Origin of the sequence: Peribacillus sp. NPDC094092 (genome assembly GCF_050279365.1) — a bacterium.
Taxonomy (GTDB): domain Bacteria; phylum Bacillota; class Bacilli; order Bacillales; family DSM-1321; genus Peribacillus.
Map to the genome: position 1 here is coordinate 1,730,146 of NZ_JBNNUC010000001.1, position 57,671 is coordinate 1,787,816.

The 57,671-nt window shown below is 39.3% G+C and carries 47 protein-coding genes and 1 tRNA gene (1 of these 48 running past the window's edge); 9 read left to right on the plus strand and 39 right to left on the minus strand.

Annotated features, from left to right (window positions below):
- Positions 1–206: 206 nt before the first annotated feature.
- From ACQKNS_RS08275 to ACQKNS_RS08350, 16 genes are all read right to left on the minus strand, one after another.
- Positions 207–1,508 (minus strand): helix-turn-helix domain-containing protein, encoded by a 1,302-nt coding sequence (locus ACQKNS_RS08275; RefSeq protein ID WP_427641985.1) that lies wholly within the window; start codon positions 1,506–1,508, stop codon positions 207–209.
- A gap of 768 nt (positions 1,509–2,276) precedes the next feature.
- Entirely contained in the window at positions 2,277–2,480 is a 204-nt protein-coding gene (locus ACQKNS_RS08280; protein WP_427641986.1) for a hypothetical protein, read from the minus strand.
- Positions 2,481–2,536: 56 nt separating this feature from the next.
- The gene (locus ACQKNS_RS08285) at positions 2,537–2,710 is read right to left on the minus strand and encodes a hypothetical protein (protein WP_427641987.1); all 174 of its coding nucleotides are present in this window, start codon (positions 2,708–2,710) and stop codon (positions 2,537–2,539) included.
- A gap of 126 nt (positions 2,711–2,836) precedes the next feature.
- Positions 2,837–3,997 (minus strand): DegT/DnrJ/EryC1/StrS family aminotransferase, encoded by a 1,161-nt coding sequence (locus ACQKNS_RS08290; RefSeq protein ID WP_427641988.1) that lies wholly within the window; start codon positions 3,995–3,997, stop codon positions 2,837–2,839.
- A 12-nt stretch (positions 3,998–4,009) separates the two neighbouring features.
- Positions 4,010–4,633, minus strand: a complete 624-nt coding sequence (locus ACQKNS_RS08295) for an acetyltransferase (RefSeq protein WP_427641989.1) — start codon at positions 4,631–4,633, stop codon at positions 4,010–4,012.
- 134 nt (positions 4,634–4,767) lie between these two features.
- Entirely contained in the window at positions 4,768–5,352 is a 585-nt protein-coding gene (locus tag ACQKNS_RS08300) for a sugar transferase (RefSeq protein WP_427641990.1), read from the minus strand.
- A gap of 253 nt (positions 5,353–5,605) precedes the next feature.
- Positions 5,606–7,417, minus strand: coding sequence for a polysaccharide biosynthesis protein (locus ACQKNS_RS08305; RefSeq protein ID WP_427641991.1), 1,812 nt, complete (start codon positions 7,415–7,417; stop codon positions 5,606–5,608).
- A gap of 26 nt (positions 7,418–7,443) precedes the next feature.
- Positions 7,444–8,175: a tyrosine-protein phosphatase gene (locus tag ACQKNS_RS08310; protein ID WP_427641992.1), complete on the minus strand. Its 732-nt coding sequence runs from the start codon at positions 8,173–8,175 to the stop codon at positions 7,444–7,446.
- A 62-nt stretch (positions 8,176–8,237) separates the two neighbouring features.
- Positions 8,238–8,945 (minus strand): CpsD/CapB family tyrosine-protein kinase, encoded by a 708-nt coding sequence (locus ACQKNS_RS08315; RefSeq protein WP_427641993.1) that lies wholly within the window; start codon positions 8,943–8,945, stop codon positions 8,238–8,240.
- A complete protein-coding gene (locus tag ACQKNS_RS08320) occupies positions 8,923–9,666 on the minus strand; it encodes a YveK family protein (protein WP_427641994.1) in 744 nt (247 codons plus the stop codon). Before ACQKNS_RS08320 ends, ACQKNS_RS08315 begins: the two co-directional genes overlap by 23 nt.
- A 57-nt stretch (positions 9,667–9,723) precedes the next feature.
- Positions 9,724–11,061 carry a nucleotide sugar dehydrogenase gene (locus ACQKNS_RS08325; protein WP_427641995.1) on the minus strand — a complete coding sequence of 446 codons (1,338 nt, stop codon included), beginning with the start codon at positions 11,059–11,061 and terminating at the stop codon, positions 9,724–9,726.
- Positions 11,062–11,622: 561 nt separating this feature from the next.
- On the minus strand, positions 11,623–12,159 hold the full coding sequence (locus ACQKNS_RS08330) for a hypothetical protein (protein ID WP_427641996.1): 537 nt from the start codon (positions 12,157–12,159) through the stop codon (positions 11,623–11,625).
- Positions 12,160–12,345: 186 nt separating this feature from the next.
- Positions 12,346–15,762 (minus strand): toxin Cry1Ac domain D-VI-related protein, encoded by a 3,417-nt coding sequence (locus ACQKNS_RS08335; protein WP_427641997.1) that lies wholly within the window; start codon positions 15,760–15,762, stop codon positions 12,346–12,348.
- Between the two features lie 476 nt (positions 15,763–16,238).
- Positions 16,239–16,445 (minus strand): hypothetical protein, encoded by a 207-nt coding sequence (locus ACQKNS_RS08340; protein ID WP_427641998.1) that lies wholly within the window; start codon positions 16,443–16,445, stop codon positions 16,239–16,241.
- A gap of 776 nt (positions 16,446–17,221) precedes the next feature.
- Positions 17,222–18,391, minus strand: coding sequence for a sporulation protein YhbH (yhbH, locus tag ACQKNS_RS08345; protein ID WP_076367698.1), 1,170 nt, complete (start codon positions 18,389–18,391; stop codon positions 17,222–17,224).
- 486 nt (positions 18,392–18,877) lie between these two features.
- Entirely contained in the window at positions 18,878–19,057 is a 180-nt protein-coding gene (locus tag ACQKNS_RS08350) for a hypothetical protein (protein WP_427641999.1), read from the minus strand.
- A gap of 118 nt (positions 19,058–19,175) precedes the next feature.
- On the opposite strand from ACQKNS_RS08350, the gene ACQKNS_RS08355 reads away from it, so the two are divergent.
- Complete coding sequence (locus ACQKNS_RS08355) at positions 19,176–19,385, plus strand: metal ABC transporter ATPase (protein ID WP_034315156.1); 210 nt, start codon at positions 19,176–19,178, stop codon at positions 19,383–19,385.
- A gap of 238 nt (positions 19,386–19,623) precedes the next feature.
- Here ACQKNS_RS08355 and ACQKNS_RS08360 read toward each other — a convergent pair whose 3' ends face one another.
- The 3 genes from ACQKNS_RS08360 to ACQKNS_RS08370 all read right to left on the minus strand — a co-directional run bounded on the left by ACQKNS_RS08360 (position 19,624) and on the right by ACQKNS_RS08370 (position 24,792).
- The gene (locus ACQKNS_RS08360; protein WP_251437263.1) at positions 19,624–21,519 is read right to left on the minus strand and encodes a PrkA family serine protein kinase; all 1,896 of its coding nucleotides are present in this window, start codon (positions 21,517–21,519) and stop codon (positions 19,624–19,626) included.
- Positions 21,520–22,006: 487 nt separating this feature from the next.
- Complete coding sequence (locus ACQKNS_RS08365; RefSeq protein ID WP_427642000.1) at positions 22,007–23,641, minus strand: APC family permease; 1,635 nt, start codon at positions 23,639–23,641, stop codon at positions 22,007–22,009.
- Positions 23,642–23,802: 161 nt separating this feature from the next.
- Positions 23,803–24,792 (minus strand): glutaminase, encoded by a 990-nt coding sequence (locus ACQKNS_RS08370; protein ID WP_427642176.1) that lies wholly within the window; start codon positions 24,790–24,792, stop codon positions 23,803–23,805.
- A 423-nt stretch (positions 24,793–25,215) separates the two neighbouring features.
- Between ACQKNS_RS08370 and ACQKNS_RS08375 the strand changes: the two genes are divergently transcribed.
- Together ACQKNS_RS08375 and ACQKNS_RS08380 are read left to right on the plus strand one after the other, a co-directional pair.
- Positions 25,216–26,478, plus strand: a complete 1,263-nt coding sequence (locus ACQKNS_RS08375; protein ID WP_427642177.1) for a sensor histidine kinase — start codon at positions 25,216–25,218, stop codon at positions 26,476–26,478.
- A 4-nt stretch (positions 26,479–26,482) separates the two neighbouring features.
- Positions 26,483–27,430, plus strand: a complete 948-nt coding sequence (locus ACQKNS_RS08380; RefSeq protein WP_427642001.1) for a response regulator — start codon at positions 26,483–26,485, stop codon at positions 27,428–27,430.
- An 80-nt stretch (positions 27,431–27,510) separates the two neighbouring features.
- On the opposite strand, the gene ACQKNS_RS08385 is transcribed toward ACQKNS_RS08380, so the two are convergent.
- From ACQKNS_RS08385 to queG, 8 genes are all read right to left on the minus strand, one after another.
- On the minus strand, positions 27,511–28,518 hold the full coding sequence (locus ACQKNS_RS08385; protein WP_427642002.1) for a FecCD family ABC transporter permease: 1,008 nt from the start codon (positions 28,516–28,518) through the stop codon (positions 27,511–27,513).
- On the minus strand, positions 28,515–29,525 hold the full coding sequence (locus ACQKNS_RS08390) for a FecCD family ABC transporter permease (protein ID WP_427642003.1): 1,011 nt from the start codon (positions 29,523–29,525) through the stop codon (positions 28,515–28,517). The genes ACQKNS_RS08385 and ACQKNS_RS08390 overlap by 4 nt, the downstream gene beginning before the upstream one ends.
- A 66-nt stretch (positions 29,526–29,591) precedes the next feature.
- Positions 29,592–30,512 (minus strand): iron-hydroxamate ABC transporter substrate-binding protein, encoded by a 921-nt coding sequence (locus ACQKNS_RS08395; RefSeq protein ID WP_427642004.1) that lies wholly within the window; start codon positions 30,510–30,512, stop codon positions 29,592–29,594.
- Entirely contained in the window at positions 30,463–31,311 is an 849-nt protein-coding gene (locus ACQKNS_RS08400; RefSeq protein ID WP_427642005.1) for an ABC transporter ATP-binding protein, read from the minus strand. The genes ACQKNS_RS08395 and ACQKNS_RS08400 overlap by 50 nt, the downstream gene beginning before the upstream one ends.
- Before the next feature lie 290 nt (positions 31,312–31,601).
- A complete protein-coding gene (gene nfsA / locus ACQKNS_RS08405; RefSeq protein ID WP_427642006.1) occupies positions 31,602–32,351 on the minus strand; it encodes an oxygen-insensitive NADPH nitroreductase in 750 nt (249 codons plus the stop codon).
- Between the two features lie 81 nt (positions 32,352–32,432).
- A complete protein-coding gene (trmL, locus tag ACQKNS_RS08410) occupies positions 32,433–32,921 on the minus strand; it encodes a tRNA (uridine(34)/cytosine(34)/5-carboxymethylaminomethyluridine(34)-2'-O)-methyltransferase TrmL (protein WP_427642007.1) in 489 nt (162 codons plus the stop codon).
- A gap of 67 nt (positions 32,922–32,988) precedes the next feature.
- Positions 32,989–33,846 (minus strand): amidase domain-containing protein, encoded by an 858-nt coding sequence (locus tag ACQKNS_RS08415; protein WP_427642008.1) that lies wholly within the window; start codon positions 33,844–33,846, stop codon positions 32,989–32,991.
- Between the two features lie 201 nt (positions 33,847–34,047).
- On the minus strand, positions 34,048–35,187 hold the full coding sequence (gene queG / locus ACQKNS_RS08420; protein ID WP_427642009.1) for a tRNA epoxyqueuosine(34) reductase QueG: 1,140 nt from the start codon (positions 35,185–35,187) through the stop codon (positions 34,048–34,050).
- Between the two features lie 104 nt (positions 35,188–35,291).
- Between queG and ACQKNS_RS08425 the strand changes: the two genes are divergently transcribed.
- The gene (locus ACQKNS_RS08425) at positions 35,292–35,960 is read left to right on the plus strand and encodes a B3/B4 domain-containing protein (RefSeq protein WP_427642010.1); all 669 of its coding nucleotides are present in this window, start codon (positions 35,292–35,294) and stop codon (positions 35,958–35,960) included.
- Positions 35,961–36,378: 418 nt separating this feature from the next.
- On the opposite strand, the gene ACQKNS_RS08430 is transcribed toward ACQKNS_RS08425, so the two are convergent.
- From ACQKNS_RS08430 to ACQKNS_RS08445, 4 genes are all read right to left on the minus strand, one after another.
- Positions 36,379–36,452 (minus strand) — tRNA-Gly (locus tag ACQKNS_RS08430).
- 187 nt (positions 36,453–36,639) lie between these two features.
- Complete coding sequence (locus ACQKNS_RS08435; RefSeq protein ID WP_427642011.1) at positions 36,640–37,053, minus strand: YbjN domain-containing protein; 414 nt, start codon at positions 37,051–37,053, stop codon at positions 36,640–36,642.
- A gap of 163 nt (positions 37,054–37,216) precedes the next feature.
- Positions 37,217–39,166 (minus strand): FUSC family protein, encoded by a 1,950-nt coding sequence (locus ACQKNS_RS08440; RefSeq protein WP_427642012.1) that lies wholly within the window; start codon positions 39,164–39,166, stop codon positions 37,217–37,219.
- 233 nt (positions 39,167–39,399) lie between these two features.
- Positions 39,400–40,428 carry an NADP-dependent oxidoreductase gene (locus tag ACQKNS_RS08445; RefSeq protein ID WP_427642013.1) on the minus strand — a complete coding sequence of 343 codons (1,029 nt, stop codon included), beginning with the start codon at positions 40,426–40,428 and terminating at the stop codon, positions 39,400–39,402.
- A gap of 700 nt (positions 40,429–41,128) precedes the next feature.
- Between ACQKNS_RS08445 and ACQKNS_RS08450 the strand changes: the two genes are divergently transcribed.
- Positions 41,129–42,472: an alpha/beta hydrolase family protein gene (locus ACQKNS_RS08450; RefSeq protein WP_427642014.1), complete on the plus strand. Its 1,344-nt coding sequence runs from the start codon at positions 41,129–41,131 to the stop codon at positions 42,470–42,472.
- 1,074 nt (positions 42,473–43,546) lie between these two features.
- On the plus strand, positions 43,547–43,675 hold the full coding sequence (locus tag ACQKNS_RS08455) for a hypothetical protein (RefSeq protein WP_427642015.1): 129 nt from the start codon (positions 43,547–43,549) through the stop codon (positions 43,673–43,675).
- A 169-nt stretch (positions 43,676–43,844) separates the two neighbouring features.
- Here the strand turns inward: ACQKNS_RS08455 and ACQKNS_RS08460 are convergent, their stop codons facing one another.
- The 5 genes from ACQKNS_RS08460 to ACQKNS_RS08480 form a co-directional block, all read right to left on the minus strand.
- Complete coding sequence (locus ACQKNS_RS08460; RefSeq protein WP_427642016.1) at positions 43,845–45,368, minus strand: sodium:solute symporter family protein; 1,524 nt, start codon at positions 45,366–45,368, stop codon at positions 43,845–43,847.
- Entirely contained in the window at positions 45,365–45,565 is a 201-nt protein-coding gene (locus ACQKNS_RS08465) for a DUF3311 domain-containing protein (protein WP_098370916.1), read from the minus strand. Before ACQKNS_RS08465 ends, ACQKNS_RS08460 begins: the two co-directional genes overlap by 4 nt.
- A 12-nt stretch (positions 45,566–45,577) precedes the next feature.
- A complete protein-coding gene (locus ACQKNS_RS08470) occupies positions 45,578–46,750 on the minus strand; it encodes a M20 family metallopeptidase (RefSeq protein WP_427642179.1) in 1,173 nt (390 codons plus the stop codon).
- A 243-nt stretch (positions 46,751–46,993) separates the two neighbouring features.
- The gene (locus ACQKNS_RS08475; RefSeq protein ID WP_427642017.1) at positions 46,994–48,292 is read right to left on the minus strand and encodes a hypothetical protein; all 1,299 of its coding nucleotides are present in this window, start codon (positions 48,290–48,292) and stop codon (positions 46,994–46,996) included.
- 272 nt (positions 48,293–48,564) lie between these two features.
- Positions 48,565–49,869, minus strand: coding sequence for a hypothetical protein (locus ACQKNS_RS08480; protein ID WP_427642018.1), 1,305 nt, complete (start codon positions 49,867–49,869; stop codon positions 48,565–48,567).
- A gap of 468 nt (positions 49,870–50,337) precedes the next feature.
- Here ACQKNS_RS08480 and ACQKNS_RS08485 point away from each other — a divergent pair, with 468 nt between their 5' ends.
- The 3 genes from ACQKNS_RS08485 to ACQKNS_RS08495 all read left to right on the plus strand — a co-directional run bounded on the left by ACQKNS_RS08485 (position 50,338) and on the right by ACQKNS_RS08495 (position 54,705).
- Positions 50,338–51,882 (plus strand): AbgT family transporter, encoded by a 1,545-nt coding sequence (locus ACQKNS_RS08485; protein WP_427642019.1) that lies wholly within the window; start codon positions 50,338–50,340, stop codon positions 51,880–51,882.
- A 117-nt stretch (positions 51,883–51,999) separates the two neighbouring features.
- Positions 52,000–53,259, plus strand: a complete 1,260-nt coding sequence (locus tag ACQKNS_RS08490; RefSeq protein WP_427642020.1) for an amidohydrolase — start codon at positions 52,000–52,002, stop codon at positions 53,257–53,259.
- 39 nt (positions 53,260–53,298) lie between these two features.
- Complete coding sequence (locus ACQKNS_RS08495) at positions 53,299–54,705, plus strand: M20 family metallopeptidase (protein WP_427642021.1); 1,407 nt, start codon at positions 53,299–53,301, stop codon at positions 54,703–54,705.
- Positions 54,706–55,458: 753 nt separating this feature from the next.
- Here the strand turns inward: ACQKNS_RS08495 and ACQKNS_RS08500 are convergent.
- From ACQKNS_RS08500 to ACQKNS_RS08510, 3 genes are all read right to left on the minus strand, one after another.
- Positions 55,459–55,689, minus strand: coding sequence for a hypothetical protein (locus tag ACQKNS_RS08500; protein WP_427642022.1), 231 nt, complete (start codon positions 55,687–55,689; stop codon positions 55,459–55,461).
- Positions 55,690–55,904: 215 nt separating this feature from the next.
- Positions 55,905–56,963 (minus strand): alkene reductase, encoded by a 1,059-nt coding sequence (locus ACQKNS_RS08505; protein WP_427642023.1) that lies wholly within the window; start codon positions 56,961–56,963, stop codon positions 55,905–55,907.
- Positions 56,964–57,420: 457 nt separating this feature from the next.
- Positions 57,421–57,671: the 3' portion of an MDR family MFS transporter gene (locus ACQKNS_RS08510; RefSeq protein WP_427642024.1), read on the minus strand. The gene runs 1,177 nt beyond the window's last position; only the last 251 of its 1,428 coding nucleotides appear in the window; the start codon falls outside the window, past its right edge — the gene reads right to left on this strand; the stop codon is at positions 57,421–57,423.

The window sequence follows — 57,671 nt, forward strand, 5'->3', positions numbered from 1 at the left end:
ATGTATGGCGTTCTCGCTTTGGTCATTTCGGGGCTCCCTTATCTTTAGTAAATTATCAACCTTAAACTCTGTCAGATAAGTAATGCGTTTCACCTTCTGAAAAAAGAAATGACCCAGGCTTAATGACGAGGTAGTTGATTAGCTGCATATTACTGCTATTATCAGGGGGGTAAAATACAAAGTTCATAAATGCCTTAAGACTGGTCTCAATCAATGTCTTCTTCAAATGGATATAAAATATTAGGATTTAAACCATACCTATCTATGAAATTCTTTCGAGTGAACATCTTGATTTCTTTTAATTCTGAAGGAGTTGGAAACGAAGAGACTTTATATACAGGAATGTGTTCAATATTAATTAACTGCCCTAAATCTGTGGTTATTAAGATATCAAACCCATTTTTTCTGAAAAGTGAATCTATATCGGAAAAGTCCATTACATAAATATTTAGCTTGTTTCCGAAATGATGTTTTAGTACCTCACGAATATAATCTTTCTCTACATATGAACGACAAATTAATGCAGTCTCTATAACCATTTGGTTTTGTTTTCTTAAAATTGAAGCTTGGACCAACATGAATATTTCCAATATTTCTATATTCTCGAAGGAAATAGTAAATTCATCCGATATATATTGTGCTATTTCTTCAATGATTCCGAATAACAGATTGTTTTCAAAATAAGGAACGAATTGTAAAATATTATTTATCCTTGTATCCGTTATTAGCTGAAAGTCAAACGATATCCCACGAAGGGTTTGCGCAAATTCGTACATGAAAATATCATCCTGGGAAACATCCAACCCAATCTTCGTTGATAAATTACTTAAAAAGTGACTTAAAGGCTTACCGCTATCCGAATTAAGTTTGGAACGAATGTAACGAAGCTCTTGGGTACGATTTAAAGACATTTCTTCGCTCATTAGATATAAGGAAAAAAATAAAATTTCCTGTATCTGTTTCTCCCTATTTGGACATTTCACCATGAATTTGAATAGTTTCTTTGATATATCAAATGCTTTGGTTGTTTCATTTTCATCTATAACAACTTTTTGGAATGTCACAAAACAATTGTGGGTTATTCGAATGTTAGAGATATGCAGGATTATCGCTAATCTTTGAATGGCACCCATGTGTAAAGATGTTGCATGTTCCTTCAATAACTCCAGTAGAGTGTCTTGAAAATCCTTAAGATTAAAAGATGTAATAAAATCGCTTAAATTGCCTGACATATACTCTACATACTGCATGATGAATCGCCTTACCTTTTTTTCATCACCAATAATTTTAAACGGACTATTTGATAATTGAACTTCGGCATTTTTTAATACCTCTTCTATTTTCTCTAACTGTCGGTATACTGTGGAGCGACTGATATGCACGTTTTGAGTAATATACTTTATCGTCACTCCATTGTTAAAAAGTATCAATTCCAAGGTTTGAAAATAGGTATTTTCACTTTTCAGATGAAACCAAAGTTCTTCCAGAGTGCCGTGTTTAGGTTTCATTAATCTTACACCCTGGACTTCATTCTTTTCGATTTTCCATTGAGGCGGGAGATTTGAACTCATATGTAATATATCCCGCCATAATGTGCTTTTCGAATAACCTGTTTTTTTTGATAGTTCTGTTAAACTGCACCAGTTATCTTCATAAAATAAATGATACAGCAGTTTTGAATAACGATCATTAAATCGATTCATACAATCACCTTTAAAATTTATTGATTTTCAAATCTTCTTATAAAACGATTAATATACACGTTGAGCATTAATGCCTAACATTTATAATTTTCACACACTTTTTTTTAAAAATAACAGAAAACGCACACTACTTACTACCCGAATTTACCATAATTTCATTCCATTTACGTTTCATATGTGGTACAAGGGAATCATTTTTTGAAACTTATTTTTGATGACATCAAATACTATCAACAAGCTTTGTATAGTTGTAAGGTTTAAAACGATTAATGTAGTTAGTAATAAGCCCCAAATTAGCAATGAAGCATTTCATTTTAGAAACAATTCCTTTCGGAAGATCAATCGTTAAGCAATAATGGTTTTCTTTAAAGCTTTCATTTGTTCATGACAAAAAAACACCTCATAATTTATAGAGGATCTGAAGAGAGCACACTTTAAAAGAATGCAGTGCCTACTTTTTAATTGATCACGGTGAATAAATAAAAACAAACGAAAGAAAAAGACTGTCTGGAATTTCTCCACAGCCTGACCAACCTCCAGGCGGGTGTGTCAAATCATTCTATTCAACAACCGTTACTCATCAATTTCCATAATGGGATCCCTTTTGGGATTCTCTACATAAGCGGTATCTGTCTTTATCAAATGGGATATATGTGCTAATTCGTATTTCTCATGCTTAGCATCAAAGGAAAGAAGCTCGACTTTTACATCATTTCTATAGATGTAAATAATTTTATATTCTCTTGATTTATAAATCACTTTATCACCTATCTTCATAAGCACGCTCATTTCTAATGTAGATTAATAAGGCTTCCAGGATGTTCAAGAGATTATCATCCAGGGTCTTCCTTATCATAAATGATGGTATGCAGCTCTATCGCTTTTATATTTTCAACTAGTCTTTTTCTTGTAAGCTCAATCTCTCTGAAATTCAAACCATTTCGTTTATTGGATAAACATACTAGATTGTCGATATCTTGATAAATCTGTTTAAACGCCATTCTCATATTTTGGTTTGCCTCCTTTTCATTGTAAGGAAGGTTACTTTTAATGGGTCCATTTGTTCCTCTGCTCAATGTAACAGCATGAGACAGTTCCCTTAATGAATTAACTCGCATCACACGGTGAAAGGATCATCGGGCTATTTTGGACGGTTCAAGTACTTCCTTTACAATTGCAACGACCCGCTCTTGATCTTCAAATGTCATGCCCGAACCGGACGGCAAACATAAACCTTGTTCGAATAACCTACTTGAAATGCTTTTATCGCCGCTTTCTGTAAAAAATGCTCCATTTTTAAAAACAGGCTGTAAATGTAATGGTTTCCATACTGGTCTGGACTCAATATTTCCTGCTTCTAACGCATTAATCACGTCAATGCATCGTACTCCATTGATTTTATCGTCTATTGTCAATGCTGTAAGCCAGCGATTCCCCTCCGTATCTTTTAACTCAGGCATGAAGGTAATGCCAGGTATGTTTCCCAACGATTTTTTATACCTTTCAAAAATTTCTCTCCGAACTTTTACACGGTCATCCAATACTTCTAGTTGGGCGCGACCGATTCCAGCTAGAATATTGCTTAAACGATAGTTATATCCTATCGAGCTATGCTGATAGTGAAGTGCTGGATCACGTGCTTGTGTAGATAGAAAGAGAGCCCTATGTAAATATTCCTCGTTATTTGAAACCAGCATGCCCCCACCGGAAGTTGTTATGATTTTATTTCCATTAAACGAGTAAATCCCCATGTCACCAAAAGCTCCTGTTTGCTTCCCCTTGTAAGTGCCGCCAAGGGATTCTGCCGCATCCTCTATTAATGCAACCTTATATTTCCCGCAAATGCTCTTGATCTCATCCACCTTTGCACTCTGTCCGAATAGATGGACCAAAATGACGGCTTTTGGAATTTCCCCCTTTTTCCTACCATATTCCAAAGCCAGTTCCAATGCCTTAGGTGACATATTCCATGTATCAGATTCGGAATCAATAAAAACAGGCCTCGCCCCTTGATAGATGATAGGATTTGCAGTTGCTATGAAAGTTAATGAAGAACAGAATACGGTATCACCATTGGTGACTCCCAAGACTTGCAATGCCAAATGGATGGCCGCAGTTCCTGAACTTACTGCCAATGCCCCCTTAGTGCCTGCATATTTGGCAAATTCCACTTCCAAAGCTTTTACGTTCGGCCCAAGTGGTGCTATCCAATTTGTCTCGAATGCTTGGCTAATGTACATTTGTTCCTTCCCACTCATATGAGGAGGCGAAAGATACAATCTTTTATTCTCCATCCCACACACTCCTTATTTTATTATCCTAGCTGGGGAACCCACAGCGGTTGATGCATCAGGAATGTCCTTAATGACGGTTGACCCGGCTCCAACCGTACACCATTCCCCTATCGTTGTGTTTGGTATGGCCGTAGATCCAGCTCCCATAAAGGTACCAGTCCCAATCTTGACCGCTCCTGTCAGTGTTGCACTTGGTGCTATATGGATAAAGTCATCAAGATGGGTATCATGCTCAATGACTGCAGACGTATTGACAATGACGTGATTCCCCACCCTCGCGCCAGCGTTCAAGACGGCATTAGGCATAATGACCGTTCCTTTACCTATCGAGACATTTTTACCCACTACAGCTGTGGGGTGAATGACTGTCTCATAATCCATTACATCCAAATTCAGCTCGTTTACGATTTTTAATCTTCGATCGTTCCTGCCTATCGCAATAATTACCTTACATTCAAAATGAATAAACAATCTTCTATAGCTTAAGATGGGGCCAAAATATACATTTCCTTTTCTTTTCAGCACTTCGTATTGATCATCTAAAATAGCCATGAGCCGATATTCACCCATTGCTTCAACAATATCTTGAACAACTTTTGAGTGCCCGCCCGCACCGATTATTATGATTTTCTTCAATTAAAATCACTTCTCACATCATCAAATTTGAAGTTTCCTTAAGATCTTCAGAGCCTGGAGAGTTTCTACCTGTTTCCTCCAGATTCAATTTCATTTGAGTTTTGGTAAATCCTCAATAAATATCATTCATCCTATCATCCAACAAATTTTCGGGTTGTTACATGTCCTTCTTGGGTAATGGCTTCTTGTTTACATACCTTAATCAAGGTAAGGTATATGATCTTCATATCCAGTAAAAAGGATTGATTTTCTACGTACCAGACATCAAGCTCAAATTTTTTCTCCCACGAGATAGCATTGCGTCCATTCACTTGGGCCCAACCCGTCATTCCTGGACGGACATCATGCCTCCTAGCTTGTTCGGGAGTATATAATGGGAGATATTCCATTAATAATGGCCGTGGGCCTACAAAACTCACATCACCTTTCAAGACATTGAATAATTGAGGCAATTCATCTAAACTTAATTTTCTAAGTAATTTCCCAAAATCGGTCAATCTCTTCTCATCAGGAACCAAATCCCCATTTTCATCTTTTTCATCCGTCATCGTTCTAAACTTATACAGATAAAATGGTTTGCCATTAAGGCCTGGGCGCTCCTGCTTAAAAATGACAGGTGAACCTAATTTCAAACGGATGAGGATGACGATGAGCAGCAAAAGAAGTGAACTGGATATGAGCGCCAGACAAGATATCATTAATTCAAAAGTCCGTTTCATTTTTTCCTCCCAAATCATCATTGTGTATCGTTATCAAGGAAACGAAGGAATTCTATAGTACGATATATGGAATTCCAGTAATTAATTGCAAATAGCATCTTTTTATTCTTCCTTCTCTTTAACACATTCGAAAAGGTTAATATATTGCGAATTTCATTTCCTCGAAACAACGCAAAATATCAATTTTGCCTGAATCAGTAACACTTGCTTTCCCCTTTTCTGGTGATTGCCATCACCCGGATATGAATCATTATCATGATATGGGAACTTTGTTATTCTTCCTATAATTTGCTAAATTCAACATTCTATCTTTTAATGTTTCTTCGCTCAAGACATCATATGTTGCGATAATATCTTTTATTGCATTCCAATTCACATCTTTCGGTTTTCCTATATGGATTTTCGGATAGACCTGATTTAAGTAAACTTCATCTTCCCCAAGCAATTCCTCGTATAATTTTTCTCCTGGCCGAATTCCAGTATAGGTTATCCCAATGTCTTCAACGTTGTAACCTGACAGTTGGATAAGCTTTTTAGCGAAATCGATAATTTTTACAGGTTCGCCCATATCAAGTACGAATACCTCTCCGCCCTTGGCCAGTACTCCTGCCTGAATGACTAATCTCGAAGCTTCCGGAATCGTCATGAAATAGCGAGTCATATCCGGATGGGTGACTGTCAAAGGTCCCCCTTTCTTTATTTGTTTTTTAAAGAGTGGGATGACGCTGCCGTTACTGCCAAGGACATTTCCAAATCGGACCGTTACAAATTTAGTATGACTCGACAAACTCTTATACTGGATCATCATCTCTGCTAAACATTTAGAGGCACCCATTATACTTGTCGGATTTACGGCTTTATCTGACGAAACCATGACAAAAATATTCACCAAGCCGGCCTCCGATGCCTCCGCAACGTTCATCGTGCCTATCATGTTATTTTTCACTGCTTCTTTTGGGTTTGACTCCATAAGCGGTACATGTTTATGGGCCGCTGCATGATAGACTATATTTGGTTGATGATGTTCAATTACCTGAAACATCCTCCTGCGGTCCTGGATGTCTGCAATTTCGGTCACGATTTCAATAGTGTCTGCATAAGCCTCCCGCAATTCCAATTCGATCGCATAAATGCTGTTTTCACCATGTCCAAGCAATACAATTTTAGCTGGATTATACTTCATGATCTGACGACAGATTTCTGATCCAATTGAACCGCCTGCACCTGTTACTAAAATAGTGCCATCAACAATCTTTTCTATAATCCCTTTATCATCAAGTTGAACGGGTAAGCGACCCAATAGGTCTTCCATCTGGATATCCTGCAATTCATTAATTGGAACCTTACCTTGAACAATCGCTTCCAGGCTAGGTACAATTTGAGTCTTTACGCACGTTTTGGTGCATTCCGAAAAAATGGCATTTATTTCTCCTCTTTTCAAAGAAGGAATCGCAATCACGATATGTTCAATCTTGTATTGCTCGACCACTTGAGAAATATGTTTTGTTGCTGCTACCACTGGTATATTGAAGATTTCTAAACTTAGTTTCGTTTTATCATCATCTACGAATGCAACTGGGACTAATTCTATATTGCTGGATTTTAACAACTGACTCGTTATCATCGTCCCGGCAGATCCAGCACCTACGATCAACGTTCTTTTTTTATTTGGTGATTGCTTCATGTATCGTTCAAAGTAGATTCTCCATGCCAAACGTGAGCACCCAATCATGGCCATATACAGTATCCAAGTAATGAATAGTTCCCTAATATAAAGAAAATGGGTAAAGTATAGCTGAAAGACGGTTGTAACGGTCATAGAAAAGGCCGTCACTTTAAATATATTGAACATTTCCCTGATACTTGCGTATTCCCAAGCCTTTTTATATTGTTTCAAATAAGCAGTAAAGAAATAATGACACAAAAGCAAAATAAGCATACCCGTCAGCGTAAATGCAGGAAGTTCATCATATGGATGTAATAACCAATAACTTAAAAATACAGCTGTCACAACAATCATGGCATCCAGTAAGACTAATGTGAAAAGCCGGTTATAATATGTCAAATCTACTTCTCCCCATATAAATATTTTTAGTCACACAAGAGTTCCTTTACTTTCAACCCGTACAATACATTCTCGGCATTTTCATTAAAGGCGTCGACCATTTCTTGTCCGAAATTCTTTTCAATCAACTTATGTGCTTCCCTGATCTGAAAACCTCTTTTTCCACCATTATGAGCATCAGATGCTATAAAATGAGTAAGACCTGAGTGAACTAAATATTTGGAAAACCTTTTTGTTCTCCAGCCGAATTTACCCGTGATGCTCCCTGCTGTTATTTGTGAATACGCCCCCTTCCAAATTAATTCTTTTAAAAGTTGCGGATTTTTTATTATTTCCAAATTCCTCTCTGGATGAGCGATGATCGGTGTCATCCTTTTCATTTGCAGATCATAAATTAATCGTTCCGTATACCTTGGCACATGGTTTGAAGGTAATTCGAGAAGGATGTACTGGGAACCATTCAAGCCCATGATTTCATTATTATCATAATCATCTGAAAGTTCATCGGATATCCTTATTTCCTGCCCTGGCCATACTTTTAGCGGGATTTCCAGATCATCTAGCACGAGGTTTAGTTTTGCAGTTTCTTTCACGACTTTTTCCTTATCATTTTCATAGATCCCCTTATTATAATGAGGGGTTGCTATTATGTTGGAAATCCCTTGATCTACAGCTTTTCTCGCCATTTCTATGCTTTCCTGGATATTTCCAGCACCGTCATCCATCTTCGGTAAGATATGACTATGAATATCAATCATTGTTATCCCCTCTTTGGCTAACCGCGAATGCTAAATTCATAAAACTTCCAAACTATATATTTTTATCTACCATAGTAGTAATATTCGTCTGGATGCTTTTGTTTTTTCTTATTTAAGATTGCGCCCAGAAGCTTTGCATTTGCATTTTCAAGTAATTCCTTCGCTTTTTTTGCTTGCTGTATTTCCGTTCTTCCGCTGCTGACCACTAAAACAACGCCGTCTGTCATATTCGCTAGTACTTGAGCATCTGTAACTGCATTAACAGGAGGTGTGTCCAGAATTACTAAATCATAATTCAGTTTTGCATCATCCAACACTGTCACCATTCCGTTTGACCCAAGCAACTCCGATGGATTTGGCGGGATGGGCCCACTTGTCAAGACATCCAAATTGGGATAAATGGAAGGTTGTACAGCATCAAGTAATTGATTTTGCTTTGATATGATATTCGTTAACCCCAAGTAGTTCTCCATGTTAAAGTTAGTATGAACACTCGGCTTTCTCAAATCCGCATCTATGATGAGAATGCGTTTCCCTTGCTGAGCAAATACTGCTGCGACATTGATTGAAGTGGTCGATTTTCCTTCACCCGCATTTGCAGAAGTGAAGATCATCGACCGAATGTCTTTTTCCACAGCGGAAAATTGAAGGTTCGTTCGAATTGTCCTATATTGCTCCACAACCGGTGACTTCGATTTTAACATAGAAATACTGCTTCTTTTTTTAATCTCCGTCATTTTATGTCGTTTATTGCGTGTCAAGCTTTTCACCTCTTGAGGTTGTGATTACAGATTTAAAACTTCCGTTTTTTTTTTTATCTTCCACTAAATTAACGATGCCTAGCATCGGGATTTTTAAATGTTCTTCAATATCAGACTCAACTTTGATTGTTTTGTCGAAAAATTCAATCATGAATGTAAGAACTAAACTTATGATCAATCCTGCAAAACATGCAATGATCGTATTCGAGATCGGATTCGGTTTTATGGGTGATGAATTATCTCCTATAGTCGCTTTCGATAAGATATTGACATTGTCCACATTCATAAGCGCTTTTATTTCAACTTGGAATATGTCTGTTATTGCGCTGGCGACATTAACGGCAAATTCAGGGTCAGCACCCTCAACCTTAATGGTGAATATTTGTGAATTCCCATTACTGACGATTTTGATTTGTTCCGACAATGCCGAATTTGAAATATCAAGATTCAGTCGTTCTTTGACTTTTTCTAACATCATCGGACTTTTTATGATCTCGCTGTACGTTTCAATCAATTGAATATTGGTTTGAATCTCACCTACATTGTAAAGTTCTGACTTTTCTTTGGATTGATTGACTAAGATTTGTGTAGAAGCTTGGTAAACAGGTGAAAGAATGAGAAAACTAACGACTCCCGTCATTGCCGTTATAAGGGTTGTGATGATAATGATGAGAACGATGCGTTTTTTTACCATTTGAAAGAGATCTTTTATATTGAGTGTCTCCCTCATTCAATCAACTCCAATCCAACTAAAATACTTTCCGTTTATCCTTTTCTTTTTCTGTTCCTATAATTTTGCGACCTTATCAGAAAGCAGTCCATTTTCCTCCATTACATTCTTGGAATCGAATATTAATGAAGCATTATCATGGACACTTTTCCAGTCAAAACAATTGTGAGGTGTTCCAATGACAACTAAATCGGCTTTTTGAAGAATGTCAGCATCATATTTTTCCACCGGCAGAATCTGTTCATTGATTTGGATATCTTTTGCGTAAGGTTCGATGACGGTTAGATTCTGGACCTTGTTTTGTAATCGTTCAAGTAAGCGGATGACAGGACTTTCCCTTAAATCGCCAATATCACTTTTGTAAGTTGCACCCAAAACCACAATATGGGAGTGTTTCATGAGCTTGTCATTGGCTGCAAGCAGTTCAAGTATGCGCGTATAAGAATAGTGAACCATTCCGTCATTAATATCCCCAGCCAATTCAATCATTTTTGTCCGGTGACCGAATTCTTTTGCTTTATAGAGCAAATAGTATGGATCGACAGGTATGCAATGCCCCCCGACACCAATGCCTGGGGTGAATTTCATGAACCCGTATGGCTTTGAGGAAGCCGCATTGATCGTTTCCCATATATCAATTTCCAGTTCATTGCATAGAACCGTCAATTCATTGACCAAAGCCATGTTAATCCATCGAAAAGTGTTCTCAAAGATTTTGCTTAATTCTGCAACACGAATCCCATTAACACGATGGGCTGTCGGTCCGATAAACATGCACGCTAGATCTGTACAGGTTTCCGTCATCCCCCCGACGATCTTCGGCGTGTTGCTTAAATTAAACTTTTTATTTCCTGGATCTATTCTTTCCGGGGAATAGGCTACAAAAAGATTTTCCCCAATCACATACCCCCTTTCTGTTAATGGTGTACAGATATATTCTTCTGTCGTTCCTGGATATGTTGTACTTTCCAAAATAACCATTGTACCCTCATTCACATGTTCAGCCACAATCCTCCCTACATCCCTCACATACGAGATATCGGGATCCTTCAACTTATTAACTGGGGTAGGAACACAAATTAAAAGGACATGCATCTCTCCAAGCTGCTTCATATCGGTCGTCGCGGTAAATCGCTTTTTGTTAATCAATTCGGTAAGCACGTCATTATCTACATCATTGATATAATTGATTCCGCACTTTAAACTTTCCACCTTTGTCACTGAAACATCGAATCCGGTCACCTTATAACCTTTAGATGCATAATGACAAGCTGTCGGGAGTCCAACATACCCCAATCCAATCACTCCGACTTTAGCCGTCTTGTTCTTTAATTCTCTTTGCAGAGCAGATTGCAGCGAGTATTGAGCTCTTTCTTGATTTACCGCTGTTATCATGATTCAACTCCTCCATTCCACTTATAAAAAACATAACGGTATTTAAAACTAACAAGCCATAATGTAAATTCACCGGACATGTCAATACACAAGATAAACTAGCAATCTTTCAAAACTATTGATCTAAGTCACAAAAACCCAGAAATTCATATTTATGGTCGATTCACTTACTGGAATTTGAACATCCGCTTTGTTTGTTCCATTATTTTTCGTTAGCATTAATAAATTATCATAATTACTTTTGATGCCAGTTCCAGATTTCGAATGAATCGTTCTGTTTTTGGTTCATCCACCTTGTCTGATGAGTACCCCAGCACTAACATCAGTGTTATTCCTTCTTTTTGCGTATTTTAACGCATTCATATAATTAAATTTTTGGTCAGGACTTATTTGGAATCTCCAATTCAAATAATTGCAAGCAGCTAGCAAAATACCATTAAAAAACTTTCCACAACCTCTTTTAGTTTTTAAGAAAATACAAAAATCCCCCGATTGAATTGGCCTTTATCATGGTGCCATTACTCGGGGGAATTCATTTAGCCACGTTTTCAAGAACACATCCTACTTTTTAGAAGCGTCCGCTGTCATATCAGTCACTTTGTCAATAATCCATTCCTGCTTTTCTTTAGTGTCGGTATTCTCATACTGTACCTTGAACGGTCCCTTACCTTCTATCACATAGTATCCATTTCCTTTAACACTTTTGCCAGGTGACAATTGTGTCCCCAAATTATCTCCCGGATAGATTCTAAGTTTTTTATTTTCTTGATTCCATACCGACATTTCAAAAACGTCTACAAATCGTTCTTCTGCCGTTTTATTAGTTGCCTTCAGCTGTAACTGTAAAACCTGTTTCCCTTTTTGCTCTGGATGTTCAAGCTTCAAAGCTTTTTCAATCCGAATACTTACGCCAGATACGCTTTTCTCTTGTCCTGCTTCTTTTTTATCCGTTTCTCCCTTAGCCGAAGTATTCGTTTGCTTTTGCACATTTTTCTGTTCATCCTGGGCTTCTTTTTCTCCTGAAATGCAGCCTGTCAAAAATAAGGTTAAAGTTAATAAACAGAGACCAATACCTCTAAAGCTTCTCTTCAATTTCATGATTCCACCCCTTAAAAAAATATAAATCCTTCTTAAAGAGAGATTCTTCAGTACCTTTTATCTCATTCAATGGACCTCATTACCTTGAAACGAAAAAATACTCAAACACTTTAAGAAGCGTTTTCAAACATGTAAGAAGGACCCACTTCCTATAGGAGAGGCCTTCTTACATCATTATCACATTGATTATTTAACTATTGTTTTTACTACATCCCCTCCGACTACTAGAGGTCCATTGTCAACTTCAATGACATCTCCTGCTTGCAATCTTCGGGTAGCCCCATTATCATCCACAAAAAACCGGCTATAAATTTGGTAGCTTCCATCCGGATTAATGACTCCTGATCCAGTTTGAGTAAGGGAAACCGTTCTCTGTGCTATTCCATTCACTAGCAAACGGAGACTCATAGTTCCCTCCGGTGCTTTGCCCGTAACATAATCTGCATTAGGAGCCACAGGATTCACCTGAAGTTTCTCCGCTTCCTTGATTACAGTAGCATGAGCTTGTAAGTTCGCTGGAGTCCGCATTCCGTAATCAACCGTCACGATATCTCCTGCTTGTAAGGTTATATTATTTCCATTCTCGTCCACCCCAACATACCTGCTGTATATACTGAATGTTCCATCTTCATTGACAGGTGCCGTACGCAGTGCTACGCCATTTACCAGTAAGCGTACGATCGTTGCCCCTTCAGGTGCAGTTCCAGTAATAGTTTGTGCATCTTGATACACAGGATCAACCTTTACAGGTTCACTTGGCATAAACTGCACTACCCTTACAGATGAACTCTCGCTGACATTCCCTGCCGTGTCTGTCAAGGTGACCGTTATTATTGTATTGACAGGTTGATTAGGAATCGCAATTTTGAATTTCCCGTCTGGACCTACAACTCCGGTATATTTCTTGGAACTAATGGTGACGGTCACATTTGCTTCAGGTTCACCGCTTCCTGTTACTTCTTTACTGTTTGTTGTAACTTCATCTAGTTTCGGTGCATTTGGAGCGGTTATATCTTTATCCAATAGATCTTGCGCTTTGTTCAATAAATCTTGCAGACGGTCCTTTTCTGCACCTTCCGGAAGCTTATTGACCGCTTCTTGGGCTTCATCAATCGCCCCTTGATCCGTCGTTCCTTCCAATGTATCGAATTTATCGCCCGTGAACAGATCTTCCACTTTGTTCTTCGCATCGGTTAGGTCTTTTTCTGCCTGTTCTTTTTTGTTCAATAAATCTTTCGCTTTATTCAGTAAATCTTGCAGACGGTCTTTTTCTGCACCTTCAGGAAGCTTATTGACCGCTTCTTGGGCTTCATCAATTGCCCCTTGATCCGTCGTTCCTTCCAATGTATCGAACTTATCGTCCGTGAACAGACCTTCCACTTTGTTCTTCGCATCGGTTAGGTCTTTTTCTGCCTGTTCTTTTTTGTTCATTAAATCTTTCGCTTTGTTCAATAAATCTTGCAGACGGTCCTTTTCTGCACCTTCCGGAAGCTTATTGACCGCTTCTTGGGCTTCATCAATCGTCCCTTGATCCGTCGTTCCTTCCAATGTATCGAATTTATCGTCCGTGAACAGACCTTCCACTTTGTTCTTCGCATCGGTTAGGTCTTTTTCTGCCTGTTCTTTTTTGTTCAATAAATCTTTCGCTTTGTTCAGTAAATCTTGCAGACGGTCTTTTTCTGTACCTTCAGGAAGCTTATTGACCGCTTCTTGGGCTTCATCAATTGCCCCTTGATCCGTCGTTCCTTCCAATGTATCGAACTTATCGTCCGTGAACAGACCTTCCACTTTGTTCTTCGCATCGGTTAGGTCTTTTTCTGCCTGTTCTTTTTTGTTCATTAAATCTTTCGCTTTGTTCAATAAATCTTGCAGACGGTCCTTTTCTGCACCTTCCGGAAGCTTATTGACCGCTTCTTGGGCTTCATCAATCGTCCCTTGATCCGTCGTTCCTTCCAATGTATCGAATTTATCGTCCGTGAACAGACCTTCCACTTTGTTCTTCGCATCGGTTAGGTCTTTTTCTGCCTGTTCTTTTTTGTTCAATAAATCTTTCGCTTTGTTCAGTAAATCTTGCAGACGGTCCTTTTCTGCACCTTCCGGAAGCTTATTGACCGCTTCTTGGGCTTCATCAATCTCCCCTTGATCCGTCGTTCCTTCCAATGTATCGAATTTATCGTCCGTGAACAGATCTTCCACTTTGTTCTTCGCATCGGTTAGGTCTTTTTCTGCTTGCCCACCTACATCTTTTCCTAATTCAATCTTTTTTGTTTTACCAACTTCAATATTGAAATTCTCTGGATTACCACCAATTGATTGAGCTACGTTATACTTATATATCCCTTTCCAAGTAAGATTGCCCCCGGATTTGCCCACATAACTATTTATAGGATCACCTGTCGCACTCGTCCAGAGCTTTAACATGCCTGTATTCATACTCATCTCAAGCGAAGTACTTAAATTATTCAATGCTTGTTTTTTCACTGAGGACAAAACTACATTCTCAGGAGCATTAAAATCAATGGTGGTAGGTTTATTTTCCACTTCCAAGGCATGACCGTCTTCTGTAGTTACATGGAGTTTCGCTTGATCATTGATCTGTGCTGGTCCATAAAGCGAAATCATTGGGTATGAATCCGTACCCGTTCTATTCATTTGTACATCGGCACCGGCATCTACGTTAAAAGACTTGAACATTCCAGTGCTGGTAACTCCTTTTGCTCCATCAAACTTTACCTTTGCATTATTTCCAATCGAAAAATCCCCATCGCCACCTGTCGCATAAAATATTCCATAACCACTTTGATGTGTCGTAATTTCCACATTGGCATTTGGAGCTATCTTAAATTGTGGTTCTTTTGTAATCGACCAAATAAGAGCATAGCCATTATTATGGCTTATTTTAGTTTCACCATCAATCTCCACACTTCCAGTTTCCGCCATCTCTTGAGCGGGTGAGGATCCTGGCACTGTATGGTTATTGATATAAATGTCATTGACTCCTTTGAAAATCGCGCTACCGTTGCGGTTCCAGATTAGTTGAGGTCCGCTGTAATTTACATTTTCGAATATTTGCTCTACATTTTTTGTTACATCATGTATTGTAATGAAACCATAATAATTCTTTCCTTTAATATCCAGGTTCTTCACATGGACACTGCTTAATATATTACCATTCGCATAAATGCCACCTGATGCTCCTACAGCTCCCGTTTCCGATAATGTATGGTGATTTCCCTCTATCACGATTTTTGATTTTTCCGGGTTTATTTTAATCGATCCGCTTATATCCATGCTTTGTCCAAGATGGATCGTCGTAATTCCATTATCAGCCTCTAATGCAGCCTTTAACTCTTGAAAATTATTGACGACTGCTTCATTTGCCATCAATTTTGAAGCAGCTTTTACCGGAGATTTGGTTTCAGATGTTTGTGTACGTGCTTCTTGAGTTGACACCTCAGACCCTTGTGAATCAGAACTATCCACATTCTTTGGTACGGATAGTTCTTCAGCTGCAAATCCTGCACTTGGCATTAATAGAGAACTTGCTAAAAGAAATGATGTTGTCATAACGTTAATAGGTTTTAACATTTTACTTTTCTTCATAAATGAACCGCTCCTCTAGATATTGATTTTACTTACAAGATTAATAGTACTTTTTTTCGACAAGTACTTCGTTCCAATAATGATTCATAAAAAATCATTTTAGGGACCATATTAGAGCATTAAAGGTCAATTTTAATGTGATAATTTTCATTTATGGTGGGTTTAAACGAACCTGCATTTTATAAAACACCTTTTAAACACGATAAAACTACATGTTACTTTTAGGGGGGGTGCAATCATAATGATCACATAACTAAAAATGTGATAAGAGAAACCGTTGATTTCCCTTATCACATAGATTTATCCTATTTGGTTATTATTTTCTTTCCCTGAATCGTTTCTTCTATTATCCTGTTAATCATTTTATCCAGTTCCGCCTGCATTATGTGGACATATCATCCAGCTCATAAGCGGAGACTTGGTACGCAGCCATGGCTCTTTCCCCCGTGACCGCTATATACCACTTTTACTTTTATTCACCCTTTTTTATGGGCACTTTTAAGAAAGGTTAGTGCCGTTATTAAAATGAGGATGATTTTCAGCGTATTTATCTCTTGTTCATTTAATAAAAGATACATCAAGAATAAGACTAAAAAGGCTTGAATGAAATAGTTCCTATATTTCAATAGGGCGGACCAAGTTTGTGATACCCATAGTAAAAATATGTTAAATTGCTTCGACATCATCCTTCTCCTTTTTCATGATGTTGATATCATCTAGATTTATATTCTGGCATCATTATATACAAATAGGTGAGTGGCGGTATTTCACAAAATGAAATCATTCGTTCAGAAAAGAAATGCAGTTCATTTTAATAATTGGCACTTTGCTCAATTTGTTATTTTAGATTTTGAAAATGTTGGTGCAGCTTAGAGAGCGGCTGATTTTTCTATAGAGGAATTAGTTTGGATAAAATTATATAGGGATAAATAGGAAAAGTGGGCATCGAAGATAAAATCGAATGGCTTCAGAAAGAACAGACTTCCTTCTATTCAATCAGGAGAAATGAAAAAACAGCCCGCCCCTAGGGACATAGGGAACAGGCAGCCTGAGTGGTTAACCAAGACACAATGTTTTGGAACCGCTCAGTGCATCGGGTCTTCTTTTACGATGGGGTTTTGGGGAAGTTTCCTCACTGCTACTTTATTTTATGATATATACACAATCATATCGTTCCAAAAATGAAATGAGACAAACCATTTTTCATATTGTGCTCCCGAAGAAATCATCAAACCGGTAATAAGGATTGGACCTGAGTGTCATGAACGTAAAAACAATAATTTTATATTCTGAATGTATGGACAAATATGTTAGGAATATCTTTCATTTATCATTACAGGCGTTACTTTCAGCAGCCATCACACTTTGTGGAACTGAATATTTAACATTAGATTGAACGGTAAATAAAAAATTGTAGGGAGAATGACGTTTCCCTACAATCCAGAACTAGCGCGTTTCTTTATGCATACTTCTTACTTTCCTCATCTTTAAAAAAGCTCTTCATTGCATGGAAAACGTCAGCCTTTTGCTTAAGAATATAATACCTGAATTTTTCATTATCGATATTTTTATAAGCTGTCATCAATGTTGAATGACGATTGTATTGATTGACTTCCCCATACCCGAACATATTGGAAACCTTCATGAGTTCTTCAACAAGCTTCACGCATCGGACGTTATCTGATGTTAGGTTATCACCATCGGAAAAGTGGAACGGATAGATATTAAACTTCGCGGGGTCATATTTATGATCAATAAGTTCTAATGCTTTTCGGTATACGGACGAACAAATCGTACCGCCGCTTTCCCCTTTTGAAAAGAAATCCTCTTCCGGAACAACCTTCGCTTCTGTATGATGGGCAATGAACTCGATTTCCACCGTTTCATATTTTGTCCGCAAGAAACGGTTCATCCAAAAGAAAAAGCTTCGAGCCATATATTTTTCCCATAACCCCATACTTCCGGAAGTATCCATCATTGCCAGTACAACTGCTTTGGAATCAGGTTTCTGGATCTCATTCCAGGTTTTGAATTTAAAGTCTTCCTTATAAATAGGATGAAAACCTGGGTTCCCCGTTAAGGCGTTCCTTTTGAAAGCCGATATCATCGTTTTCTTTTTATCGATATTTCCCATTAGGCCTGTCTTGCGGATATCGTTGAATTCGATGTGTTCAAGCGTGTGCTCCGCATGTTCTTTCTTCTGAAGATTAGGGAGTTCCAATTGACTGAACAGGGCTTCCTCCAATTCCATCATCGACACTTCGGCTTCATAATAATCCTCACCGGCCTTGTCACCTGCACCTTGGCCCTTACCGGCTCCGGCATCGGAAGGTGATCCATCCCTTGCGACCACATCACCCACTTTACTGTCCCCATCGCCTTGCCCTACATGTTTGTTTTTATCATAGTTATAACGAATTTTGTATTCATCCAAGGAGCGAATGGGAATCTTGATTACATCCCGGCCATTGGACATTACGATGCTTTCTTCTGAAATTAGATCAGGCAAATTATTCTTGATCGCTTCCTGCACCTTTTCCTGATGACGTTGTTGATCATCATAACCTTTCCGATGGAGGGACCAATTTTCCTGTGAGATAACATACTGTTGATTACTCTCTTCCGACATTCTCTTCCCCCCTTAAAAATGTTTGCACGCTTTTCATCATTCCTTCATATAATAAGTTAGTGTGGGAATGCCCACATCATTCCGATTTTCCAATGAAAAATACAGTGCGAAAAAACGGATTAAAAGAAAAGTATTACTCTATCTTATGCAGCGATGCGGGATAATTTACAACTAAATTCAATAATGGATGTTTGCCTACGAACTAGACAAGTCCAGACAAGGGCGTTATCGGTGCTTTAAGGTTTTTATTCTAAATCTTACTGATAAATAAGTATTTTAAGAAAAAGAACAGACTTGATGATTATCATGTTTGTTCTTTTTCAAAATAGGTTTTATTTGTCGGATTATAGGACTTAAAGAACTTTGCCACGTCATTGATCTGCAAAACACATCATTAAAAAGAAATGACACAACAAAAAGGGTGTTCCAGTAGTTTTTCTGGACACCCCTTTTAAACAGATAGAATGATTCTGGTTGTAATTTTCGTCAATCTTTATCTTCCTCTAAATCATGTTGAACTGTACCTGGGCGTTTATCCCACTTTTTCAATTCTTCATTCGTCCTTTGATTTTCCATCTGCTTTCCAAGTTCTTTCATCTCTTCATAGTCCTTAGCCATGGAGCTATTTTCCGGCACATGTTCTTTTTTCAATTCCTCTTTACTCATTTGCCATCACCTCTACTTATTGATACCCAATATTTCCAAATCCAAAACGTAACATATCTATTGGAAATATGGGGTATAGATAAAACATTATGAGCAAATGTGAGGAGGTGCAAGAAGTATGCAAACAACTACCCTTTATGTAAAGGAAGCAACATCAGAAGGCCCGATTTTAAATCTGGAGTCCATACTTTTGAAAACGGAAGGTGTGGAACGTGCGATCATCGATGTTGATGATGGGGAAATTAAAATCGATCATAGCGAAGAAAAACTATCACCGAATCAACTTATTACACTTATTGAGCAGTATGGCTTGAATGTAACTAAATAAAAATCAAAAGCACCGGGCTCCCTTCCATTCTGCAGGGCCCGGTGCTTTGTTTGGTTCATTATTCCTCATTCCTTGTAAAGGCCCCCTTTAGAACCATCAAAAAATGCATGTTTTCAATGGGAAATTCAGAATTGAAAGGAATTGTTTAGATTTCCTCTAATCCATTTTTCAAGCACCCCGCCTTCCGCGAAAAAGGATAAACCCCTGCCCGATATGGGCAGGGGCAAAAAATTATGAATTACCGATTTAACAAGCTTCCCACATAGCGCAGCAAATCATTGGCTGAAGTCGAATTATATCCGTGCTCGTCGATAAGTCTCGTGATGACCTCGTTCACTTTCTTCAGTTGCCTTTCGTCTGGTGTCTTCGTTGATGTAGTGATCTTAACGACATCCTTCAGATCCGCGAATAGTTTTTTCTGGATCGCTTCCCGTAAACGATCATGGGAATTATAATCGAATCGCTTCCCTTTACGCGCATATGCAGAAATGCGAATCAATATTTCTTCGCGGAATGCTTTTTTCGCATTCTCGGATATTCCAATTTGCTCTTCTATCGAGCGCATCAATTTTTCATCAGGGTTGATTTCCTCCCCAGTCAATGGGTCGCGCAGCCTTGATTTATTGCAATATGCTTCTACATTATCAAGGTAGTTATCCATGAGGATTTTCGCCGACTCTTCGTACGAATAAACAAATGCCTTTTGCACTTCATTTTTTGCAATGGCATCGTATTCTTTACGTGCCAGCGAAATGAAATTCAAATACCTCTCCCGAAGTTCGTTCGTTATGGACGGATGCTGGTCAAGTCCTGCCTTTAATGACATAAGTACATCCAATGCATTAATGGACGGATTTTCCTTACGAATGATCGTAGAGGAAATTCGGTTAATCACGTAACGCGGATCGATTCCGCTCATGCCTTCGTCCTGATATTCTTTTTTCAATTCATTGATGTCCGCGGAATTAAATCCTTCGACATTTTCCCCATCATAAAGCCTCATCTTTTTCACTAAATCGATATCGCCCTTTTTGGGATCCTTCAGGCGGGTCATGATGCTGAAGATTGCCGCCACCCTTAATGTATGCGGGGCTATATGAACATCCGAGACATCACTTTCACGGATCATTTTTTCATAAATCTTTTCTTCCTCGGTAACCTTAAGATTATATGGAATAGGCATGACAATGATACGGGAATGCAATGCTTCATTTTTCTTGTTGGAAATGAACGCTTTATACTCCGTTTCATTCGTATGAGCCACAATGAGTTCATCTGCACTGATCAATGCAAAACGGCCTGCTTTAAAATTCCCCTCTTGTGTCAATGATAGCAAATGCCATAAGAACTTCTCATCACATTTCAGCATCTCCTGGAACTCCATCATCCCGCGGTTCGCCTTGTTCAGCTCTCCATCAAAGCGATAGGCACGCGGATCTGATTCCGATCCGTATTCGGCAATGGTCGAAAAATCGATGCTGCCCGTCAAATCAGCAATATCCTGTGACTTAGGGTCTGAAGGACTGAATGTTCCAATTCCAACACGTTTATCCTCTGAAAGGAAAATACGCTCGACCATCACGTCTTCAATCCTGCTTCCATACTCCTGTTCTAACCTCATTACATTCAGCGGCGATAGGTTCCCTTCAATCCGGATGCCATATTCTTCATAAAAATCATCCCGTAAATACTGCGGAATGAGATGCAGTGGATCTTCATGCATCGGGCATCCTTTTATTGCATAAATCGCACCAGAGTCTTTTAATGAATAATTTTCAAGTCCACGCTTCAGTAAAGAAACGAGTGTGGACTTCCCACCTGACACCGGACCCATGAGAAGCAATATTCGCTTACGGACATCAAGCCGCTTTGCAGCCGGATGGAAATATTCCTCGATGAGCCTTTCCAGTGAATCCTCTAGGCCAAACAACTGACCGCTGAAAAAATTGTATTTCTTTGTCCCATTTACTTCTTCTATCCCTGCATCTCTGATCATGTTGTATACACGTGAATGAGCAGATTGAGCAACTAAAGGCGTTTCTTTCAATATTTCTAAGTACTCTGCGAAGGTGCCTTCCCACTTCAGCTTCTGTTCATCTTCTCTAAATTTTTCGATTTTCTTTAAAATATCCATTAAGGAACCTCCCCCTGTCACTTTCAGAGAATACTTAAATCTATGCTCCAAGTCTGACAAACATGTCAGACTTTAAAAAGTGGTCAGGGATTGTTTCGAATCCCCCTGCATCGAAAAAGGCTTAATCATTGAGAATTGGCGATAAATAAGCTGACAGGAAAATTTGTGTGCACTCCTGCTAAAAATTAGGGTATACTAAGCCTATACTTAAGTGGGACAATATGGGTAAAGGAGGTTATAACATGGGCACAGTTATTATCGTTGGAGTTGCCATTACATTTTTAGCCGCTATCTTCACTGCCGGATATGAAGATAAACCAGGTGTGAAATAAAAAAAACAGCCTTTTCTTAAATTCAAAAAGGGGGACAGCAAATTAAATTTGCCGTCCCCCTTTTTGTGTCCTCATCCATATAAATAGAAAGAAGCACTTTTGATTTCATTCAAAAAATGTAATAGACACGCTAACCAATGAAGTGGATTCATCATTTATACAGCGTTCTTTTTATCAGTTTGAGATGCAACTTCGTTCTCCATCGATCTCAAGTCTTCATTTACTTTTAGTCCTTGTTCCAAAAATTCTGTTTGGAATCCACTTTTTATTGCCCAACTATAAAACCCTAGAGATAAACATGTAATGATGATCATATCCCAACCAAATGGGATTATGTTTAATCCACCAAACTTTTCACTGCCTAAGTATGAAACGGTCATCATACAGAGTAAGTAAACGACCATCCAAAGCCCAGCCGAAAAGTTTTGACGGAATCCCTTCCATTTTATTTTTGATTGATAATAGAAATAAATGGGAAGGCCAATCATAATGATAAATAATACTTGTCCTGTCAGTGGCCATCTTGCCCAATATAGAACCAATGAGGCAAAAACAAAGCCAAGTGGTGCGATGATGCTTAATCCTTTTAGACGCAATGGTCTGTACAAATTCTGACCTGTGCGCCTTAATGTCATAACAGTGACTGGACCTGTAATATAAGATACCAATGTTGCAACTGAAATAACCTCTGCCAAAACGCCCCAGCCTCTGAACATGAATAAAAATAAGAAAGATACCCCTAGATTCAAAAACATGGCTTGACGAGGGATTCCATAAAGTGGATGCAGTTTCCCAAAAACGCTTGGCAAATATTTATTCTTTTCCATTCCATAAAGCATTCGTGACGTTGTCGCCGTGTAAGTTATTCCTGTCCCGGACGGAGAAATAAACGCATCCACATACAGTAAAATAACTAACCAGTTTATGCTTAGAACAATTGCTAGGTCAGCAAACGGTGAATTGAAATTCAAATGTTGCCATCCGTTCACGATCATCGACGGATCAACGGCTCCTATAAACGCAACCTGTAATAAAACGTAGATGACCGTCGCAATTAAAATGGATCCAATTACTGCTTTTGGGATCGAACGTCCAGGGTTCTTTGCCTCACCTGCCATATTAATTGGACTTTGAAAACCGTTAAATGCAAAAATGATGCCAGAAGTTGCTACAGCAGTAAGTACACTTGCCCAACCATTGGGAGCGATACTTCCTGCAGAGGTAAAATTGGATCCATGAAACCCGGCAAATAAAAGTGACCCTATCGTAAGTCCAGGTATAATGACCTTAAAGACTGTAATAAATGAATTAGCTTTTGAAAACAAACTAACTGTCCAGTAATTTAATAAAAAGTAGACGATCAGTAAGACAGAGGCAATTACCAGCCCTCCTCCAGTCAGACTTCCATTTTCTACCAAACCATGTGTCCACCGTGCCCATTCCCATGGCCATGAGCTCATATATTGAACAGACGCAATCGCTTCAACTGGAATTACGGAAACGATTGCAATCCAGTTTGCCCAACCTGCAAGAAACCCTAAAAAAGAACCATGAGAGTATTGCGTGTATTTTACCATTCCCCCAGCTTCAGGAAACATAGACCCTAATTCACTGTAAGAAAGTGCTATAAATAAAATAACGACCATCCCGATAATCCAGGAGATAATGGCTGCGGGTCCTGCGATTTGTGCCGCCCTCCAAGCTCCGAATAACCATCCTGAGCCAATAATAGACCCTAATCCCACCATCGTTAACGAAAATGTTCCCATCTTTCGCTGTAAATTATTCATATATTCATCACCATGCTTTCCAAAATTATTCCTTAAAAATAAGGTCCTTAAAGTAATTGGATTTATGATTTGGGTCAAGTCCAACGGAATCTTAAAGTAACTGCTGCATACATCACCTCTTGTTAAAGAGTACTTTTTTATAAGAATAAAATTTTTTGCTTTTAGAAAATACTTAAATCCCATTCCTGTGCCATTTGTTTCAATAACATACTACCTGTTACGCTATTCCCATATTCATCAATGGCAGGTCCGTATATGCCAATGCCACATCCATTTTGAAAAGGCATACCGCTTCTGGCACTTGGAGGAACTAGTGCCATGATCCCGCCAGATACTCCACTTTTGGCTGGCACCCCAACAAAAGCCGCAAATTTCCCCGAAGCATTGTACATACCACAAGTAAGCATTAATGCTTTGGCCAGCTTAGCCACTTTTTTAGGGAGTACTTGTTCTTTACGGATAGGATGATATCCATCTTGTGCAAGAATCAGTCCAAGCAAGGCTATGTCTTCTGTGGTTACTTCTATGGAACATTGCTTGAGGTAAACCTCTAAAGCTTCCTCTACATCCGATTCTAAATAATTCGTCTCTTTTAAATAATGAGCTAAAGCTCTATTTCTATGGGAAGTTTGCCACTCAGATTGATATACTTCCTCATTGACGGTTGGGCGCTTCCCTAACAAATTTTCAAATAATGCATAGAGAAATTCCAATTTTTTTTGTGAAGAATCCCCTGGGAGAAGCGATGCTATGGTAATCGCCCCTGCATTTATCATAGGATTAAACGGTTTTCCCGGCTTATGAATTTCTAAACGAATAATTGAATTGAAAGCATCCCCAGTTGGTTCCACATCGACCCTTTCTAACACATAAGAAATGCCGCATCCCAAGCATGCGGCTATAAAGCTGAGCACTTTTGAAATACTTTGCAGCGTGAAGGGGACTTCCCAATCCCCTTTCTTGATCATTGTTCCACCAGGCTCCAGTATGCAAATGCCCAATTGTGATAAATGTGCATTTCTCAAGGCCGGTATATAATTGGCGGTTTGCCCTTCAGCGGCAAAGGATTTGTAATGTGCTACCCATTCATCTAAGTCGGCTATTCTTTGACTATTAACATGAATGTCATACTCTTTTGACAATTCTTCAATCACATTTTTCCACCTCTTCAGTTGTTGTATCATTATTTTTTCAATATGAGCGTCTTTCCGGATGCCATCCAGCTTACTTGTACTAGATTCGATGAAAACATAATGAATATTCTAAATATTGTTAAGCGCTTTCAAAAATTTCTATCTACGTTAATTCTAAATTGGGAACTACATAATCATACGAAAACCTACAAAATCAAAAATAAAAAAAACGTGTTCTTTTCACTTATTCCGTTACCATTTTTTGTGGATAGAAAAAAAGATTGGGTTTGCCATAATTGGTTATAAGGCGTTCTATTCAGAAACAAAGAAAGCGTTGTATTGAGGACGACGAAACTGTATACTGATTTTTTAAACAAATTGGGAGGTGACGACTTGAATCTCAGTACGTTAATGAAAAAAGAGGTCAATATCCTTGCTTTGATGTTGTTAACAGTGCCGTTAGCAGGCGAATTGAGTTTTTATCCATTAAATGAAACGTTTCGTGTAAGTTTTGGTCCGCCTGTACTTTTCTTCTTTTTACTATTATTACAGAAAACCCCTGCCATTTTTTCAGGCTTCCTGACAGGAACAATGGTTGTGGTATTCCGTATTTTAATAGATTTTTTCATGCTTGATAGTTTTTCCTGGTCTTCCGCTTTTCAAGTTCACTTTCCAAGCTTCTTTTTTTATTTCACCTACTCCTTTCTTTTTTATTTAGTGAAAATCAATCGCTTTCAAAACCGATCGTTGATTATTGGATGTATTGGTCTTATTATCGAAATATTGTCTGACTCAATAGAATTAATCATTCAATATATTGTATTAGAAACAACAATTACGTTAGGTTCATTAAACGAGATGATCATGATCGCATTCGCCCACAGTTTTATCGTTTTAAGCTTTTTTAATATGATGAAACTATATGAAGCACAATCAAGGGAACGGCAAATCAGAAAACAAAATGAACATATGCTGATGCTCATTTCAAATTTATATGAGGAAACGATCCACTTAAAAAAAACATTGAAAAATGCAGAGAATATTACAAAGAAATCGTATGATTTGTATCGAGAATTTAAAGAACTGGAAAAACGTGAAAAGCAACTTCATGTTCCTACAGAGCCATATAGTCAAAAAGCTTTGCGCATCGCGGGTGAAATGCATGAAGTCAAAAAAGATAATCAACGAATTTTTGCCGGTCTCTCCAAATTGATTTCCAATGAGAGTTTTAGGGATTATATGAATGCTGCTGAACTCTTCCATTTAATCATCCGAATTAATGAAAAATATGCCTTATCATTAGGAAAGGATATTCAATTTGAATACTCATTAGATGGAAAAAACGATTCACATTATCATGTATATACTTTCTTATCCCTTTTCAATAATTTAGTCGCTAATGCAGTGGAAGCAATTAAAGAAAAGGGAATCGTACGTTTAAGTTTGAGTGAAATTCACGACGATGTAGAATTCAAGGTTGCTGATACCGGACCTGGAATTCCTCAAAAATATCAGACTGTCATATTCAAACCTGGATTCACATCAAAATATGATCATTTGGGGAACCCTTCAACAGGGATTGGTCTCTCATATGTTAAAGAAGTCGTAAAAGAACTGGGAGGAGATATCCTGTTTGAAAATAGTTTTAATGGTGCCGTTTTTTCAATAAAATTACCCATTCATAAGTTGATCCAGAAAGGATGATCCCATGCGTTTTTTTATAACAGATGATGATTGTGCGATACGTTCAAACTTGAGCCAAATTATTGAGAACGAAGACTTAGGAGAAGTGGTGGAGGAAGCCGAGGATGGAAGTCTATTAGAAGGGCATATATTGAATTTAAAACAAATTGATATACTATTTATTGATCTATTAATGCCGATCCGGGATGGCATTGAGACACTTCGTCATATAAAAAATACATTTAACGGGAAAATAATAATGATTTCGCAGGTTGAATCAAAGGAGCTGATTGGTGAGGCATACTCACTTGGAATCGATTATTATATTACTAAACCAATCAATCGTATTGAAATATTAACAGTCATCCGAAAAGTCATGGAACGCATTCATTTAGAAAGATCGATCACAAATATCCAAGCCTCATTGAACAGTGTATTGAGTTTTGAACAGCCAAAAGTTGATAAATCCAATCGTTATGATGAAAAAAATATAAGAGAAGTGGGTGAATTCCTTTTATCGGAATTAGGGATCATTGGAGAAAATGGTGCAAAAGATTTAATGGAAATGCTTCAATATTTATTTATGTATGAACGGACTTTTACTTTTGGAAAGCATTTCCCGACCCTTAAGGATATCTTTGTAGAAATCACCAAAAAAAAGCTCGGCACATCAGCTTTGCCGGTTGATATCAACCGGGAAATAAAAGCTGCCGAACAGCGAATACGCAGAACGATCAATCATTCGTTAAATCATTTTGCTTCGCTCGGTTTAACGGATTTTTCAAATCCGAAGTTTGAAAATTACGCTTCTAAATTTTTTGATTTCACAGTCGTTCGCCAAAAGATGAAAGAACTGCAAAATGATTCAACAATAGTTCTTACACCTACCCGGGTAAATACAAAAAAGTTTATACAAGTATTTTATTTCGAAGCGAAACGATTGAGTCCTGATGAAATAATTAGATATAAATAACCCTGATTAAAACCAAAAACTACGGAAGCATGAAAAAACATAAAATCCCCTGAAACATTTCAGGGGATTTTTGCAAGATTTTATTTTTTCAACAATAAATACATGAAATAAGGTGCACCGATCAATGCAACCATGATACCTGCAGGAATTCCCTCGGGTTCCATTATATTACGGCCTATTGTATCGGCAAGCAATAATAGCCATCCACCGATTAAAATGGCAACCGGAATGAATAGTTGATTTCGAGGTCCTACCAAAGATTTTGCTATATGCGGGGACATGAGTCCAATGAATGCAATGCCGCCTGTAACAGAAACGGCAGCCGCGGCCAATGCTACAGCCGTGATTAGCAATACGATCCGCTCCTTTTCAATCGATACACCGACCCCAATTGCGACCGGTTCACTTAAACCAAGCAGATTCAAACGATTTGCTTTATATAAAGTGAATGGAATGAGAATGATTAGCCATGGAAGAACTGCCCAAATGAAAGGCCAATCCGTTCCCCATATATTTCCCGCCAACCATTTTGCTATGAAATCGACTTTGGCTCGTTCCGCTGATGAAATGAGGACAATCATCAGACCTGAAAGCGCCATTGAAAAACCAACCCCGATCAACACTAGCCGAACGGGTTCAAGGCCGCTCCTTCTCTTAAATGAGAGGATATATATTAAACAGGCCGTCAATAACGCGCCGATAAAACCGACAAGCGGAACCATATAAACAAACGATCCAGCATCAAGCGGGAAAAACAGAAAGAAAGCGGCTATGGCAACACCAGCTCCTGAGTTGATCCCGATGATTCCGGGATCGGCTAAATCATTACGTGTGATTCCTTGAAGGATGGCTCCCGACAGTGCAAGGGCCATTCCTGCTAAAATGGTAATGATGATTCGTGGTAATCGGACGGAAAATAATATGAATTCCTCTTTAAATGTCCCTTGCCCGAAAAGCGTTGGAATCAGTCGCCCTAAAGAAAGATTCGAATATCCCGAACACGTCCCTATAATGATCGTAATGATAATGAGTGCGGATAATGCAACTACTATCCAACGCTGTTTTTTGACTAAAGCTGCCTGGATCATGAAAATGCTTTACCTCCTTTACGCACGATTAGGAGGAAGAAAGGTAAACCTATCATCGCAACAATCGCTACCACAGGTGTTTCATATGGAGAATTGATTGTACGGCCGATCGTATCGGCAAGTAGCATGAAAGTGGCTCCTAAAATCGCGGACATAGGCAGGATGAATCGATAATCCGTACCCACGAAAGCCCGGACCATATGGGGGACCATTAATCCAATGAATACCATATTTCCAACAAGTGCAACGGCTGCCCCTGCCAGGAGAATGATGACCACGAAGAGAACCGCCTTTATTTGTGTTGTCTTTTGACCTAATCCTACCGCCACTTCTTCACTTAAGCTTAGTATGGTGAGCTGTCTGGAAAAGATAAGGGAAATCAGGATTCCTATTAAAATGAACGGGACGATTACACGAAGCTGGCCCCATGATGTTCCGATATTCCCGCCTGCAGTCCACATCGATACATCTTTTGAAACTTTGAAATAAAGGCCGACACCTTGCGAAACGGCAAAAAGGAATGCAGAGACTGCTGCACCAGCCAATACGATCCGTAAAGGAGAAAAACCACCCTTCTTCATCGCAGCAATGCCAAAAACCATGATTGCCCCCACAGCGGAACCGATAAAACACGCAATCATGATCCCTAAATTATTGGCATTTGGAATAAATGCCAAAGTAATGGCAAGACCTGCATTGGCTCCTGCCGTCAATCCGAGCAACCCCGGATCAGCAAGTGGATTCCTAGTCATTCCCTGCATGATGGCACCGGAAACGGCAAGTGCTGCACCCACAAAGATTGCCCCCACTTCACGAGGGAAACGGATTTCCCGAATGATTGAAAGCTTTTCACCGGCAGCATTTGATGTCAGTGCTTGCCAAACATCTTTTACTGAAACATCCGCCGCACCAAATGCCATTGAAATTATGAACATGCCTATGAATAGAGCGATCCCTATGATCAGTTTATATATAAATGGGATGAAACGTTGATTTTCATTAGTCATCTGTCTCTCTCATCTCTTTTTTATAGAATAAAGGGAGAGGAATTGGAATCCCTCTCCCTCGCTGTATTATTTTCCAAGAAAACTTTTGGAAAAGAAGTCTAATTGGTATTCTAATGTTATTGGATCATTAAAGTAGAATTTTTTTGCATCAGCTTCATATAGTTGATTGTTTTTAACGGCAGGTATGTTTTTAAACGTATCTGTTTGTTGGAATGAATTGTCCTGATCTTTGTTATTGCTCAAAATCACATAATCACCTGCATAGTCTTTCAGGACTTCTAATGACAAGGCAAAATAACCATCTTTCAATGCCGTTTCTTTTACCTTTTCAGGCATGCCCAATTTCATTTCTTGATAAAGGATTTCCGTTCCACGGCCCCAATTATCGCCATATACATAGAACTGCTTGTCAAACTTTTCGAAAACGGAAACGGTAGCATCTTCTCCAATTTTAGCCTTAATTTCATCACCAGTGTTTTTTGCCCGTTTTTTGAAATCATCCACCCATGCTTGAGCTTCTTTTTCTTTATTCAAAAGTTTACCGATTTCTACATGTTGTGTTAAATAGTCCACTTTTCCGTATGTATACGTTACAGTTGGAGCAATTTCCTTTAATTTATCGACATTTTTAATCGTTGATAAACCAATGATTAAATCCGGATTCAACTCGATGATTTTTTCCAGGTTTTCGTCCGTCACTTCCTCGACATTTTTTAACTCTTTAAAGTTCGGGTTCATTTTAGACCACGAATCAACCCCTACAAGGTTAACATCCAATGCCATTACGTTACCTGCGAAAGAAGATAGTACTAAAACACGCTGAGGATCTGCCGGAACTTCAACAGGACCATTTTCAGATTGATATGTGATTGTACCTGATTTTTCTTTTTTTGAAGCGGTGCTTTTTTCTTTTTCGGTTGACTCGTTACCACAAGCACTAATAATTAACACTAACAGCAGAATAAACGGGATCATTATCTTTTTCATTTGTTGTCAAATCTCCTTTTAATAAATTGTATGTGCTGCACATTGGTTTGTTCGTCCGTTGATCTCGACCGATTACCGCATCAATATGGAACACTTCCCTAAGCACTTCATGAGTGATGACTTCTTCACAATCTCCCGCTTTGACTATTTCCCCGTCCTTTAAGGCAATGATATAGTCGGCAAAGCGAGCAGCTTGGTTTAAATCATGAAGAACCATGACGATTGTACGTCCCTGTTCCACATTCAGCCTCTGTAATAATTCTAGAACCTCCAGTTGATGCGCCATGTCCAAATAGGTGGTCGGCTCATCAAGGAAGATGATTTCCGTTTCCTGGGCAAGGGCCATTGCAATCCAAACACGCTGGCGCTGACCTCCTGAAAGGGCATCCACCGGACGGAACTTGAAGTCTTTCGTGCCGGTCACTTCAAGTGCCCAATCGATTACATCATAGTCTTTTTGGGTCAGGCGCCCAAAACCTTTTTGATAGGGAAAGCGCCCATATGATACGAGTTCCCCAACCGTCAATCCGCTTGCACTCTCGGGAGTCTGCGGAAGTATGGCCATTTTCCTTGCAAGGATCTTAGTGCTTTCTTTTGAAATATTCACTCCATCTAAAACAACCGAACCTGATTGATTTGGAATGATCCTGGTGATCGCTTTCAAAAGTGTCGATTTCCCACAACCATTTGAACCGATGATCGTTGTGATTTTTTTATCTGGAATTTTCACACTGAGATCTTTTACAATTAAACGTTCACCATAACCAATTTTTAAATTCTCTGTATATAGGCGAACCATTTTTCAACCTCCATTTACTGAAAAATAGGTAAGTAAAAAACCAAATGAAAATGATTATCATTATCCATTACTTAATTACTATAATTCTATCTATATATATTGTCAATGGTAATTTCATGGGTATATAAGAAGAAATTCGACAGGATTTTTTGAAATCAACTGTATATACCTACTGACAAATGAAAGCAGTAAAGGTCCCGGAAACATATCCGGGACCTTTACTGCTTGGCTCATTGACAGATGCCCCTTATGAAGAAGGCAAGAATGTTCCTAATGGGCAATTTCATCAATCAATGTTTCTTAAAACCTTGTTTCTCAACGTAATCTTTCATGTACAACCTGCTTTTCTTTCCGAGCATCCCAGCCATTTGCCCGGTCCAGGTGTCGTTTCGTTTACCTTTAGTCCGTTGCTCGTAATAACTGGAAATCGTTTCATTATACTCTTCAAGTTGACCGATGAACTCTTGCTTATCCTCCTGGTATCCATTTTCATGATAGATATTGGCCAGCGGCAAACGCGGCTTTTTATCCGAACGGTTTTTCGGATATCCGACCACTAGACCGAATAATGGTATAACTCGATGCGGTATATTCAAAATCGCTGACACTTCCGGGAGATTATTGCGGATCCCGCCTATATAGCAAATGCCAAGATCCATCGATTCTGCTGCCAATGCTGCATTTTGAGCTGCAAGAGCGGCATCGATACAGGCAACCATGAATTTTTCCGTACTTTCAATCGATTCGGACAAGTCCGTGTTTTCCATTTCGGAAACCATATCCTGACGATATAAATCTGCGCAAAAGACGAATAGATGTCCATTATTCTCTACATATGATTGCGGTCCGGCAAGTTCAGCAAGCTTGGCTTTCTTTTTTGGATCGGTTACCCCTATGATTGAATACGCTTGGATATAGCTTGAAGTCGATGCCGCTTGGGCACATTCCACAATCGTATTGATTTGCTCCTCAGACAATAACTTGTCCTCAAAAGAACGAATGGAACGGTGATCTAAGATCTTCTCAATAATGTTATTCAATGCTCCCACCCCTTAAGAATATGTAAAGTATCCATCATCGGGGCCCAAATGCCCCCGATGACAGTATGACATTGATGAATCTCAACCTTTTGTTTTCAAATCCAATTCACGGTAATTCTGCTGTCTCAATGCTTCATAAACCAAGATGGCAGCCGTGTTCGACAGATTAAGGGAACGCACTTTATCCGTCATCGGAATCCGCAGGCACCGATCCATATTTTCTTTGATCAGCTCTTTCGGGAGACCCGTCGTTTCACGGCCAAAAATGAAGTATATTTCACTGTCTTGATCACTGTAATCGAAGGTGGAATGCGGCTGCTCACCGAATTTGGTTAAGTAATAAAATTCTCCTCCGGCATTTCTTTCAAAAAACTCTTCTAACGAATCATAATAATGGATCTTTACATTCTCCCAATAATCGAGCCCGGCCCGTTTAAGCTGTTTGTCATCCGTCGAGAACCCGAGCGGGCGGATAAGATGTAAAGACGTATCCGTCCCTGCACATGTTCTTGCGATATTTCCTGTATTTGCTGGAATCTGTGGTTGATATAATACTACATGTATTGACACTTCATTTTCACCTCTAGTTTGAACTTCTTCTTAATTATAGCATTAAACAAAAAAGACTAAAAACCAATCACCCTCCATCCAAAATCACAAAGAATTTATAAACGATGTTCGGTGTATATCTGGTTGAATCTTCATATGTCCAATACCGGTGACGGCTGTTCATCGTATGTGCATTCACAAGCGGCATCCCGTCCTGGTCCTTTGCCGTTACGATCAAGTTATGATCAAATCTTCCGTCCCCTTCGAAATCTATGCAGAGAATATCACCCAAATTCAATTCCCTGGCCGACTCCACCTGCTTTGTCTTGATGGTATTCCCGGCTTTAAGCAGATGATATAAAGAATGGGCCGTCGTCCATGTGTAACTCCAGCTTTTCCCCCTAATCCACCAGCCCTTATTTTTGTTCGGCGCCCCCCACATCGGTATTCCTCCCGCATGTAAACATTGGGAAATGTAATTCGTACAATCATCAGTGAATTTATGATAAGCCGGATTGAATTCGTTCCACCAACGCTCGGCATATTGGACGGCCTTCATTCGATCATACTTATATGCGAGACGATCTGCGCCAGGATCACATTTTTGCGGTGCCTCTTCGGTTTCAAAGCTGGGAAACAGCTCACGTTCATCCACTATATACCCATTTCGAAACCTGGCCTCCCTTTCTTCCATTTCTTCTTCTATATAAAATGAACCCTCCTGTTTCAATAAATATTGCAGATGCACATGATATGTCAGGACTGTATCATTGTCTTCCTTTTTCTTCGAATGTACCTTTCCTGCCGCATTCACCCGAACAATTTCCGCAGCACGGTTCCTCATCATTTCCTTTTTCAAATGTAACTTCCTTTCACTCCGTTCCAGGTCATCGGAAGTATAAAATTCCACTCTTTCTTGTAAAAGGCGTTGCAATTGTTCCCTCAAGTTCATGCCCTCCTTCTTACCATCTATGCTAATGTGTATGTATGAGGGCATGGACAAAAACACAACTTCATCTAATGCGGGAATTTCAACCCTTTAAAAATAAAAGGAAATCCATTAAAATGGTAACCTTTAAGACACCGGCATATCTTAAGCCAAAAAAGCCGCCCCGTTAATATTTGCGGGGCGACTGCATTTTAAAAATCATTTTGCTTCCAAGGTAAACTGCAGTCCTTTTTCAATTTCCGCCAGTACCTCTTCATCCTTTTCCTTCATTCGTGCTTCTTCCAGAATGGAAACGGCCTTCTCCCGTCCAATTTTCCCAACTGCCCATGCCGCCGTTCCCCGGATTACGGGCCGTGGATCATCCTTCATGACCTGTATCAATTGGGGCAATGCCGTTTCATCTTTGAAGTGGGCCAATGCTAAAATGGCATTTCGTTGGATGGGTTTTTTACCACGCCAAGAGCCAGATACATGGCCGTAAGTCTCTTTAAATTCCCGATTTGAAATCGTAAGCAGTGGTTTCAAGAGTGGTTTCGCCAGCTCGGGGTCGGGTTCCATCTCTTCATGGAAATGAAAATCCATTCCTTTGTTTTTCGGACAAACTGTCTGGCATGTATCGCACCCATACAAACGATTGCCTATTTTCGTCCTGAACTCATCCGGAAGGAAACCTTTTGTCTGCGTTAAGAACGCAATGCAACGCTTGGAATTTAGCTGCCCGCCCTGAACGAGCGCACCAGTCGGGCAAACATCGACACATTTATTGCATGTACCGCATTGATCTTCCATCGGTTGATCAGGTTCAAATGGCAGGTTGGTAATCATGTCTCCCAAATATACATATGACCCGAATTCCGGAGTGATGATCATACTGTTTTTTCCACTCCAGCCAATCCCCGCACGCTCAGCCACTGCCCTATCTGATAATTCACCCGTATCAACCATGGACTTCGTCAATGCCCCTGGCACTTTATCTTTAATGAAATTCTCAAGTAACTGCAATCTATTTCGAAGGACGGTATGATAATCGGTTCCCCAAGAAGCCCTGCAAAAAGTCCCGCGTCGCTCACTTTTTGTACTTTGCGGAGCATCTTTCAATTTCGAAGGATAGGCAAGCGCAATCGAAATGATGGATTGCGGTTTATCGAATATCAATTCAGGCCTTACCCTTTTCTCTATATTTGCTTCTTCAAACCCTGACTGATAATCCAGCTCCTGTTGACGTATCAGCCGACCTTTCAATTCCGTAAAAGCCGTGGCTGAAGTAAAGCCGATCTTATCAATGCCGATTTCCTTACTATATAAAATCACTTCTTGCTTGAATGAGTTAATATCCATATCAATCACCTACTTCATTCAGTATTCCCATTGAAGCCTTAATCCATTTCAAACCATTGCTATCTATGATAAACTAATTGCAATCATTTTTGGAGGTGAAACGGTTGGAAATTACCGTATCAGCTAATCTTAGCAGTAAAATCCCTGAATTCAAAGTTGGGATCATTACATATGAAAACATCGAAGTAGGTCCCTCCCCGCAAATGGTGAAAGGAAGACTTCAACTATTTCAGGAAGCTCTTTTCTTCGACCTTGAAGAAAAGGAATTGACCGACTTTTCCGGCATTAAAGCGTGGCGGGAGATTTTCAAGGCCACAGGAACAAACCCTTCACGGTATCGTCCCTCCGTGGAAGCCCTTTACCGCCGCATAAAAAAACAGAATTACTTGACACCCATCCACTCAGCCATCGATTTGAATAACTTCTTCTCGCTGTTATATGAAGTTCCGATCGGCATTTATGATGCGGAAAAGTTAGCAGGAGACATCGCGATAAAGATTGGCGAAGGGCAAGATGGTTATGACGGTTTGAACGGCCGCTTTAATTCCATGGAAAATATGATTACATCAGCCGATCATGATGGCGCATTCGGAAGTCCTTACGTTGATTCAGAACGCACGAAAGTCACCGAAGGAACGAAAAAAGCCATCCAAATCATATATCTACAACCCAATACTCCAATCACCGAAGCAGATCAGCTAACGAAATCCTTGATGGACATGTTCCTTGAAATACACGGTGGCGAAGGGACATACTCGATTGTAGAAGGATAATTAAAATGGAACGGAAATAAGCCCTTTCCACAATCGGAAGGGGTCTTTTCATGATTTTCCCTAACTTAAATGGATAATTAATAACACCAGTGGGCGAATATCCTTTTATTCAACCTTTCGGCCATACCTAATTGCACAACTTATTCAGTTTGAACAATAAAAGCACAAACTTATTCAAACTGATACTGCTAACGCAGTCAATCTCTTTGAACAAGTTTGTGCTGCATCGGAATACCCCCTCTTCCTGATGAAGGATCATCAATAAATGGAAAACCCAGTTTTCGTTACGGTATTACCGCTTCCATAGTTAAATTGGACAATAAAAAAATCCCACTGTAAACAGTAGAATTCTTGTAAAAATATTTAAACGCAAAGCTTCGTTCTCCAGGTAACGAAACCCTACGTTATGAGTATGTATTGGAGCGGGTGAAGGGAATCGAACCCTCATCATCAGCTTGGAAGGCTGAGGTTTTACCACTAAACTACACCCGCATATTCTTGTAGAAGTTTGTCGAATCACCTAACAAAATTAATTATATAGTTTAATGTGAAAAAATGCAATAGTTCTTTTAAAAAAAATTAATAATTCATGTATTGTAACGTCAATATATTCATTCATTCTAGTAAAGATGTTTAAAAGTCCCCTGATTCAGAGAACTTTTTCATCCTATATGATGATTTAAGACCAAATGACTTCCATTAACCTCGGATAAACCTGCTGTGCCGTTTCAAGCAGCATGATCAACTTCCTGAACTCCAGATCCGGTACGATCTCCCCTTCAATGGAGTATGAATACCGAATGGAAATGGTCCCATTTTCTTCATACAGCTTGGAATACCTAAAATTAGCATTATATTCATTCAACAGTGTATGTACATCCTGTTTCTTTTCAGGATTCTTCAACTCGGCGACATTAAAGCAAAATAAGTCCGCCACATTTTCGTCTTGATTGAAAGCAAATACTAAAAGGACCTTCCACCCGTCCTTTAACTTTTGCTCAGCTCTAAAAAAGGTGGTGCTGTCTTCTTTCAACTCATTCATATAGATTTTCTCACTAGTTAAAAAATCACGAAATTTAGCAATGTTTGACATGGTTCATCACCTTTCTGTTTGTAAGTACATTTTATAATGAAAACCGGCATTTTTACAGACTTTTCTATAATTCTGCCAATTTCATCCTATTAACAGTGGCGAAGAATCATTCATAAATGGAATGGGAGTCAAACATGAAAACTCCCTTATTGGAATCAATAGATTAATTAGCCAGTTGCTTCCCCGCAAACCGAAGCGCTTCTTGAAGGTCCAACATTTCCTGGCGGATTTTTGAATATCCTTTAATTTCAGGCACTTCTTTATTAGTATTTAATCTACCTTTATCTGCCGCTATCGCCATGGTTTCGAAAACATACAGCATTTGTGCGAGATCTCTCTCAGATAGTACTGGCCGTTTAGAGGATTTCAAGCTGGCATTTAGATAATAGCCCAACTGTTCTATCGAAAATATAACGGGCCAAAGAGATTCCAGTCTAGACTTGTTTTTGAATATCTCACCAAGGGATGCATTGTAGACCGTTAATAGATTCACCATATTTGTTTGCATTTTGTTCCTTTCGCTGCTTTCATCTATTGCCAGGTCATTATCCTTTTCAGAGAACGCCATCAATAATAACTGCCCTTGGCTTCGAATCGTTTTGGCCATCAAATGATTGAGAAGACTGGATGCAGAACGGCCGCCAAGTAACAGCGCCCCAATAAGCCCTATCAAGCTTCCAACTACGATATCGGTTATCCTTACGGTCGCAAAAAAACTGAAATCATAGCTTTGGGATGAATATTCCGCCATGATCAATGCTGAAGGGGTAAAAAACATCGCTGCCAATCCATAATTCCGAACGATGAAAAGCTCTGTAATGAATGTCAACAGTAAAATGATCAAAATGATCGTAAACTCGTTATGAACGGCAGCTAGGATCAAACTTGCTATCAGGAGTCCGATGATCGTCCCGAAAGTCCTTTGGACCGCCCGATGGAATGTGGCGATTATGGAAGAACCCGACATAACGGCCGCACAGGATAAGGGAATCCAGTACGAACGGTTAAAATCGGCGGAATAGGCAATGATGGCGGCAATGGTAAGGATTGTTCCATATCGAACGGATGAGAGAAAGACAATTGAATTCTTATCGAACGCCCCAAGAAAAATGGTTTTTATAGAAGGTTTTGAGATGGTTGCTGCTTGATCGATTTTCTGGACAGGTTCATTCAAGATGGCATCTGCATTATAAATCCTCATGAATAAATCTTCCACATCTTCAGTCATTTGGTCAGGTTGAAGGATCTTGCTTTTATTCTTTGTTCTAGATGCAATGGAACCGGCCAGAGCTCGAACGGATTGACCTAATTCCGGCGGAAGTACGATATTTTTGTTCAAGGAAATTTCCAGAGCCTCCAAGAATATGGCATTCGCATGTTCATTCAATAGGAACAACCGCTTTAACTCATCTGAACTTCGCCTGTTTGAAACCCCGGCTAACAGTGTATCCTCAGCGTGTTTCATAGCCAATACCGTTCCCTGTCTTGCTTTATTGAATGTCTCGGTACCCATGGAATCAAAGAATGCCCCCAATTCCATGTACACCTTTTCCACCGCAAGCGATTCCGGTCCATGCGGGTTGAAAAACCAGCCTAACATGCAGATTATCCAAGATAGTGACCCACCCATTAAAACGAGGCCCCCACGCAACGGGGCCAGACTTTGATCAACGGGCATACCTGTCGCAAGTGCAAAACTCAAGACGAAGAATACCGCTGAAGGACCGGTAATCTTTAATGCACCAAATATAAAAAAAACACTTGCCCCGATGATTCCCATCATTATGGCTGTTCCCAATTGGTATGGTGCCAAAATCGTCCCTAAAACAACAGATAAAGCAAGACCCACCATCACAAAGAAAATCTTTTTAGCTCTTTGTTGATATGGTTGGTTAAAAACGTATAAATACGTGAAACCTCCTATTCCTGAAAGTAAACCGTACGCTAAATTCCCGAATAATAAGCCAATGAAAACAGGTAAGGCAGCAGCTATGCCTGCACTTAGTGCTTTCATCCAGGGAAATGGATTCTTCTTTATTTCAAAAGCCTGTTTAAGTGTCGTATGTATCGCATCTGTTTTCAGAGATTCGGAAGGGTGCTTACTTTCATTCATTTGCTATTTTTCCTTTCATTAATGATTCTATTGACTCTGCAGTGAATGAGGAGACTTCTATAATTAATATCCTTCAGATGGATCAAAAGATACCACAAAAGGTAATGAAGGATTGTATATTAACCTGAAAGGAAAACGGCCTTTCCCCGATTGAATTCGAAAAAAGGCCGCTTTTATTATAAGCTGCTCAAAAATCACAATAAAGGACCTTCTCAGCTTCATTACCATAAATCTTATATTTGAGCGAATTCAGGTTCCGCAACTTTTACAAGCTGTTTACCGAGGTTCGTTCCTTTAAACAAACCTAAAAATGCATCAGGTGTGTTTTCGAACCCTTCAATAATCGTTTCTTCATACTTCAGCTTTCCTTCTTGAAGCCACTTACCTAAATCCGTAGCCCCTTCTTGAAATCTAGCGGCATAATTTCCAACTGTGAAACCTTTCATAAGTGCACTGGTTTTGATCATCGCCGATTGCAGACGCGGTCCTAGATCTTTCCCTTCTGCATTATACGAGGAAATCGCTCCGCATAATGGAATTCGGGCATTCGCATTCAAAAGTGTGAAAACAGCATCGGACACCTCTCCGCCCACATTATCGAAATAAACATCGACTCCACCGGGAACTGCATTAGCTAAATCGATTTTGAAACTATCTCTTTTATAATTTACGGCTCCATCAAATCCGAGCTCTTTCGTTAAGTACTCAAGTTTTTCATCTGAACCAGCTATGCCAACAACCTTCGCACCTTTAATCTTAGCAATTTGTCCGACTACTGAACCTACTGCTCCAGCCGCTCCTGAAACCACTACAGTTTCACCTTCTTGAGGTTTACCAATATCAAGCAAGCCAAAGTAAGCAGTTAAACCGGTCATTCCAAGAATCCCTAAATGAGTTGTGACCGGAGCCACCTTGGGATCAATCACGCGGATTTCCTTTTCGGTGACAACTGTGTATTCTGCCCAGTCAATATTCCCAACAACGACATCTCCTTGTTTGAAGGAATTCGATTTGGACTCAACAACTTCAGCAACCACCCCACCCGTGATAACCTTATTCAATTCAAATGGAGCGATATATGACTTGGTATCTTGCATTCTGCCACGCATGTATGGATCGACAGATAAATATAATGTACGCACTAAAATTTCATTATCCTTTGGTGTGGGAACTTCACTCTCAACAAAGTTAAAATCCCCTTTTGAGGGCATACCTTTTGGACGATTTGCCAAGGTGATCATTTGTTGTTTGGTTTGTGCCATCATTGTTCCTCCTTGTATTTTGAATACGTAATTTCGAAAAGAAGCGTATCACTGATGAAGTTCATAGGTCAAAGAATATGATTGGCTATTGCTTCCATAACACTCTTTATGCAATTTCCTTAAAACCCCATACTTGCTATGACCTATTATGTCCCATGTTTTTCATTCATATAAAGGTCAGCAGGAAATGGCTTTGTTACCTTCAATGTTCATTTTGAGCATAAATAATGACGTAGGACTTCCACAATATACGGTTTACTACCAGGAAAATTTAACAGCCTTTCCCCGTTTGGATACCGGAAAAGGCCGCAGCTTGACAGACACTTTTTTTTTAGTCTGCTTGGCAACTATTCAAGCTCAGCAGCTACTTTTTTTCTTCTTATAAATACCCGATGTAAAACGTCAGCATGGACAGTTTGTACTGAAACCTTTGAGACTATGTTCACACTTGAAAAAAAACTTTGGAAGCATATGTGAACTTGGTTTACTGGAAAGTCTACAACGCTCTGGTTGAACGTCTCTTAGATATTTTTTGCCACCGTATTTAGAAAGATACACCGGAAGAATAACCCCCATTTAAGGGAAAATATTGGAATTATATATTAATACTTATCTATAATGAAGACGGATACGAATGACTGAAACAAAGAAACACGTTACATGTTTTTATGCCTATTATTAAAGAAAGGAAATGGCTCAAATGAAAAGACCTTTGGCAATTATATGTATTATCGTAAGTGCTTTTGTAGTAATGGCAGGTTGCAGAACCAAGGACACGGTACAAGTGGAAGAGAAACCGAAGGAAGTGAGCTCGTTGAAAGCTATTGAAGGCAGGTGGGAAGGAGATATTAAGGTTCCAAATCAACCGCTTCCAATCATCATTCATTTTACGAAGAAAGATGGAACGATAAGCATCCCCGTACAAGGATTGAACGAATTCCCATTAACAAGCGTGAAGTTAAGTAAATCAGACTTGTTTTTTGATATGGAAATCCAAAATCAGAAAATAACGTTTGATGGGAAAGTAGATCAGGAAAGGATTTCAGGAACATTTGTTCAAAATGGGCAAGCGTTCCCCTTTGAATTACTTAAGAAATCGGATCAGGCAGCTGAAGAGAAAGAATCAGGTGAGATCGTGCAGGCCGACATAAAGGACGGAACCATTAAAGGCCTTTTGGAAACACCAAAAAATGAAGGGCCTTTTCCTGTGATGATTATAATTGCGGGTTCTGGACCGACCGATAAAGATGGTAACTCCGTTGCAAATGCAGGAAAAAATAATAGTTTAAAAATGTTAGCCGGGAGTCTTGCAGAAAAAGGTATTGCAAGCATTAGGTATGATAAACGCGGAATTGGTGAAAATGTGCAATTGGCAGGAAAAGAAAAAGACCTGAGATTTGAACAATATATTGATGATGCAGCTGCTTGGGCTCAATTTGCCAAAAAGGATGCCCGTTTTTCCAAAGTTGGCATCATCGGGCATAGTGAAGGCTCTTTAATCGGGATGGCAGCCGCAAAGAAAACAGAAACAGACATATTCATTTCATTAGCGGGTGCAGGTGAACCCATTGACCAAGTACTCATTAAACAGCTTGAAGAGCAACTGACACCGAAGTTATTAACGGAATCCAAAGAGATACTGGCAAAGCTGAAACAAGGAAAACAAGTCAGGACTGTCAGTGCTGATTTGCAAAGTGTATTCCGGCCTTCTGTTCAACCTTACATGATTTCTTGGATTCAATATAACCCGATAGAATTAGTAAAGGAACTGAATATCCCTGTTCTAATCGTAAACGGTAATAGAGATATTCAAGTGCCGGCAACCAACGCAAAAGCGTTACATGAGGAAAAAAGCGATTCTGAATTACTTATCCTCGAAAAGATGAATCATGTATTGAAAGAAGCCCCTGCAGATCGAAAGGGAAATTTAGCAACCTATACAAATCCTGAACTACCATTATCCCCTGGCTTGGTGAATGGAATCATTGAATTTTTAAACAAAAATGACATCACAAGTAATGACGATCATAAAAAAAACAATTGAGAATTGTGTCTCCACAAGTTTCAGGTAATTGGCATACATAATGATCCCATAGTAGCATTAAATTACCAAAAGGACTTTTAGCAGGGGAATTTTTAAAACTAAAAAACAAAAGGCAGCAGCAATCTGCCTTTTGTTTTTTAGTTTTTCTCCGAGATACTTTGTCCCACTTTTTTTGAAAGAGCATGAATTAATGGTAAAGTGCCAATAACTGTGGAGCAAATACTTCATATAAAGTACATACCAAAATCAGTTTCGTTCATTCCCCCAAAAAAAAAAGCACGCAAAATATATTCTACCGAGGTTATGAGAAATATCGTCACTTGAAATAGCCTCCTGATAACGACTCTAACAAAATCTTACTTTCAGAAAAACAATGGTAGGTTATCTAACAAGAAGGAAGAATTTGTATAAAATCATTAGTATAATTGATGAAATTACAATAAGAAAGGAAAGATCACTATGAAGATGTTTATACTTGCTTTAAAAAAGAATACTACATGTATCCTTGAAATCATTTATCTGTATATACTTTTCTTTTTTTCAGAACTGCAAACTACTACTGCAAGTATATTAAAAATAAAGCAGCGATTTATGTAATTTAAACCCCTTGAATGAACTTATGATAAAGAATCCTCTAGTTCCATAACCAGAACTTCAATAATCAAAACAGCCCTTTTGAACACTTTGTCTGTGTAAGATCCCAAACGAAATGAAAATTCTCTTTGCTGGTTCCAGATCGCAACTTGAAAGTCTGACAGCGTTTTAAGAATTTGACTTAGCCCTCTGTAACTCCATTCTAACCAACCTGACTTGAAATGCAGCTTACCCCCTTTTTTAACAGGCAATGATACCTTTTTATCATCCTTACTGATGAGCTATCGCTTACTGGCCAAGGGAGGCTTTCTTCTTGTTGTACGTCAAAATACATTCATCACATGCCTTATATCCTGACAGGATTTTTTTGGGTAAAACAATGGTTTGAATATCACTTGAGTTAAATGTTCTTTGCAAGTTAAACATAAGTTCACCAAAAAGGGACAAACTGTATTTGAAAAAAGAAAGGAGATGTGAGACATGACAAAAAAATTCAACAATGGCAGCCGTAATCAAAATTCACCGCATTTACACGGACAAACTCCAGTTAGTGGGGACAACAGTAAAGGAAATAAAAGAAATAAAGATCAAAGTTCCAAAACAGAGTAATTAAATGAAACAAACCGGCCACCTTCAGACCGGTTTGTTCCTTTTGTAACTAAAAAGTCCAATTCACTATCGGCGTTATCCCGAATGTAAATGGAGTCCTACAAAACTGCCCCCAGAAAAGAGGTCATTCATTCGGTTTTCATTAAAATATCGGAAGTGAATTATTAAGTTAGATATTTGATTTTTTTTGTCTTGGAACATAGTGCCCTTCCATAGTCGTTTCTAAACTATCGGTACCTTGATGAGTATAATTAAAGTTTTTTGTCATAAGGCTTACCACCACCAAGACTACGATATTGACAAATAGGGCAATAATTCCTACATTCAGGTCTTTAATTGCTTGAGGAAGATATGGAAATAGTTTACTGATTTTTATGTTCCCTAGTTCCATAATAGAGACTAGCACTCCCCCTGTTATTATCCCGGCAAATGCTCCATGTTTGGTTACAAAATTCTTTTTCATCAAACTTGCGAAAAAGGCAGGAGCAAGTTGTGTGATGAAATTATAGGCAATTAAAGCGAGACTAAAAAGGGTGTTTCCACCTTTAAAGGTCAAGTAAATCCCGACAAGTGAAATAAGGGGAACCAAGTATTTTACCAGTTTTGCAATTTGATCTTCCGTTGCTGATGGAGTGAATACGCTATATACGTTTTTTGCAAGCAATGTTGATATTGACATTAACAGCATGGAACTTGGGACTAGAGCGGCTAACACGCCTGTACCACCGATTAAGCCCACAAACCATGGATCAAAATCCTGTTTAGAAAGCTGCAGCAAGATAAGATCGGCGTCGCCGCCTTTTAATCCAGGCATTTGTAAGATCGCTGCAAACCCGACAAAAAAGGCAAACAATAAAATCAATTGGTACAATGGCATTAGGATGGCATTTTTTCGTAAGGCTTTTTCGCTGGATGCAGCATAAATAGGAGAAAACCCGTGCGGCCACATATAAAATCCAATAGAGCTTAATACAACAGTGGATATATACCACGAAACGCTCATTCCCTGATCTGGTAGTATGGTATAGTTCGGCTTTGCCTGTTCAATGGCCTCATACATAGGTTGAAGCCCGCCATAATAATGAAGCGGGAAATACACTCCTAAAAATACGACAATGCCAAGAATCAGAATATCCTTCAAAATAGCTGTCCTGGCAGAACCGTGAATACCGGAAACCATTACAAAAATGGTAACGCCAATCGCTCCGACCCAAATGGCTGCTGTAGAAGGGATTGCCCCATAGGATGTTGCTGAAACGATATATCCTAACCCCTTCAATTGCAGGACTAAGTAGCAAGTACATGCAATAACACCTATTACAGCAACAAGCACACCAAGATAAGGACTTTGATATTTTTTCACAAAAAAATCTGATTGGGAAACTAATTGGTGTTTCTTTGCATACCTCCAGATAGCAGGAAATGTCCAATAGGAGATCACTGTAGCCAGACAGCCATATGACACGATGCTAAATATGGAACCCCCTTCACCATATGCCGAACCACTTGCACCCAAAAAGGTGAAAGTAGTATACATTTCACCTGCGGACAAGAGGAAAATCAATAGGGCTCCCATCCCGCGTCCTCCAACCGACCATTGTTCCAAGTTCATTTCTTTCCCTTTTTTAGCCTGGATGCCGATCAAAACAGAAATGACGAAAAAAAACAGGATAAATAAAACGGCAATATTCATCTTGAATCCCCCTTCTGATTAGCAGGGTCCAGTAAATAAATAATCCCCATTATACCTGTGGTCAGCACAGACCAGAGTACAATCCAAAAATGAAAAAATGGCATTCCCAGAACATAGGGAGTCACTTTATTTGTAAACAGAGCGCCCACAATAAAGCCAAGAAACGGGACAATTCCGAGCCAATATATTTTTTTCAAACTCTTAACCCCCTAGTATGTCAGATTTAACATTTTCAAAGTTCCATGAACATATAACTTCAACCCATATTGTAAAGCCTGTTCATCGATCGTGAATTTAGGATGATGGTGAGGATGTATTATCCCTTTTTCTTCATTACGGGCTCCTATTACAATATAAGATCCCGGAACTGCTTTTTGAAAAGCAGAGAAGTCTTCACTTCCCATTATCGGCTTTAAAATCTCTCGACTTCCTTCACCAAATACTTCACAGATCGTTTCGTCCATCAATCGAGTAACTTGTTCATCATTAATGGTAGGTGCATAACCAAAATGATAATCGAATTCATAAGTTGCTCCATGTGCTTCCGTTATCCCTTTTACAATGCGTTCGATATAGGTTGGAACGTTTTCCCTCAGTTCCGGATTGAAGCTTCGAACTGATCCACCAATGCTTACCTTACTTGGAATGACATTAATCGCAGTTCCCGCATGGAACTGGGTCACTGAAATCACAAGGGCTTCCTGGGCATCCCGATACCTCGAAACAATGTGCTGGAGATTCGATACAACCTGTGTTCCAATCGCTATGGGATCGACGGTAAGTTCAGGCTGTGAGGCATGCCCCCCTTTACCGGCCACAGTAATGTTAAAAGTATCGGCTCCTGCCATCACCGGACCGTAACCGAAACCAATTTTCCCGAAAGGTAGAGTCGACAAGAGATGGGTGCCAATGATCATATCCACCCCATCCAGTACACCGGCTCTCACCATTTCTTGAGCTCCACCGGGCGGCAGTTCCTCAGCATGTTGAAATAAAAAACGGACCTCCCCTTTAATTAGATCCTTTAACTGTGTAAGAATTTTTGCTGTGCCAAGCAGCATCGCCGTATGCCCATCATGTCCGCATGCATGCATAACTCCTGAATTCTGTGACACAAAGTCAAAATCATTCTCTTCCTCAATTGGAAGCGCATCCATATCTGCCCGCAGTGCAATAACCTTCCCAGGCTGCTGACCGATCAAACGAGCCATAATGCTCGTTTTTGTCGGACGTGAAATTTCTAATTCACCAAAAGTTTGCAGCTTTTCATAAACAAATTGTGCTGTTTTTTCCTCCTGAAAAGAAAGCTCCGGATACTTATGTAAATATCTTCTCCAAGCAATCACTTCATCTTTAACAGCTTCGATTAACTCTTGAATCATTATCGTTTGAGACACCCACAACAACCCCTTTTTCATTCAATTTACATATCAGCCTTTATTTTAGGATAGTTTAAGGAAAAAATTCCTTAAATAGAGTATAATCTCCCGCGGTTTTTATTTCAATATTTTTTGAAAATTCCAAACCATTACCAAACCCCACATCCAGTTGCCGAGTTTTAGAAAAATTTAAAGCGCAGCATGAAGCAGAAATAAAAAGGCACCCCATTTATGGGTGCCTTTTATTTATAATAATCGATAAATTTTACTCGGCCTTCCACGAGTGGAGCTAGCCTCTTCCCCAATGCATTGTGCCAAATCAACTTCGCACATATCTGCAATAATTCGCCGTACATTACGCTCTGTCATATCAAGATGTGTCGCTAAATCCTTTGTAGTAAAATCACTCCAGCCCATTCTTTGAACGAGAGATGATATTTTCTTAAACGTTTTAACGCTGATATTCCCGTTTTTCAACTTTTCAATAAGGGGTTTATTGTGGGAACGGGTATCATATTGCAATTCTTTCTTTTTGCCTGGTGATTCAATAATTTTGCCATCACCTTGAATAATCACGATTTCACGCTTTTTCATCTCTTTCGAATGTTGAATGGCACGAAAAGCATTGATTTCAGCTGAATAGGCAGTCTCACCGAAGCCAATTCCAACGGTAACGGGAGTATCTGCTTCAAATGCCAATTTTTGAATGGTATCCTCGAGCGTAATGATTTCTCGTTCAATTGCGCCGCGAGAACTAAAAATCATGTACCTTCCGTTCCCTTTCTCTGAAAAGGAACCATTTATTTTTTCGCCAAGTTGAATCAACATTTCCTTTAACCGGAGTTCCAAGTACTGTAAATGATAAGGAGTTTTCATTTCTTCAGCCACTTTGTTAAAATATTCGACTTCAATGATTTCTACTCCGATTTGTGTATCCTTAAAGTAGGAAGTCTTTACTTTCTCAGAAAGAATTCGAAGCGTTTGCCGCACTTCCATCTTACTCATCGACATACGGTAGGCTGGAATGCCATATCCTCTTAAAGCTTCACACACGGACGGAAAACAAGAAAAAGCTCCTTCTGTCTTTCCCGCATTCCATAAATTCAAGTGAAAATGTACCAATTCATCAGTATCAACATCTGTATCAAACTCTTTCGTATAAATCTTTTTGGTTTTTATATTCAATTGTGACAATGCTTCTTCGCTAATATTATTAGAGGACATAGTATCAATACTTAGATGCTCAATGATTTTCCCCTGTTCGTAGATCATCTCTAATAAGGATTTATAAAAACCTGATTCCGTGGCCGGAACATGGACCATTATTTTTTCTGTACCTAGTGCCTTTTGGGCAATATCATAGGGAAGTGGTCCAGAAAAAAGCCATGCATGTACGTTAGAATCATGTTCCTTTACTATAGTCTCTACTTCATCTGTCTTTACATAGGGCAAAGAGATGAATTCCAACTCATGCTTATATTCTTCTGCCAAGATTAAAATTTGTTCTATAGAAGTTTTTAGACCGACCAGTCCGATTTTATACATCCATTAATCGACTTCCTTTATAATCTGTTATAGATTCAATGTTCTTTGCATAATATCCTAGTTTAATTTAAGTCATGATCACGTAATCCAAATTCTTCTGCTGCCTAACTATTTCTCACTTTGCAGTTGTCTTGTCCTCTTTATCATAACAGCAGCAAAAAGAAAAGAGTGATAGCAATGGTATATATGTTGCATTCTAAAGCAAAGAATTCCCTTCAAATCTCTCATCGGCAAACAAATTTCATTTACGTATATACCAAGAACGTCGTGTATTACTTCTTTAACATATAAATCTTCCGAGGTCTTCCGCGAGGTGATTGAAGTTCTTCTCCTTTGTACTCCACTAAACCACTTTCACTCAAACTACTCAAAATTCTCTGGGCATTTCGAACGGTCATGGATAAATGAGAGGCTAAGTCTGAGGAGGTGAATCCGTCCCAGCCCATACGATCAACCAATGCTTCTATCTTTTTATACGTTTTTACACTAATGTTAGCCTGATTCAATTTATCTAACAGTTCTTTATCATTAGAGCGGAAGGTATATGCCAATTGTTCTTCTTGACCTACGGATTCAATCATTACACCATCTTCCTGGATAACGACAATTCCGGAACTGTCTTGTTTCTTCGAATGACGGATCGCCTTGCGGGCATTGATTTCTGCTGATGCTGCCGTCTCACCAAAACCAATACCAACTGCAACGGGGACATCCATTTCAAGGGCCAGTTGTTGAACAGTACTTTGCAAGCTGCCAATTTCCCGTTCAATTGCCTTTCGTGAACTAAATATTTGATAGCGGCCGTTTCCATTTTCGATGAGGGATCCATCTAATTTTTCGCAAAATGTAAGTAATGTTTGTTTAATCTTAAGCTCCACATGCTGCAGATGGTAACGAATATTAACCTCGTCAACAAATTGATCGAACTGATCAATTTCAATGATTTCCACGCCTATTTGGCTATCCTTGAAATAAGTGCTTTTTGCTTTTTCAATTAAAATCTTGACCGCTTGCCGAATTTCCATCTTTGTCATATTTATTTTGTAAACAGGAACATTCTCCTTCTTCAATGCCTCATACACAGATTGTAAAACGGTTAGGACACCATGTACCTCCCCTTCCCTCCACAAATGAAGATGAAATTGAACAATGTCTTGAAAATCATATTGTTCATCAAATGTTTTTACATAAATATGTTCGGTGGAAATCCCCAGCTCTTGTAACGATTCTTGCAAAAAAAAGTCTTCCAATCGAATCATATCGATGGATATCTTATCAAAAAAATATTTTTGATCAGCCGACATTTGTAGAAAACATCTATATAAACTAGATCCTACAGGAGGACAATACGTAAAATTGGCATCTGAATCTAACATTTCTTTAGCTATTCTATATGGGACCGGTCCAGAGAAAAACCAACCATTTACTGCATTTTGGTGATTTTTTATAATGTCCGTTACCTCACGTGCATCTTCATATGGAAAATCAATAAAATCTATTTCATGTTCAAATTCATTAGTAACATCCCGAATTTTCTTTATTGATGAAAGTGGACCTACAACACCAATTTTATACAAGTTTATTTCACCCCTACATCATACTATTAGTTTTATTATATCAAAATAACCAACCTTTACAGGGAATAAAAAGTGAGCTCAACCTATAAAAGCGTGTACACCGTTGACATAAGTAAGCGGTGCTACTTTACATGGTTTCTTATCAATCGTGAGTTCAAGAGTGGCAAGACTTATTGATTCGAGGCTTTCGAATCCCATTGTTCATTTCACATGAATTACCATAAAATAATTTCCCTTTTTTCTGAAAATTTTATTGAAATAGATTATTCTTAATTATATAATACATTTAACGAAAATAGCGTTAAATATTCGTTAAATAAAAATCTGTATATTGGAAGGAATTAATGAAGTTCACAAAGGTTGAAAGACTGTAATTGAGTTTAAGGCATGTTTAGAGAAAAAGTTTATAAATGGAATGGTGCAAACCGCACAAACTACAAATGGAAGAAGGTTTAGGAGGAGAATGTAATGGAACAAAAAGTAATCAAAGATACAACGAATCTTCAAAATCAGAAAACGGGTGGTTTTTTCAATCGAGTAGAGCGAATAGGAAACAAAATCCCCCACCCCTTTATCTTATTTATTTATATGATTGCCTTTTTATTTGTTGTAACCGCTCTCTTATCAGTTTTCCATGTTTCGGCATCGGATCCGATAAGTGGAGAGAAAGTGGAAGTTCAAAACCTCTTAAGCCGTGAAGGCATCCAATGGATTTTGCCGAATATGATTAAAAACTTTTCCGGTTTTTTACCACTGGGATCTATTTTAGCTCTTATGCTAGGAGTAGGATTAGCAGAAAAAGTTGGATTGTTAGAAGTTTTGATTCGGAAAATGTCGTTAAAAGTCTCAGGGAAATACGCTAGTTATTTAGTTGTATTTGTTGCCTTCTTTAGTCATGTTTCTTCTGATGCTGCACTTGTCATCATGCCTCCCCTTGGTGCTTTAATTTTCCTTGCTGTGGGACGTCACCCAGTTGCTGGGTTGCTCGCTGCCATCGCTGGGGTTGGTTCAGGTTTCACTGCCAACTTATTAATCGTCACAACAGATGTTTTGCTTTCAGGAATTAGTTCGGAAGTAGCGAAAGGCATGAATGCAAATTTGACCGTTAACGTTACGGATAACTGGTTCTTCATGGCGACTTCCGTTCTCGTACTCACGGTAGTTATATCCTTGATTACAGATAAATTTGTCGAGCCGCGCTTAGGAAAGTATGAAGGTGGCGGTCAGCATAAAAAATTGGAGCAATTAACGAAGCAACAAAACAAAGCACTCCTGGCGACAGGTATTTCAGCATTGATTTTTATAGCTGTTATGGCCATTCTAGTCGTTCCAGAAGGAGCTCTATTACGAAATCCAGAAACTGGAGCCATTCTTCCCTCTCCATTCATGTCTGGAATTGTCGCAATCATCTTACTCTTCTTTTTTACAGTTTCTATTACTTATGGAGTTAAGGTGGGAGCAATCAAGAAACAAAATGACATTCCGGAATTATTGGTGGACCCAATTAAAGGAATGGCCGGATTTATCATTATGGTTTTCCCGCTATCCCAGTTTGTCGCTTGCTTTAACTGGAGTAATATGGGGAAATTCCTGGCTTTATCCATCACAGATCTTTTGGAACAGCTAAACATAGAAGGCGCACCTGTCCTAATTGGGCTAATGTTCTTATCCGGACTTCTTTCCATGTTCATTGCCAGCGGATCTGCAATATGGTCTATATTGGCACCCGTTTTTGTCCCGATGTTCATGGTATTAGGCTATCATCCTGCCTTCGCCCAAATGTTGTTCAGGGTAGCAGATTCATCTGTACTGCCATTGGCACCTGTATCTCCATTTGTCCCACTATTCTTAAGTTTCTTACAAGAGTATCGAAAAGATGCAAAACTAGGAACTTATTATTCTCTTATTTTGCCTTATCCGATTATCATCTTCATCATTTGGACGCTATTGGTAGTCGTTTGGTATTTCCTTGGCCTCCCAATTGGTCCCGGAGTATATCCGAAATTACCATAAGTTTAAAAATCTCAAGCGCCTCGCATGCCCCTTATCCTACTTGAGGGGCTGGGCTGCTTGGTGTAGACACCAAATTATTATATGAATGATCATCAAATATATTAGGAGTGAAACGAATTGGATATTATTTCTTTAAGACGTGATCTTCATCAACATCCAGAAGTTGGATTTACGGAATTTCGAACTGCTTCAAAGGTAGTAGAAGCACTGACTTCCCTGAAATATGACGTGATATTTGGAAAAGATGCTTTAGATGGTGATTCTCGCCGTGGAGTCCCCCCTATTGAAGTATTAGAGGAAACATTTAATAGAGCACTACAAGATGGAGCCAATCCAAAAATACTCCAAGAAATGGAGGGTGGATATACTGCCGTCATTGGTGTATTAAAAGGAAAAACTGCTGGCCCGACTGTAGCTTTCCGCTTTGATATGGATGCATTGCCTGTTACGGAAAGTATTGATTCAGACCACTTCCCGCAAATAAACGGTTTTCGTTCCAAATATGAGGGGAATATGCATGCCTGTGCACACGATGGCCATACAGCAATTGGCTTAGGACTTGCTGAAAAATTAGCGGACGGGAATTTTTCAGGAACGGTAAAGCTTATTTTTCAGCCTGCCGAAGAGGGAGTACGCGGTGCCTATTCAATTGTACAAAAAGGGATTTTGGATGATGTGGATTATTTATATTGTCTGCACCTTGGCACAGATGTCCCCCTAGGAGAATTTCATGGTGGTTCTTCCGGCTTTTTAGCAAGTACGAAAATGGCTGCCCATTTTTATGGGGTATCTTCTCACGCAGGTGCTTCCCCGGAAAAAGGGAAAAATGCATTGTTAGGAGCAGCCACCGCATTGTTAAATATACATGCCATTCCAAGATTCAGTTCAGGTTCTACCCGCATAAATGTAGGTATTCTTAACGGAGGAACAGCCGCTAATATTATTCCAGCTCATGCAAAAATGGTCATTGAGACCCGGTCTGTATCCGAAGAAACAAATGCTGAAGTGGAACAACGTGTTCGAAATATCGTGGCTCATAGTGCAGGTATGCATGAGCTTGAACATGAAATTGAAATTATAGGTCAAGCAATCACGATTCGTTGTGATCAAGAACTTGTCGAACTGGCCATGGAAGAAGCAAGGAATGTAGATGGTTTTTCAACAATCAAAGCATGCAGGGAATCCGGTTCTGCTGGTAGCGAAGATGCAAGTTTTATGATTCGAAGAGTACAGGATAATGGCGGGAAAGGGACATATATGATTATTGGGACTGATATTCCTGCACCACATCACCACCCTAAATTTGATATTCAGGAAGAAGTTTTACCAAGGAGTGCAGAACTTTTGAATCTAATTGCAAGACGCCTATTAAAATAATTCTTCAGAATATATATATAGGAAGGAAAGTGTGTAAAAATGACACATGTAAATAGATTATCGGAAATCATTGAACAAAAAAAAGGAAAATTCATTGAAGTCAGTGACTGTATATGGAATTTTGCGGAAACTCGCTTTGAAGAATATCAATCTGCTGAATTGCTTTGCAGCACGTTAGAAAGCGAAGGATTTTCTGTCGAAAAAGGTGTTGGAAACATAGAAACGGCATTTATCGGTAGCTTTGGGACCGGTAAACCTATTGTGGCAATCATGGGAGAATTCGATGCGCTGTCAGGTATGAGTCAAAAAAAAGCTACAGCTAAACAAGAGCCAATAGTACAAGGTGAAAATGGCCATGGATGTGGTCACAATTTACTTGGTACGGGTTCTTTAGCTGCAGCTGTTGCAGTGAAGGACTATATGGAAGAGAATCATATAAATGGAACAGTTCGTTATTATGGATGTCCAGGAGAAGAAGGCGGATCAGGCAAAACCTTCATGGTCAGGGAAGGTTTGTTCGATGACGTTGATTTTGCATTTTGTTGGCACCCACTGGATGTTAACGGCGTGATGTCGATGGATTCGCTTTCCAATTTCCAAGTGTATTATAAGTTTAAAGGCAAAAGCTCTCATGCAGCAGCATCACCACATTTGGGACGGAGTGCTTTAGATGCCGTGGAACTTATGAATGTTGGCGTGAACTATTTAAGAGAGCATATCATTCAAGAAGCAAGGGTCCATTATGCAATAACGAATTCAGGTGGATTATCACCTAATGTTGTCCAACAAGATGCAGAAGTTCTTTATTTATTACGAGCTCCAGAAGTTTCACAAGTTCAAGATATTTACTTGAGAGTTTGTAATATTGCTAAAGGGGCTGCCCTTATGACAGGAACAGAATTAGAAATCGTTTTCGATAAAGCCTGTTCCAATGTTATCCAAAATAACGTGCTAGAATCCGTCATGCACAAGAATTTTCAAGAATTAGGTATTCCACAACACGATGATAAGGAAAAACAGCTTGCCAAAGAAGTCCGCGCCACCTTAACTGAACAAGAAAGGAACAGTACAATCAATCCTTTTAAAGATAATCAAGATGATGCATTGGCAAATTGGTTAGAACCGATTGAGGGCTTCCAAGCGCCATTAACTGGTTCATCGGATGTGGGAGATGTCAGTTGGATTGTTCCTACTGCCCAATGCACAACAGCTTGTTTTGTTCTTGGGTCACCTTTGCATAGCTGGCAGTGGGTTACACTTGGATCAACATCCATTGCCCATAAAGGAATGCTTCATGCTGGCAAGGTTATTGCGGCAACTGCAGTAGAAGTACTTCAAAATCCGGAATTAATTGAAAAGGCAAAAACGGAGCTAAAAGAACGATTACAAGGGAAAAGCTATATCTCCCCTATTCCGCAAGATGTAAAGCCTTCAGTTAAAAGGTGATAGACTAGATTAGCGGGCTGCCCGTATCGTCAATTGTCCGTAGTTATATGGTAATTTAGTTCATGGAAAATTATGATGTATAAAAAGGGAATTCGGAAAACATATTTTTCATCAAAAGATGTTCCCAAACCAACACCTTCAACTCCTCTAGTATGTTTTCTATCTAAATGTTAGAACAAAGTTGATTGGAGAGAAAGGTGCGAGACTCCTGCGGGAAATGCGTGTCTCGGGGAGACCCCGCAGGCGCATGCCGAGGAGGCTCCCCGAACGTCCGCGGAAAGCGAGTTTCTTGAGCGGAATCCACGTCCAAATTGTACAAGCCATAAAAATCTGTGGCAAACTCGACTTCTTCGAATTTGTCTAAAGTCTCAGGGATCTTCGATCGGAAGATCCCTTTTCCATTTTGGATTTAAATTAATTCTCGGAAATCTCTAAGTATCATAAAAATGAATAGGAAGAAGCTTATCCCTTCATGTTCAACAAATATCCTTCAATTTCGTGCTTGCTTTTTAATATAACTATTAGCTTTTCAGGTTCACTCTTTTGAAGTTCTGCAAATCTCATTTTCATTTCTTTCTGGCGAGGAAAGTAGGTGGTCATGATAAATTTAACAAACTGCCAGTCTAATTTTTCATTGCAGCCTTTGCCCATATCAGGTCTAGTTTTACCTAGATAAGATAACCAACGTTTTATAACACGGTAAAGGCAAACATGGAGAGGAAGTTCTAAATAAATAATCGTATCGGCAAGCTCCTAACGTAAATTAAAAGAATGACTATAATTGCCTTCCATTATCCACTTGTCATGACTCAATACTTCCTTCTGAGCAGAAATAAAATCCTCTATAGGAGCTTCCACCCAGCCAGGCCTCCAGTAGAATGCATCCAAATGATGGACTTCGATATCCAAATTATCTCCAAGTCTTCTTGCAAAAGTAGATTTTCCGACACCCGCGGATACTCCGATAACCATGATACGTTCCATTTATATACCAGCTTCCTCACTTTATTAATTGAAATAACCAGTAAGTCTACCAAATATATATAACCTTTTTAACATCCTTCTTCCTCTGCACTTCCCTTTTAGTTCCATAGAAAAGGCGACCCTTCTTGAATGAAGAATCGCATCAGTTATAGAATAGGAAGCATTGTTACTGCGTTGTCCTGTCGATGAACGAGCCTGCCTTATATTTTTCTCTATTAAATCAGTTGCCCTAAATGTTTCTTTGCCTCGTAATCTACAAGTTTTTCATCCTGTTTAATTCGTGCCAGATAATCCGGGTTGGCTAAAAGCGGACGCCCAATCGCCGCAACGTCAATAATGCCTTTTTCCAGTGCGGCTTCTGCAGTTTCAGGATCAAGCCCCCCTACACCAATTATGATTCCATCCCAATGGCTGCGTACCAATTCATGCATCGTCAATCCTCTGGCAATCGGTTTGGCAAATTCCATCGTGGATGGGTGAATCATTTTGACTCCTGTTTCATTGAACGCTTCAATAAATGTTTGGATCGCTTTTTCAGGGTCTTCCCACATGTAAGACGGCTGGTCAATTTTTAACGCCGAGAAACGAATAAGGGTGCGTTCCACTCCAATTGCATCAATAACCGCTTTTAGCACTTCCTTCATAAAAGTCAGACGCTGTTTTAAATCACCACCGTACCGATCGGTCCTTTTATTGGAGGTGTCTGAATTGAACTGGTCTATTAAGTAGCCATGTGCACCATGAATTTCAACGCCGTCAAAGCCAGCATCCATTGCATTCTTTGCAGCTTGTTTATATTGGTTCACAACTTCTGCAATATCCGTTTCTGTCATTTCTTCAGGAGTGTCAAAAGGTTTACCGAATCGTGAGACCTTACCTTCTGCAGCGATAGGTGACGGGGCCTGCGGAGGAAGTCCTCCTGCAATTTCATGGTGGCTTGCACGGCCCACATGCCAGATTTGCGCAATGATCGTTCCGCCATATGCGTGCACTGCTTCCGTTACTTTTTTCCACCCGTTGATTTGCTCTTGAGTATATATTCCGGGAACCCCAGGATTGCCCTTTGCTCTTGGTGAAATCACTACACCTTCAGTGATGATAAGCCCGATTCCATCTTGTGCCCGCTTTCGGTAATATTCTACGGTAAGGTCGTTCACAACACCCGTTTCATTATCGGCAAACGCCCGTGTCATAGGAGCCATTGCCGTTCTTGTTTTTAAGTTCCATGCACCTATAGTTACAGGTTCAAACATTTTTGTTTTCATTGCATTCATTTGAATTCCTCCTGTTAACCGCTTTACCTGGGCTAAATTTTAGTAACTATTACTGTGTAAGATTATCCGATAAGTGGACGGTTTTCAAATAATTCACTCTATTTTTTATAGCTTTCGATAAAATATGGTATTAAGGACCAATAAAAAGTTATTGTTTTTTTCCAAACAAAAAGCCAGACAGGAAAAAACTTTTCCCTGCTGGCTAATTTATCTTTTTTCATTAGGCTGTTTTCGCATACTTTGTTGCGATTTAACAAGTAATGCGGTGTGGTTGATTTCCCCTCCAGATGCTCGCTTTCCGCGGAGCGGGCGGTGAGCCTCCTCGGCGTAAACGCCTGTCGTGTCTCACCTGTCCCGCTGCTCTCGCAGGAGTCTCGCACTTGCGCTCCAATCAACCTAAATAGTTTCGTTTTAAAAACAACAATCTTTACGAAAAGAGCCTTTCATTAATATCTCTTCAGTCTCGTGCTGTCCTGATAAAAAACGACACGATCAAACCAATGATTGCAAGGACAAGACCGAAAATAAAGGCATCTTGAACGCCTGCAGTCAATGATCCGCTGATGGCGGATGGATCGAACGGATCTTCTGCATTTGCCATATAATTTTTTTGGGACGCTGACATGATTGTAATGGCAACGGTTGTACCGATGGCCCCCGATACTTGCTGCAATGTATTCATCAAAGCCGTTCCATCCGGATAAAGAT

Excerpts from the sequence above, each read along its gene's own strand:
- ACQKNS_RS08275 (WP_427641985.1), bottom strand. The coding sequence starts at position 1,508 with ATGAAACCTAAACACGGCACTCTGGAAGAACTTTGGTTTCATCTGAAA.
- ACQKNS_RS08280 (WP_427641986.1), bottom strand. The coding sequence starts at position 2,480 with ATGAAGATAGGTGATAAAGTGATTTATAAATCAAGAGAATATAAAATT.
- ACQKNS_RS08285 (WP_427641987.1), bottom strand. The coding sequence starts at position 2,710 with ATGAGAATGGCGTTTAAACAGATTTATCAAGATATCGACAATCTAGTA.
- ACQKNS_RS08290 (WP_427641988.1), bottom strand. The coding sequence starts at position 3,997 with ATGGAGAATAAAAGATTGTATCTTTCGCCTCCTCATATGAGTGGGAAG.
- ACQKNS_RS08300 (WP_427641990.1), bottom strand. The coding sequence starts at position 5,352 with ATGAAACGGACTTTTGAATTAATGATATCTTGTCTGGCGCTCATATCC.
- ACQKNS_RS08310 (WP_427641992.1), bottom strand. The coding sequence starts at position 8,175 with ATGATTGATATTCATAGTCATATCTTACCGAAGATGGATGACGGTGCT.
- ACQKNS_RS08320 (WP_427641994.1), bottom strand. The coding sequence starts at position 9,666 with ATGAGGGAGACACTCAATATAAAAGATCTCTTTCAAATGGTAAAAAAA.
- ACQKNS_RS08325 (WP_427641995.1), bottom strand. The coding sequence starts at position 11,061 with ATGATAACAGCGGTAAATCAAGAAAGAGCTCAATACTCGCTGCAATCT.
- ACQKNS_RS08330 (WP_427641996.1), bottom strand. The coding sequence starts at position 12,159 with ATGAAATTGAAGAGAAGCTTTAGAGGTATTGGTCTCTGTTTATTAACT.
- ACQKNS_RS08335 (WP_427641997.1), bottom strand. The coding sequence starts at position 15,762 with ATGAAGAAAAGTAAAATGTTAAAACCTATTAACGTTATGACAACATCA.
- ACQKNS_RS08340 (WP_427641998.1), bottom strand. The coding sequence starts at position 16,445 with ATGTCGAAGCAATTTAACATATTTTTACTATGGGTATCACAAACTTGG.
- yhbH (WP_076367698.1), bottom strand. The coding sequence starts at position 18,391 with ATGTCGGAAGAGAGTAATCAACAGTATGTTATCTCACAGGAAAATTGG.
- ACQKNS_RS08350 (WP_427641999.1), bottom strand. The coding sequence starts at position 19,057 with ATGAGTAAAGAGGAATTGAAAAAAGAACATGTGCCGGAAAATAGCTCC.
- ACQKNS_RS08355 (WP_034315156.1), top strand. The coding sequence starts at position 19,176 with ATGCAAACAACTACCCTTTATGTAAAGGAAGCAACATCAGAAGGCCCG.
- ACQKNS_RS08360 (WP_251437263.1), bottom strand. The coding sequence starts at position 21,519 with ATGGATATTTTAAAGAAAATCGAAAAATTTAGAGAAGATGAACAGAAG.
- ACQKNS_RS08365 (WP_427642000.1), bottom strand. The coding sequence starts at position 23,641 with ATGAATAATTTACAGCGAAAGATGGGAACATTTTCGTTAACGATGGTG.
- ACQKNS_RS08375 (WP_427642177.1), top strand. The coding sequence starts at position 25,216 with ATGTTGTTAACAGTGCCGTTAGCAGGCGAATTGAGTTTTTATCCATTA.
- ACQKNS_RS08380 (WP_427642001.1), top strand. The coding sequence starts at position 26,483 with ATGCGTTTTTTTATAACAGATGATGATTGTGCGATACGTTCAAACTTG.
- ACQKNS_RS08385 (WP_427642002.1), bottom strand. The coding sequence starts at position 28,518 with ATGATCCAGGCAGCTTTAGTCAAAAAACAGCGTTGGATAGTAGTTGCA.
- ACQKNS_RS08390 (WP_427642003.1), bottom strand. The coding sequence starts at position 29,525 with ATGACTAATGAAAATCAACGTTTCATCCCATTTATATATAAACTGATC.
- ACQKNS_RS08395 (WP_427642004.1), bottom strand. The coding sequence starts at position 30,512 with ATGAAAAAGATAATGATCCCGTTTATTCTGCTGTTAGTGTTAATTATT.
- ACQKNS_RS08400 (WP_427642005.1), bottom strand. The coding sequence starts at position 31,311 with ATGGTTCGCCTATATACAGAGAATTTAAAAATTGGTTATGGTGAACGT.
- queG (WP_427642009.1), bottom strand. The coding sequence starts at position 35,187 with ATGGATATTAACTCATTCAAGCAAGAAGTGATTTTATATAGTAAGGAA.
- ACQKNS_RS08435 (WP_427642011.1), bottom strand. The coding sequence starts at position 37,053 with ATGTCAAACATTGCTAAATTTCGTGATTTTTTAACTAGTGAGAAAATC.
- ACQKNS_RS08440 (WP_427642012.1), bottom strand. The coding sequence starts at position 39,166 with ATGAATGAAAGTAAGCACCCTTCCGAATCTCTGAAAACAGATGCGATA.
- ACQKNS_RS08445 (WP_427642013.1), bottom strand. The coding sequence starts at position 40,428 with ATGGCACAAACCAAACAACAAATGATCACCTTGGCAAATCGTCCAAAA.
- ACQKNS_RS08450 (WP_427642014.1), top strand. The coding sequence starts at position 41,129 with ATGAAAAGACCTTTGGCAATTATATGTATTATCGTAAGTGCTTTTGTA.
- ACQKNS_RS08455 (WP_427642015.1), top strand. The coding sequence starts at position 43,547 with ATGACAAAAAAATTCAACAATGGCAGCCGTAATCAAAATTCACCGCAT.
- ACQKNS_RS08460 (WP_427642016.1), bottom strand. The coding sequence starts at position 45,368 with ATGAATATTGCCGTTTTATTTATCCTGTTTTTTTTCGTCATTTCTGTT.
- ACQKNS_RS08470 (WP_427642179.1), bottom strand. The coding sequence starts at position 46,750 with ATGATTCAAGAGTTAATCGAAGCTGTTAAAGATGAAGTGATTGCTTGG.
- ACQKNS_RS08475 (WP_427642017.1), bottom strand. The coding sequence starts at position 48,292 with ATGTATAAAATCGGACTGGTCGGTCTAAAAACTTCTATAGAACAAATT.
- ACQKNS_RS08485 (WP_427642019.1), top strand. The coding sequence starts at position 50,338 with ATGGAACAAAAAGTAATCAAAGATACAACGAATCTTCAAAATCAGAAA.
- ACQKNS_RS08495 (WP_427642021.1), top strand. The coding sequence starts at position 53,299 with ATGACACATGTAAATAGATTATCGGAAATCATTGAACAAAAAAAAGGA.
- ACQKNS_RS08500 (WP_427642022.1), bottom strand. The coding sequence starts at position 55,689 with ATGGAACGTATCATGGTTATCGGAGTATCCGCGGGTGTCGGAAAATCT.
- ACQKNS_RS08505 (WP_427642023.1), bottom strand. The coding sequence starts at position 56,963 with ATGAATGCAATGAAAACAAAAATGTTTGAACCTGTAACTATAGGTGCA.